Source organism: Thioalkalivibrio sp. ALJ16 (assembly GCF_000377345.1).
Classification (GTDB): domain Bacteria; phylum Pseudomonadota; class Gammaproteobacteria; order Ectothiorhodospirales; family Ectothiorhodospiraceae; genus Thioalkalivibrio.
In genome coordinates this window covers 225,926-267,564 of the sequence record NZ_KB898039.1, presented here as the reverse complement: position 1 = coordinate 267,564, position 41,639 = coordinate 225,926, and the positions used below count along the sequence as shown (strand labels likewise).

General features: G+C 66.9%; 41 protein-coding genes, 4 pseudogenes and 1 riboswitch (1 of these 46 cut by a window edge). Of the genes and pseudogenes, 20 read left to right on the top strand and 25 right to left on the bottom strand.

Features of this window, described 5'->3' with window-relative positions; genetic code table 11:
- Both D000_RS13345 and D000_RS13340 read right to left on the bottom strand, forming a co-directional pair.
- A partial coding sequence (locus D000_RS13345; RefSeq protein WP_018872425.1) for a transposase occupies positions 1–212 on the bottom strand: 212 nt, incomplete at its 3' end.
- 789 nt (positions 213–1,001) lie between these two features.
- Positions 1,002–1,601 (bottom strand): annotated as a pseudogene (locus D000_RS13340) (transglycosylase SLT domain-containing protein); the annotation flags it as partial.
- A 120-nt stretch (positions 1,602–1,721) separates the two neighbouring features.
- Here D000_RS13340 and D000_RS14350 point away from each other — a divergent pair.
- The 3 genes and pseudogenes from D000_RS14350 to D000_RS13760 all read left to right on the top strand — a co-directional run.
- A pseudogene (locus D000_RS14350) lies at positions 1,722–1,862 on the top strand (addiction module antidote protein, HigA family); the annotation flags it as partial.
- Between the two features lie 94 nt (positions 1,863–1,956).
- A pseudogene (locus D000_RS14475) lies at positions 1,957–2,046 on the top strand (SAM-dependent DNA methyltransferase); the annotation flags it as partial.
- A gap of 196 nt (positions 2,047–2,242) precedes the next feature.
- Positions 2,243–2,818, top strand: a complete 576-nt coding sequence (locus D000_RS13760) for a GNAT family N-acetyltransferase (protein ID WP_081616637.1) — start codon at positions 2,243–2,245, stop codon at positions 2,816–2,818.
- Positions 2,819–3,399: 581 nt separating this feature from the next.
- Here D000_RS13760 and D000_RS13330 read toward each other — a convergent pair.
- Positions 3,400–4,350: an IS481 family transposase gene (locus D000_RS13330; protein ID WP_081616636.1), complete on the bottom strand. Its 951-nt coding sequence runs from the start codon at positions 4,348–4,350 to the stop codon at positions 3,400–3,402.
- Between the two features lie 183 nt (positions 4,351–4,533).
- Positions 4,534–4,956 carry a rhodanese-like domain-containing protein gene (locus D000_RS0104885; RefSeq protein ID WP_018872420.1) on the bottom strand — a complete coding sequence of 141 codons (423 nt, stop codon included), beginning with the start codon at positions 4,954–4,956 and terminating at the stop codon, positions 4,534–4,536.
- 179 nt (positions 4,957–5,135) lie between these two features.
- Positions 5,136–5,302: riboswitch (yybP-ykoY riboswitch) on the top strand.
- A 68-nt stretch (positions 5,303–5,370) separates the two neighbouring features.
- Here D000_RS0104885 and D000_RS0104880 point away from each other — a divergent pair.
- Positions 5,371–6,000: a TMEM165/GDT1 family protein gene (locus tag D000_RS0104880; RefSeq protein ID WP_018872419.1), complete on the top strand. Its 630-nt coding sequence runs from the start codon at positions 5,371–5,373 to the stop codon at positions 5,998–6,000.
- A 92-nt stretch (positions 6,001–6,092) separates the two neighbouring features.
- On the opposite strand, the gene D000_RS0104875 is transcribed toward D000_RS0104880, so the two are convergent.
- The 3 genes from D000_RS0104875 to amt all read right to left on the bottom strand — a co-directional run bounded on the left by D000_RS0104875 (position 6,093) and on the right by amt (position 11,357).
- Positions 6,093–7,388 (bottom strand): NAD(P)/FAD-dependent oxidoreductase, encoded by a 1,296-nt coding sequence (locus D000_RS0104875; protein WP_018872418.1) that lies wholly within the window; start codon positions 7,386–7,388, stop codon positions 6,093–6,095.
- A gap of 18 nt (positions 7,389–7,406) precedes the next feature.
- Complete coding sequence (locus D000_RS0104870) at positions 7,407–7,739, bottom strand: hypothetical protein (protein WP_038047498.1); 333 nt, start codon at positions 7,737–7,739, stop codon at positions 7,407–7,409.
- A 216-nt stretch (positions 7,740–7,955) separates the two neighbouring features.
- Positions 7,956–11,357 carry an ammonium transporter gene (gene amt / locus D000_RS0104865; protein WP_018872416.1) on the bottom strand — a complete coding sequence of 1,134 codons (3,402 nt, stop codon included), beginning with the start codon at positions 11,355–11,357 and terminating at the stop codon, positions 7,956–7,958.
- Positions 11,358–11,740: 383 nt separating this feature from the next.
- Between amt and D000_RS0104860 the strand changes: the two genes are divergently transcribed.
- The 8 genes and pseudogenes from D000_RS0104860 (at position 11,741) to D000_RS0104825 (ending at position 17,219) form a co-directional block, all read left to right on the top strand.
- Complete coding sequence (locus D000_RS0104860; RefSeq protein WP_018872415.1) at positions 11,741–12,175, top strand: DsrE family protein; 435 nt, start codon at positions 11,741–11,743, stop codon at positions 12,173–12,175.
- A 66-nt stretch (positions 12,176–12,241) separates the two neighbouring features.
- Positions 12,242–13,585, top strand: a pseudogene (locus D000_RS13325) (SLC13 family permease); the annotation flags it as partial.
- Positions 13,586–13,674: 89 nt separating this feature from the next.
- The gene (locus D000_RS0104850; protein WP_018872413.1) at positions 13,675–13,938 is read left to right on the top strand and encodes a hypothetical protein; all 264 of its coding nucleotides are present in this window, start codon (positions 13,675–13,677) and stop codon (positions 13,936–13,938) included.
- Between the two features lie 83 nt (positions 13,939–14,021).
- A complete protein-coding gene (locus D000_RS0104845; RefSeq protein WP_018872412.1) occupies positions 14,022–14,324 on the top strand; it encodes a DUF3817 domain-containing protein in 303 nt (100 codons plus the stop codon).
- 268 nt (positions 14,325–14,592) lie between these two features.
- Positions 14,593–14,940 (top strand): antibiotic biosynthesis monooxygenase, encoded by a 348-nt coding sequence (locus tag D000_RS0104840; protein ID WP_018872411.1) that lies wholly within the window; start codon positions 14,593–14,595, stop codon positions 14,938–14,940.
- A 77-nt stretch (positions 14,941–15,017) separates the two neighbouring features.
- On the top strand, positions 15,018–15,428 hold the full coding sequence (gene mscL, locus D000_RS0104835) for a large-conductance mechanosensitive channel protein MscL (RefSeq protein WP_018872410.1): 411 nt from the start codon (positions 15,018–15,020) through the stop codon (positions 15,426–15,428).
- Positions 15,429–15,495: 67 nt separating this feature from the next.
- Positions 15,496–16,455: a daunorubicin resistance protein DrrA family ABC transporter ATP-binding protein gene (locus D000_RS0104830; RefSeq protein WP_018872409.1), complete on the top strand. Its 960-nt coding sequence runs from the start codon at positions 15,496–15,498 to the stop codon at positions 16,453–16,455.
- The gene (locus D000_RS0104825; protein WP_018872408.1) at positions 16,452–17,219 is read left to right on the top strand and encodes an ABC transporter permease; all 768 of its coding nucleotides are present in this window, start codon (positions 16,452–16,454) and stop codon (positions 17,217–17,219) included. The genes D000_RS0104830 and D000_RS0104825 overlap by 4 nt, the downstream gene beginning before the upstream one ends.
- A 45-nt stretch (positions 17,220–17,264) precedes the next feature.
- Here the strand turns inward: D000_RS0104825 and D000_RS0104820 are convergent, their stop codons facing one another.
- The 4 genes from D000_RS0104820 to D000_RS0104805 all read right to left on the bottom strand — a co-directional run bounded on the left by D000_RS0104820 (position 17,265) and on the right by D000_RS0104805 (position 20,239).
- Positions 17,265–18,299 (bottom strand): GGDEF domain-containing protein, encoded by a 1,035-nt coding sequence (locus D000_RS0104820; RefSeq protein ID WP_018872407.1) that lies wholly within the window; start codon positions 18,297–18,299, stop codon positions 17,265–17,267.
- Positions 18,300–18,544: 245 nt separating this feature from the next.
- Entirely contained in the window at positions 18,545–19,045 is a 501-nt protein-coding gene (locus D000_RS0104815; RefSeq protein ID WP_026279767.1) for a DsrE family protein, read from the bottom strand.
- Between the two features lie 58 nt (positions 19,046–19,103).
- A complete protein-coding gene (locus D000_RS0104810; RefSeq protein WP_018872405.1) occupies positions 19,104–19,592 on the bottom strand; it encodes a DsrE family protein in 489 nt (162 codons plus the stop codon).
- Entirely contained in the window at positions 19,589–20,239 is a 651-nt protein-coding gene (locus tag D000_RS0104805; protein ID WP_026279766.1) for a TetR/AcrR family transcriptional regulator, read from the bottom strand. Before D000_RS0104805 ends, D000_RS0104810 begins: the two co-directional genes overlap by 4 nt.
- A gap of 131 nt (positions 20,240–20,370) precedes the next feature.
- Between D000_RS0104805 and D000_RS0104800 the strand changes: the two genes are divergently transcribed.
- A complete protein-coding gene (locus D000_RS0104800) occupies positions 20,371–20,604 on the top strand; it encodes a hypothetical protein (RefSeq protein WP_026279765.1) in 234 nt (77 codons plus the stop codon).
- A gap of 126 nt (positions 20,605–20,730) precedes the next feature.
- Positions 20,731–22,053, top strand: a complete 1,323-nt coding sequence (locus D000_RS0104795) for a TlpA disulfide reductase family protein (protein ID WP_018872402.1) — start codon at positions 20,731–20,733, stop codon at positions 22,051–22,053.
- Positions 22,054–22,116: 63 nt separating this feature from the next.
- Here D000_RS0104795 and D000_RS0104790 read toward each other — a convergent pair whose 3' ends face one another.
- The 3 genes from D000_RS0104790 to D000_RS0104780 form a co-directional block, all read right to left on the bottom strand.
- Complete coding sequence (locus tag D000_RS0104790) at positions 22,117–23,391, bottom strand: TlpA disulfide reductase family protein (protein ID WP_018872401.1); 1,275 nt, start codon at positions 23,389–23,391, stop codon at positions 22,117–22,119.
- Positions 23,392–23,481: 90 nt separating this feature from the next.
- Entirely contained in the window at positions 23,482–24,054 is a 573-nt protein-coding gene (locus D000_RS0104785; protein WP_018872400.1) for an NUDIX hydrolase, read from the bottom strand.
- Between the two features lies 1 nt (position 24,055).
- Positions 24,056–24,670 (bottom strand): BMC domain-containing protein, encoded by a 615-nt coding sequence (locus tag D000_RS0104780; RefSeq protein ID WP_018867821.1) that lies wholly within the window; start codon positions 24,668–24,670, stop codon positions 24,056–24,058.
- Positions 24,671–24,935: 265 nt separating this feature from the next.
- On the opposite strand from D000_RS0104780, the gene D000_RS0104775 reads away from it, so the two are divergent.
- The 3 genes from D000_RS0104775 to D000_RS0104765 all read left to right on the top strand — a co-directional run bounded on the left by D000_RS0104775 (position 24,936) and on the right by D000_RS0104765 (position 28,459).
- The gene (locus D000_RS0104775) at positions 24,936–26,966 is read left to right on the top strand and encodes a site-specific recombinase (RefSeq protein WP_018872399.1); all 2,031 of its coding nucleotides are present in this window, start codon (positions 24,936–24,938) and stop codon (positions 26,964–26,966) included.
- On the top strand, positions 26,953–27,981 hold the full coding sequence (locus D000_RS0104770; RefSeq protein WP_018872398.1) for an alpha/beta fold hydrolase: 1,029 nt from the start codon (positions 26,953–26,955) through the stop codon (positions 27,979–27,981). The genes D000_RS0104775 and D000_RS0104770 overlap by 14 nt, the downstream gene beginning before the upstream one ends.
- Positions 27,982–28,069: 88 nt before the next feature.
- Positions 28,070–28,459, top strand: a complete 390-nt coding sequence (locus tag D000_RS0104765) for a YajD family HNH nuclease (RefSeq protein WP_018872397.1) — start codon at positions 28,070–28,072, stop codon at positions 28,457–28,459.
- Between the two features lie 52 nt (positions 28,460–28,511).
- Here D000_RS0104765 and D000_RS0104760 read toward each other — a convergent pair whose 3' ends face one another.
- Positions 28,512–29,093 (bottom strand): GNAT family N-acetyltransferase, encoded by a 582-nt coding sequence (locus D000_RS0104760; protein WP_018872396.1) that lies wholly within the window; start codon positions 29,091–29,093, stop codon positions 28,512–28,514.
- 242 nt (positions 29,094–29,335) lie between these two features.
- Between D000_RS0104760 and D000_RS0104755 the strand changes: the two genes are divergently transcribed.
- A complete protein-coding gene (locus D000_RS0104755) occupies positions 29,336–29,785 on the top strand; it encodes a host attachment protein (protein WP_018872395.1) in 450 nt (149 codons plus the stop codon).
- Positions 29,786–29,872: 87 nt separating this feature from the next.
- On the opposite strand, the gene D000_RS0104750 is transcribed toward D000_RS0104755, so the two are convergent.
- Together D000_RS0104750 and D000_RS0104745 are read right to left on the bottom strand one after the other, a co-directional pair.
- Positions 29,873–30,472 carry a histidine phosphatase family protein gene (locus D000_RS0104750; protein WP_026279764.1) on the bottom strand — a complete coding sequence of 200 codons (600 nt, stop codon included), beginning with the start codon at positions 30,470–30,472 and terminating at the stop codon, positions 29,873–29,875.
- 69 nt (positions 30,473–30,541) lie between these two features.
- A complete protein-coding gene (locus D000_RS0104745) occupies positions 30,542–31,138 on the bottom strand; it encodes a histidine phosphatase family protein (protein ID WP_018872393.1) in 597 nt (198 codons plus the stop codon).
- A gap of 161 nt (positions 31,139–31,299) precedes the next feature.
- Between D000_RS0104745 and D000_RS0104740 the strand changes: the two genes are divergently transcribed.
- Positions 31,300–32,124, top strand: coding sequence for a proteasome-type protease (locus D000_RS0104740; protein WP_018872392.1), 825 nt, complete (start codon positions 31,300–31,302; stop codon positions 32,122–32,124).
- A 73-nt stretch (positions 32,125–32,197) separates the two neighbouring features.
- Here the strand turns inward: D000_RS0104740 and D000_RS0104735 are convergent, their stop codons facing one another.
- The gene (locus D000_RS0104735; RefSeq protein WP_026279763.1) at positions 32,198–33,154 is read right to left on the bottom strand and encodes an alpha-E domain-containing protein; all 957 of its coding nucleotides are present in this window, start codon (positions 33,152–33,154) and stop codon (positions 32,198–32,200) included.
- 1 nt (position 33,155) lies between these two features.
- The gene (locus D000_RS0104730; protein ID WP_018872390.1) at positions 33,156–34,604 is read right to left on the bottom strand and encodes a circularly permuted type 2 ATP-grasp protein; all 1,449 of its coding nucleotides are present in this window, start codon (positions 34,602–34,604) and stop codon (positions 33,156–33,158) included.
- 133 nt (positions 34,605–34,737) lie between these two features.
- Between D000_RS0104730 and D000_RS0104725 the strand changes: the two genes are divergently transcribed.
- A complete protein-coding gene (locus tag D000_RS0104725) occupies positions 34,738–35,016 on the top strand; it encodes a hypothetical protein (protein ID WP_018872389.1) in 279 nt (92 codons plus the stop codon).
- Positions 35,017–35,190: 174 nt separating this feature from the next.
- Here D000_RS0104725 and D000_RS0104720 read toward each other — a convergent pair whose 3' ends face one another.
- The 6 genes from D000_RS0104720 to infB all read right to left on the bottom strand — a co-directional run.
- A complete protein-coding gene (locus tag D000_RS0104720) occupies positions 35,191–35,808 on the bottom strand; it encodes a class I SAM-dependent methyltransferase (RefSeq protein WP_018872388.1) in 618 nt (205 codons plus the stop codon).
- Between the two features lie 66 nt (positions 35,809–35,874).
- A complete protein-coding gene (pnp, locus tag D000_RS0104715) occupies positions 35,875–37,962 on the bottom strand; it encodes a polyribonucleotide nucleotidyltransferase (RefSeq protein WP_018872387.1) in 2,088 nt (695 codons plus the stop codon).
- 122 nt (positions 37,963–38,084) lie between these two features.
- On the bottom strand, positions 38,085–38,354 hold the full coding sequence (gene rpsO, locus D000_RS0104710) for a 30S ribosomal protein S15 (protein WP_012982141.1): 270 nt from the start codon (positions 38,352–38,354) through the stop codon (positions 38,085–38,087).
- A gap of 126 nt (positions 38,355–38,480) precedes the next feature.
- Positions 38,481–39,440 carry a tRNA pseudouridine(55) synthase TruB gene (gene truB, locus D000_RS0104705; protein ID WP_018872386.1) on the bottom strand — a complete coding sequence of 320 codons (960 nt, stop codon included), beginning with the start codon at positions 39,438–39,440 and terminating at the stop codon, positions 38,481–38,483.
- Between the two features lie 28 nt (positions 39,441–39,468).
- Positions 39,469–39,942, bottom strand: a complete 474-nt coding sequence (gene rbfA, locus D000_RS0104700) for a 30S ribosome-binding factor RbfA (RefSeq protein ID WP_018872385.1) — start codon at positions 39,940–39,942, stop codon at positions 39,469–39,471.
- Positions 39,942–41,639, bottom strand: partial view of a translation initiation factor IF-2 gene (gene infB, locus D000_RS0104695; protein WP_018872384.1) — the 3' portion only. It continues 1,056 nt past the right edge of the window; 1,698 of the gene's 2,754 nt are visible here — the last part of the coding sequence; its start codon lies off the right edge, out of view; the stop codon is at positions 39,942–39,944. The genes rbfA and infB overlap by 1 nt, the downstream gene beginning before the upstream one ends.

Here is a 41,639-nt window from a genome sequence, read left to right as displayed (position 1 = left end):
TCCAGCTCCCGGATCCGTCGCTGCTCCGGCGTCAAAGGCCGGCCATCGCCGGCCTCCCCGGCACGATCCGCCTTGAGTTGCTCGACCCAGCGCCGAACGGCCGTCTCGCCCACCCCGGTGTCCCGCACCACTTGCGGCACACTCTGGCCCTCATCCACCACCATCCGGGCCACCCGAAGCTTGTACTCCGGATCAAAATTCCTGCGTCCCATATCGTCTCCTCGATCAGATCCCAATCATTCCACCGATCGAGGTGTCCACGAAAATTAGACCAGCACACATATTACCTTCTTGGATGACCCTCATTTTGTTCAGCCCTCAAGGTGGAATGAGATGCAGAGCGCTAAATGGGAAGTTCACCCTGCGTTTCGAACGTACATCCTTGCATTGAAAACGGAACGATCATGGAGGTAACTGGCCCAACAAAAGCGTCAACGCAGACCAGCTTTTCCGCTTGCGAGTAGAGCAAGTGCAAAACGGGGTCGGACCTCGATAAATCGCGGAATATAGAGCGTTAGCCTCCTAGTACGAGGCAACACAGGCGCTTAAACGGCCAATTTCCGGCCTAAAAAGGGCCGAAACGGAGGAAGAGGACACCCACTTTCTGCGCGCTTCGTTCTTGGTCGAGACCCCGCCGAACGGACATCCTTATTCCCTACGACCCTACGGGGTCGGACCTCGATAAGCCGCTGAATGTAAAGGGCACGCGCCCTCTCCCGGGGGGCCATAAGCGCTTAAACGGCCAATTTTCGGGCCGAAAAGTCCAAGCTAAGAGGACGGAAGAAGAGGACACCCACCTTGTTTCCATTGACCGGCGGCCCGCTCAGTCCGACAGCAGCCACGAGAAGATAGACGGCGCCAGCCTGTCCACGGCGACCTCGTCCCCCACGAAGGCGGGCCGGATCACGGCACGGTAGTTGCGGATGCGCTGGACGTAGTACACCGGCTGGTTAGGAGGAAGAAGAGGACACCCACCTTGTTTCCATTGACCGGCGGCCCGCTCAGTCCGACAGCAGCCGCGAGAGGATAGACGGCGTCGGCCCGTCCGCGGCGACCTCGTCCCCCACGAAGACGGGCCGGATGACGGCGCGGTAGTTGCGGATGCGCTGCACGTAGTACACCGGCTGGTAACCGCGGGCGTAGCCGAACCGCAGATCGCGGTAATAGCGTTCCTCGGTCAGCAACGGCAGCACTTCGCGCATGTCCGCCCAGCGGTCTGGATCGCGGTCCAGTTCTCTCGCCAGGCGCCGCGCGTCCAGCAGATGCCCGCGGCCGATGTTGTAGCTGGCCAGCGCGAGATAGGTACGGTCCGGTTCCGGGATGTCTGCGTCCAGGCGCTCGTGCATCTGGCGCAGGTAGCGCGCGCCGCCACGAATGCTCTGCTCCGGATCCAGGCGATCCTCGATCCCGAGCTCCTGCGCGGTGCGCTGGGTCAGCATCATCATCCCGCGCACCCCGGTGGGACTGCGCGCCAGCGGATCCCAGTGCGACTCCTGGTAGGCCAGCGCGGCCAGCAGGTCGGCGGGCAGTTCGTACTCGTCAGCGGCCTCCTCGAACACCGGGCGGAAATCCGGCAGGCGCTGGTCGATGCGCCGGGTCAGCAACAAAACGGGGTCGGACCTCTATAGGTCCCGGAATCTAAAGGGATTACTCCCTCTCTTACCGCTCGGAAGGCGCTTAAACGGCCAATTTTTGGGTCGAAAAGCCCAAGCGAAGTGGACACCCATGGCCGTTTGCCGGAAAGCTGGCTGGCCATGCAGGGCCGGCACGAGCTCTGGTGTGCACGAAAGGGCGTGAAGCTGGACACCGTGCGCCCGGTGCGGTTCGATGGTCCTGGCGGCGGCGGGCAACCTGCCGCTTAGCACCGCAGGAAGTACGCCAGGGAAGTGGCGCCCACCTTTCTCCTGACCTGCGCGCGAAGGGATAATGCGGCGTCCAAGGAGAACGGGTGACTGAATGTTCGAGCAAACCTTCCGTAATATCGATGATGTGCTCTGGAAAGAGGCCGGCTGCGCGACGGAAAAACAATTACGGGGTCGGACCTCGATAAGCGGCTGAAACAACGGACGTTAATGCACTCGCCTCGCCCACATAGAGCCTTAGACGTGCAGTTTCGTGGGCAAAAATGGCCAACCGACGGGAGGGCAAACGGCCATACGGTGTCACCGCCCGATCGCTCAAGGGATATTGTGGGCACGTCCATCCAATCTACCTAGTCACTATTAAAGCTGCGGAGAAGGTCATGGTCGAGTTGGTCTATCGGACGGCGACACCAGACGATGCGAAGGATATCGCGCGGCTTGTGAATTCCGCGTACCGGCCCAGTGATAAAGAGCAAGGTTGGACGCATGAATCGCTTTTGGTTGAAGGCCAGAGAATCAGCCCAGTGCAAATCCGGGAAGCGTTGGAAAAAGCGACCATTCTTCTCGCATTAGAGGCTGAGCGAATTGTCGGTTGCGTGCAGGTGGACGTGAAAGGCACAGAGGCCCACATCGGTATGCTTGCTGTCTCGCCAAGAATGCAAACAAAGGGTATAGGGGCGGCTTTGCTTGCTCAAGCGGAAGAGTGGGCTAGCCAAGCGGAGAGTGTGGAGGAATTTGTTCTGGTAGTCATAGCCGCCCGAAAGGAGCTTATCCAATATTACGTGCGGCGGGGGTATATTGAGGCAGAAAGTGGGCTCCCGTACCCGGTTGGTTCCGGGGTTGGAAAGCCGCTGCACGGCCCGCTCGAACTGTCCGTGTTACGAAAAAGCGGTAACAACTCGCCTCAGGGAGACGCTGATTTAATCGCGAAAAGAAGGGGACACCCATCTTCTTGATGCTGTAGCTACTCGTTCTTCAAGGCCAGCCGCCCCCTCACCTGGCGGCAGACGAACCAGATCAATAGGAGCGGCAAGATCATCCACTAAATGAGTGGTAGCAGGCCCGTGACCAGGATCGGCAGGGTGGAATGGTGTCGGCGCAGTGCCAGCGGTCGTCTTCACTTACGCGGGTTAGAACGAGATTCAGTTGTTGCAAAAAATGCAACAACTGCTGGAGAAAAATGAGGACAGATTTATTGTCTAGCGTCGGGATGCGAAGAAGAGGACCCCCCATCATTGGCGGGCGTGGCCGGAAAGGAACTCGGCGCCCGGAGGCGCCGATCGGAGTGAACGCGCAAGCTAAGAGGACACCCATCTTCCGGCGCGATTTCGACAGCTATCGTGGCGTTGGGGGTGAGGACTACGTTTCCGAGTCGTTGGTCATCCCGGAAACCGCGCAGCGGTTATCCGGGATCTCGGACATCGGGGGGCCGATCCTGACGTTGGAGATCCCGGCTCTCCGCTTCGCTCCGGCCGGGATGACCGCATGGAACGAGGAGAACGAGGTCGGGCCTCGATAAGCCGATGAATGTTAAGCGCTAGCTGTGGAGTCTCACAAGGTTGTCCTCAGGTAGACCGAGGACGCTGATGGGTGGCTGTTTGTTCAGGCTACCGTGTGGGCGGTGCCAGTTGTAGTCGTGGATCCACCGGGGCAGATGGCGGTTGCGTTCCTCTGACGTGGCGTAGGCGAAGGCATAGGCCCACTCGCGCAGGGCGGTCTGGATGAAGCGCTCGGCCTTGCCATTGGTTCGCGGCGTATAGGGCCGGGTGCGACGATGGCGGATGCCCAGTCGGCGGCAGGCCTGGCTGAACGCCCGGGCGTGGTAGCAGGGCCCGTTGTCGGTCAGGACCCGCCGGATGGTGATCCCCAGGGTGGCGTAGTAGCGCACAGCCGCTTCGAGATGCGCGATCGCGTCCTGGGCTCGCTCGGCGGGATGGATCTCGCTGTAGGCGATGCGCGAGCGGTCATCGATGGCGACATGCACGTACTCGTAGCCCGCGCCGATCGAGTTCTTGGCGCGGACGCCGGTCACGCGGTGGCCCGGATGACGGAAGCGTGCCAGCTTCTTGATATCCAGATGGAGCAGATCACCGGGGTGTTCGTGCTCGTAGCGCCGGGGTGGCTCAACCGGCTCCAGTGCGCTCAGGCGGTTCAGTCCCTCGCGCCGCAGGATGCGGCTGACGCTGGCTCTCGAGATTCGGGTGAAGGTGGCGATCCGATCCATGGTCCAGCGCTGGCGCCGCAAGGCGACCACTTGGCGCTGGATCCGTTGCGGGGTTCGCCGCGGTTGGCGCCGCGGCCGGGACGAACGATCCACAAGACCCGAACGGCCCGCCTCCTGGAACCGCTGGACCCAGCGCTGCACGGTCTTCGGATCCACGTCAAAGGCGCGGGCCGCTGCACGAAGGCTCAGGCCGTGATCCACGACCAGACGAGCCATCCGCTCTCGACCGCGGGGGCCCATTAAGGCATTTTGATGAAGGTTCACGGGGCGTCCTCCTTGGGAATGGCTAAGTCCGCAAACTCAGCATCCTTCGGAGTCGTCCCGTGGACAACCTATTGAGAGATCACAGCTAGCCTCCTATTACGAGGCACCACAGGCGCTTAGACAGCCAGTTTCCGGCGTAAAAGACGCCGGAAAAAGGACGCGGCGGGCGTCGGGCCGGGGGGATTACGGTGCTGTGTTCGGGGTGGTCCAGCCGCGGAAGCCTTCGCGTACGGAGAGGCTGCGGGCGTAGCCCAGGTCGCGCAGTAGCTGCGCGGCCCGCAGGCTGCGGCGGCCGCTGTTGCACAGGCACAGCAGGATCTGGTCCTGGGTGACGTGGTGGCGGTTGATCAGGGACAGAAAGTGCTGGAAGTCGCGTTCGTCCGGCTCGTCGGCGTCCAGCAGTTCCTGTTCGTCTGCCGTCAGTTCGCGCCCGAGCAGTTGTTTCAGGCGGAACAGCGGGACCGAAACCGCGTCTTCCACGGCGCCTTCCAGTTCCAGCTCGAAGGGCTGCCGGATGTCCAGCAGTACGGCCAGGCCGATATCGACCAGCTCGCGCGCGGCGCCCACGCTGATTTCCAGCTTTGCATCGTTGTTTTCGTCGGCCATGCGGGTTCCTTTCGAGTGGGGCGTCACGCGAGGGTTTATGGTTCTGGAAACCTCGGCCGATTGCAAAAGACACGGCCGCTGCCATGTCTCCGCCCGCGTGTCGCGGATAAGGGGGCCAGGGGCCGGGCCGGCGCTGCGCGGATGGACAGGTTCGCGGGGCTTGGCTATCATGCGCGCACCCTCAGGGGAGTAGTCGCTTCGGCCGCCCTGGTCGAAGGCACACGTCAACATACTTGGCCGCATGGCCATGGCGTGTGCAGCCCGTGCACAGGCGCTCTGGCGCCTGTCCAGCGCCGGGCCTGACAAGACCTGTGGCACCGATATCCGGCCTGCCTTGCGGCGGGCCCGGCCCGTGGGCGGGCGGCGATGTCGGTGTCACCGGTTTTGTCGTGCCGCTCGCCCCGGATGATCTTTATGGAACTGTTCCTGCTTTCTATTGTGGCTGTTGCGATCGCGGAGATCGGCGACCGCTCGATGTTCCTGGCTGCCCTGTTCGGGATGCGCTGTCGCAGCGCCTGGGCCGTGTTCTGGGGCATGGCCACGGGTCTGTTTCTGAATCAACTGTTGTCCGCGGTGGCCGGGATCTGGCTGTTCGCGGTGATCGCGACCGACTGGCATCTGTGGGTGGTCGGGGCTGCGTTCCTGGCGATGGCGATCTGGGTGCTGATCCCGGAGGACGACGAGGAGTTCGACAAGGACACCCGCGCCCGCAGCGCCTTTTTCGCGGCGGCGATCGCCTTCTTCGTGTTCGAGATGCTGGACAAGACCCAGCTGGCCGTAGTCACCCTGGCCGGGGCCTCCGGTGCGCTGCTGCCGGTGGTGCTGGGCGCCACGGTCGGCATTCTGCTGATCACCACCCCGGCGCTGATCCTGGGCAAGCGCTTTGCCGACAGCATCCCGGCCGCACCCCTGCGTTTTGTGGCCTCCGGCCTGTTCCTGCTGGTGGGCCTGTGGACCTGGGCGGAGGCCGGCGGCTGGATGCCCGATCTTGGGCTGCCCGATTTCTCGGGGATGCTGCAGCGGGCGGTGGAGAACCATCAGTAAGGATTCTCGCCCGTTGCGGACAGCGCTGGACTGCGGCCGACAGAAAAACGGCGCCCGCAGGCGCCGCTGGTGGGGCGGGTGCTGGGGCCGGTCTAGCCCCAGATGTCCTGCGTGATCCCGGCATACCAGGCCCGGGTGTGTTCGGCCTCGCGCATGCGGAAGCCGGCGGACTCGCCGATGGGGCTGACACCCAGGGAGCCCTCCACAGCTGCCTGCGCCCCGTTCTGGTACTGGTACACGGCGGCAATGCTGATGCCGTAGTCCGGCGTGATCAGCCCGTAGCAGGTACTGGCCGAGGACGGCGTCAGCGGCTCCTGCCCGGACAGTTCGCGCAGGATGGCGGCGGCCACGATCTTGCCCTGGTTGTTGGCGGCGTGGCCGGACTTGGGCATGGCGCCGGCCACGGCGGCGTCGCCCACCACGTAGATGTGGTCGTCGCGCACCGACTTGAAGGTGAGCTGGTCGACCGGCACCCAACCGGCGTCATTGGTGAGCCCGGCATCGTGGGCGATCTGGCCGGCCTTCTGTGCGGGGACGAAGTTCATCACGTCCGCGTGGACACGCTCCTGGCCACCATCCGCATGGGCGAACATCCCGCTGACGTCGATCTCCTCGACGCGACCGCCGTTGGAGCCGCCGCGCCACTCGATCATGTCGCCGTAGTGTTCCGCCCAGCCCTCCTCGAACAGGCCCTGCTTGGCGAAGTTGTCCTTGGGGTCGAGCACGATGATCTTGGAACGCGGCTTGTGGGCCTTGAGGTAGTGCGCCACCATCGAGACGCGCTCGTACGGCCCCGGTGGACAGCGATACGGGTTCGGCGGCGCAACCATCACGTAGACACCGCCGTTGGGCATGGCCTCCAGCTGTGCGCGCAGCAGCTCGGTCTGCGCGCCGGCCTTCCAGGCATGGGGGACCTTCTGCGCATCCGCCTCCTCGATGCCAGGCATGTCCTCGTACTTGAAGTCGATCCCCGGCGACAGCACCAGCTTGTCGTACTGCAGGCTGTCGCCGCCCTGCAGGCGCACCGAGCGCGTCTCCGCATCCACGCCAACCACACGGTCGTGAATCACGTCGACGCCGTCGCGCTCGCGCAGGTTGTCGTAGCCATGGGTGATCGCATCGATGCTCTCGAACCCGCCCAGCACCCAGTTGCTGCCGTAGCAGGTGACGTAGGTGGTATTGGGCTCGATCAGGGTGACGGCCATATCCGGCGAAAAACGCTTCAGGTAGCGCGCCGCGGTGGCACCGCCGGTGCCGCCACCGACCACGACCACATGCGCCGCGGCGCTGTCGCGCGCGGCACGCGGGGCACAGCCAATACCGGTGAGGGCGGCCGCACCGGTGATCCCGAAGGCCTTGATGAAGTGACGTCGCGTAAGATTTTTCATTTTATTGTTCTCCCGTGATCAGAAGCGCGCGAAATACACCGACATCGCCTCGATCTCGGCGTCGGTGTAGCCCCGGGCATGGCGATCCATGATGGTTGCGTCGCGCTCGCCATCGCGGAAGGCGCGCATCTGACTGCGGATAACATCCGCGGGCAGACGGCTCAGATCCGTCACGCCCTGTTCCGCGGATGCGGCGTTGTGGCAGGCCTTGCAGGAGGCGGCCATCAGCTGGCCACGGGTGATCTCGTCATTGGCGGCAAAGGCCTGGGTAACGCTACCGGCCATCGCCAGCGAGGCCACAAGCCCCGCCAGGAACACGCGTGATGGTTTCGTGCGACGTGATGGTTTCATGCGAATGGACTCCCGACAGTTGGGTTTCATGCGACTCCGGCTTGCGCCGGCCCAACCAGTCCCGTTGCAGAAACCGCGCCAGAACCCCGCGCGCGCCCCACGGCCTGGCTTTGCGCGCCATCCACCCCGCAAACGGCGCCGAACAGGCGGGACAATCCAACACTTTGTCGGCCAAATTGCCCGGTTTGGCCGCTTTGCCCCGGTCCGAACGATCCGCTAACGCGGCATGCACTTCACCCCGCCCAGCTGCTCCAGCGGGCGCGGGCGGTCGATGTAGTAGCCCTGCACGTAGTCGATGCCGATGGCGGCGAGGCGTTCGATGGACGCGGCGTCCTCTACGAACTCGGCGATGGTCTGCAGGCCCATGGTGTGGGCGATGGCGTGGATGGATCGGACCATGGCCTCGTCGGTCGGGTTGTTCGCGATCTCGCGCACGAACACGCCGTCGATCTTTACGTAGTGCACCGGCAGGTTGCGCAGGTAGCCGAACGACGACAGCCCCGAGCCGAAGTCATCCAGCGAGAACCGGCAGCCGTTGGTGGATAGCGTCTCGATGAAATGCTGGGCAGCGTCGAAGCTGCCGATCGCGCTGGTCTCGGTGATCTCGAAACAGACCGAACTGCCGGGGACCTGGTGCTGTTCCAGGAGCCCCTGAATCTCCGCCAGCAGGGCCGTATCCCCCAGGCTGGCACCGGACAGGTTGATGGCGCAGATGGTCGCGTGCTCCGGGTCGGCGCGCTGCATGTCGCCCATCCAGGCGAGCGTGTTGCGCAGCACCCAGCGATCCACCTCCGGCATCATGCCGTAGCGCTCCGCGGCCGGGATGAAGGCGCTGGGCGGCACCAGGTTGTCCTCGTCGTCGAGCAGGCGCACCAGGATCTCGTGGTGCACCGCGGGCGCGGTCGGGTCCGCCGCCGGCACGATGGGCTGGAAATACAGCCGCAGGCGGTCGCGGTCGAGCGCGCTGCGGATGCGCGCGGCCCACTGCATCTGGCCCTGCCGCTCGGCCAGGTCCTTGTCGTCGGGCTCGAACAGGTGCACGCGGTTGCGCCCGTGCTCCTTGGCCACGTAGCAGGCGGCATCGGCCTGTCCGAGCACCTCGGCCAGGTCGCTGCAGCCGGCCTCCAGCGCGACCAGGCCGATGGAGCTGCCGAGCGCAAAGTGGCGGCCCTTCCACGGGAAGCGGAAGCGGTGCACCTGCTCGCGGATCTTTTCCGCCACCTTCTGGCCGGCGCTGACCGGGCAGTCGCGCAGGATCACGCCGAACTCGTCGCCGCCCAGACGCGCGAAGGTGTCGCTCTCGCGCAGACAGGCGCCGATCACGCGGCTGATCTGGCGCAGCAGTTCGTCGCCGGCGAGGTGGCCGCAGGTATCGTTGACCACCTTGAACTGGTCGAGGTCGATATAGCAGAGCACGTGACGGCGCTGCTGATCCCGCGCGCCGGCCAGCATCTCCGCCAGCCGCGCCTCGAACTCGCGGCGGTTGAGCAGCCCGGTCAGCGCATCGTGCGTGGCCTGCCACGACAGCTGGCGCTCCATGACCTGTGCCTCGGTCACGTCGTGCAGCACCAGGATGCCGCCCTTCATGTTCTCCTCGCGGTCCAGGATCGGCGCGGCGGTGTACTGCACGACCCGGCTCTCGCCGGCGGCATCGACCAGGTTCCAGGTGGTGGAGCTGTTCTGCACGCGGCGCTCGCGCAGCAACGAGGCGATGACCGCCTCGCAGTCCTCGCGGGTGGAGGGCTCCGCAAAGCGGAACAGCTGGCACAGCGGTACGCCCTCCGCCGCCTCGGCCGGGCGCCGGCTCAGGTCGGCGGCACTGGCATTAATGAAGCGCACCCGGCCGCTGGCATCGGTGGCGATGACCGCATCCACGATGGATTCCAGTGTCACCTGGGCCAGTTCACGCTCGCGGTCCAGCTGGTCCTGCACCTGACGGCGTTCGGTAATATCGCGCACCACCGCGGTGTAGAACGACTGACCGGCATCGGTACTGGGCGAGGCGTGCAGCTCCAGGCAACGCTTCTCGCCATCGACCTGCCCGGTGACTTCCTCGACCCCGCCGGCCTGCAGCCGTTGCTGGATACCCCGCGCCATACGCTGGCCCAGCAGTGGCTGCAGCAGCTCGTCCAGCGGCCGGCCACTCACGCCCTTCTCGTCGATCGCCAGCAGCTTCTCCGCGCCGGGGTTCAGGCTGATCACCTGCCCGGCGGGGTCGAAGGTGACGATGCCCTCGTTCATGTCGCGGAACATGGTGCGGGTGCGGTTGACCGCGCTCTCCAGGGCCGCCATCACGTCGTTGTAGCGCCGCGCGATCAGGCCGACCTCGGTAAACGGCTCCACCGGCACGCGCCGCGACAGGTCGGTATCGCTGGCCTGACGTTCCATCGCACCCAGCAGGTCGATCAGATCGGTACGTGCCCCGTGCTCGCTGACGTTGAGCCCGATCTTTTCGTCCTCGGCGCTGACCCGCAGCGGCCGCCAGCGGTCGATGCCGCGCAGGATCAGCCAGGCGAGCAGGAAGGTGGTGGCGCCGATCGCAGCAATCCCGAGCACCTGCACCCCGACCTGCTCCACCCGGCCCAGGCCGGTGCCCAGTTGCTCCGGCTGCCCGAACAGGCCCACCGCCAGCGTGCCCCAGATACCCGCGGCCAGATGCACGGGCACCGCGCCCACGCTGTCATCCAGGCGGCGGCGGATCATCCACAGGTCCGCCAGCAGCATCACCGCCCCGCCGACCGCGCCGATCAGCACCGCCATACCGGTGGAGACCGCATGCGCACCCGCGGTGATCGCCACCAGGCCGGCGATCAGCCCGTTCAGCGGCACCAGCAGGTTGTCGACATGTCCGCCACGGATGCGCTGCCCCAGCAGGAAGGCGGTGACGGCACCGGCGGCCGCCGCCAGCAGGGTGTTGCCGATAATGGCGGGCACGCGCTCGGTCAGGCCCAGCTCGCTGCCCCCGTTGAAGCCGATCCAGCCGAGCATGAAGAACAGCCCGCCCAGCACCGCCAGCGGCAGGTTGCTGGCGGGGATGCGCTGCACCCCGTCACTGGTGAAGCGACCGATGCGCGGCCCGATCACCAGCACCGCGGCCAGCGCGACCCAGCCGCCAACGCTGTGCACCACGGTCGCGCCGGCGAAATCGACAAAGCCGAGCGCCGCCAGCCAGCCGTCGCCCGGCACCAGCACCCCGCCCCAGGCCCAGTGGCCAGTCAGCGGGTAGATCACCACGACCACCACCAGCGTGACCAGGCCGTAGCTGACATAGGACATGCGCTCGGAGACGGCACCGGAGACGATGGTGGCGGCGGTCGCGGCGAACATCGCCTGGAATACAAAGAACGCGGTCTTCTCCACGCCCATTTCGGCCAGGTCCGGCAGCCAGAACCCGGTGCCGAACAGGCCCATGAAGCTGGACCCGAACATCAGGCCGAAGCCCACGGCCCAGAACGCGAGCAGGGTCAGCACCAGGTCGGTGGCGTTCTTCATCGCCACGTTGATGGCGTTCTTGCTGCGGGTCACGCCGGCCTCCAGCGAGAGGAAGCCAAGCTGCATCAACAAAACGAGGGTCGCACTGATCAGGGTCCAGACGACATCGACTTGCGTCAGTTGCATGCAGTACGCCTTGGTATCGCGCGAGAGTCCGCCATACCGGTACCTCAGCAAATTCGGCACCAATTTCGCCGCAACGCGGAATAAACGGCTTCGCCGCGGGCATTACCAAGGGCTGGCGCGCTGGATCATGCGGGTTCCGGCCCCATACCGGCTGCCAGGCGCCGGCGCTGACCACTGCGCGGTATCGGTGCGCCACGCACCTCCGGAGGGCCGCCGGCGGCCACAACGCACCCGTCCGGTGCAACTTCGGCCTCAGCAGGAGGCAACCCTGGCCGCTGGCCCGGTTTCAGGTTGTGACCGCGTTCCTTCCATGCCCCCTTGCCCTATACATTCGTATATGCGTATCTTCTTATTTTCTTACACGACGACCCGAAGGAGATGCCATGCGAACCCTGAAGACGCTCGCCGCTTCCGCCGTTCTCGCCATTGCCGGTGCCAGTGGCGCGGCCCAGGCCGCCGAACCCGACAAGCTGTTCGTGAGCCTGACCTCGGCTGACGACCACACCCAGTTCATGTCCATGGTGCTGGCGAACCAGACCATGCGTCAGGGTCAGGAGATCCGCGTGCTGCTGTGCGGCCCGGCCGCCACCATGGCCACCGAAGACTTCGACGGCCCGACCATGGAGCCCGCCGGGCGCAACGCCCAGCAGCTGCTGATGAACCTGATCAATAACGGTGCCACGGTGGAGACCTGCGCGATCTTCCTGCCGAACACCGACTACACCGAGGCGGACCTGCTGGACGGCATCACCCCCGCCGATCCGGAAGAGGTCGGCGCCTACATGGCCGACCCGAGCGTGCGCTTCTTCTCCAACTGATCGACCGCGCAGGATCACGGCAGGGCCCTCCTCGGAGGGCCCTGTTGTTTTGGGCCCCCTGTTTTCGGGGCCAACCTCCGCGCGGAGGCGACGGGCACCGCTTTTGCGATGTTCGACTTCCTGCCAGTGGAGCTGGGGGTCACCGTGGTCGGCGTGATCTTCATCGCGCTGATCGGCTGGCGGCTGACGCCGCAACGCAAGCGCGCGACGGCCAGCAGCGAGTTGTTCGAGATCAGCGCCTACCTGACCGAGGTACGGGTGCCGGAGGGCAACCGCTATGTCGGGCGCACGGTCTACGAGCTGATGCGCGAGCTGCGCGGCGAGGCCGAGGTGGTCGTGGTGGGACTGGTGCGCGGGGACCGCCGCGAACCGATGCCCGCCATCTACGAGGTGCTGCGCGCGGACGACATCCTGCTGGTGGGGGCGGACTCCGACAGCCTGAAGACGCTGCTGGACGGGACCGGGATGGAGCTGGAGGCACGGGTCGAAGAAGCGGAAGAACGGGAGCAGACCGAGCAGGAAGGCAACGGCGCGAAGCGCGAGAGCGCGCTGGGCGAACTGGCGCTGGAGGAGGCGATCGTAACGCCCGGCTCGCGCCTGGTCGGCGCCACGGCCAGTGCCCTCGAACTGAGCCAGCGCTACGCGGTGAATGTGCTGGCGGTGGCGCGCCGGGGTGTGCGCCTGCGCGAGCGCCTGGACAAGGTACGATTTCGGGCCGGGGACATCCTGCTGGTGCAGGGCGGAGAGGAGGAACTGCCGGGCGCCCTGAGCGAGCTTGGCTGCCTGCCGCTGGCCTCGCGCGGGCTGCGCATCACGCGGCCGCGCAAGGTGATCCTGGCCAGCAGCCTGTTTGCGTTGGCGCTGGGGGCAGTCGCGCTGGGCTGGGTACCGGCGGCCCCGGCGCTGGTCGGGGCCGCGGTGGCGATGGTGCTGGTCGGGCTGATCGGACCGAGCGAGGTGTATCGCGGGATTGAGTGGCCGGTGATCGTGCTGCTGGCCGCACTGCTGCCGGTGGGTCAGGCGCTGGAGACGACCGGGGGCTCGCGGTTGATTGCCGATGGCCTGTTCACGCTGGGCGAGGCCGCCTCCCCTGCCGTGATGCTGGCGCTGCTGATGGGCGTGGTGATGCTGCTGTCGAACGTGATCAACAACGCCGCCGCAGCGGTGCTGGCCGCGCCGGTCGGGCTGGCGCTGGCGCGGTCGATGGAGGCCGCGCCGGACCCGTTCCTGATGGCGGTGGCCATCGGCGCCTCCTGCGCCTTCCTGACGCCCGTCGGGCACCAGTCGAACGCGCTGGTGATGGCACCGGGCGGCTACGAGTTCCGCGACTACTGGCGCATGGGGCTGCCGCTGTCGCTGCTGGTGATCGTAACCGCGGTGCCGCTGATCCTGTGGATCTGGCCACCGTAGCAGACGCCGTGTGGGCCGCGGGTTCGCTACACTTGGCCGGCGCCCGCCCCGGCACGCCCGGCGCGAGGCGACAACCGGAGGAGTGGCGGATGCGTCTGTGGTCCAAATGGAAGAAGGGCGGCACCCTGCTGGCGGACGTACTGCGCCGACGCGGGGTGGATCCGCGCGCCGCGGCCGCCCGCGAGGTCTTCAAGCGCATCCTCGACGAGGCCGAGGCCGCCGCGGACGCCCGGCTGGACACCGACCCCGATGCCGGGGCAGCCCACTCGCGCGCCAAACGGTGGGAGGCACTGTTCTTCGAAGAGATCCGGGCGCGGGCAAAGGCCTACGCGCAGGCACCCGACCAGGGCTGATCGCGTCGGCCCGGCGGCGGGCGTGCACATTGATCCCTGTTTCCCTAGACTCGTCGCCGTTTGCCAGCGGCCGGACCTGCCCGATGAAACTCTTTCGCCTGATCAGTATTGCCGAGGGGATCTCCCTGATTACCCTGCTCTTCGTGGCCATGCCGCTGCGCACCTGGGCGGATATGCCCCTGGCCGTGACCTGGGCCGGCTGGGTCCATGGCGTCCTGTTCCTGACCTACGGCGGAGCCTCTCTGATCGCCAGTCACCTGAGCGGCTGGCCCGTGTGGAAATGGCTCCTGGTACTGTTCCTCGGCGTCGTGCCCTTCGGCTTCCTCTACGTGGACTACCTGATCCGCCGCGAAACCGCCGCTACCGGCAACGCCGAAACGGCCTGACGCGCAGCGCACCCGCCCTCACCACATCATCCCGGCCGCAGCGAAGCGCAGAGCCGGGATCTCCCGCGTCGGGACTGCCCACCGCCCGTGCCCGCCCCAACGCAGAGATCCCGGATCGCCGCTGCGCGGCGTTCGGGATGGCAGTCCGCCTGGTGACAGTGCACCTAATGGCGGTGCGCCTGCCCGGCACCGGGGTTCATCACGCCATCCCCATCCCGTGCTCGGCGTGGTGTAATCGGCCCTTCGTCCCACCGCCAGCGAAACCGCCATGATTGCCGTGATCTTTGAAGTGGAACCGCATGCCGAACGCAAGCAGGATTACCTGGATGCGGCAGCGAGCCTGCGCGAACACCTGAAGGACGTCGACGGATTCATCTCCATCGAACGTTTCGAAAGCCTCAGCACGGCCGGCAAGGTGCTGTCGCTGTCGTTCTGGCGGGACGAGGCCGCGGTGCGGGAATGGCGCAACCTCGAGGAACACCGTCAGGTGCAGGCGGCCGGGCGCGGCGGCATCTTTGCCGACTACCGCCTGCGCGTGGCCGAGGTTCTGCGGGACTATGGTCTGAACGAGCGCACCCAGGCGCCGCACGACTCACGGCGCGCACACGGAAGCTGACCCTCTTCGCCCCGCCTTGCGCGCAACGGCCCCGCGCTGGGCTATAGCTCTAGGGTTACTCACTGGAGGAGACGGGCATGGGCATCGTGAATGAATTCAAGCAGTTTGTGGCGCGCGGTAATGTGGTGGACATGGCCGTGGGCGTGATCATCGGGCTGGCGTTCGGCCAGATCGTGTCGTCGCTGGTATCCGATGTGGTGATGCCGCCGATCGGCCTGCTGATCGGCGGGGTCGACTTCTCCGATCTGGTGATCGTGCTGCGCGAGGCCGAAAATGGCGTAACCGCGGTCACCATCAATTACGGGATGTTCATCAAACGCGTGGTGGACTTCGTGATCATTGCGGCCGTGGTGTTCGCGGCCATCAAGATGATCGCGCGCCTTCAGCACAAGGAGGAGGCCGAGCCCGCAGAACCGCCGGCACCCTCCAGCGAGGAAAAGCTGCTGGCCGAGATCCGCGATCTGCTGAAGGCGCGACAGGACGGTTGACGGCGGCATCGGGAACCGGCGCCGGCCGGTATCGTCACAGCGAGGACCAGCCAACCGGAGACAAGCCTTGGACAACGCCATCAAACTAGAGGGCCTGGTACGCGACTTCGGCGGCACCCGGGCGGTGGACGGGGTGAGCCTGCAGGTACCCTCCGGTCAGGTCCTGGGGCTGCTCGGCCCCAACGGCGCGGGCAAGACCACGGTGGTGCGCATGCTGGCCACGCTGCTCGTCCCGACGGCCGGCACGGCCCGCGTGGGCGGCTTCGACGTGGCCCGGGAGGCCGCGCGGGTGCGCGAGATCATCGGTCTGACCGGCCAGTACGCCTCGGTCGACGAAAAGCTGACCGGGCGCGAGAACCTGATCCTGATCGGTCGCCTGCTGGGTCTGAAACGGCGGGACGCCCGGGCCCGTGCCGATGCATTGCTGGAGGATTTTGATCTGCGCGACGCGGGGCAGCGCCCCGCCCAGACCTACTCCGGGGGCATGCGGCGTCGGCTGGACCTCGCTGCCAGCCTGGTGGGGCGCCCGCGCATCCTGTTTCTCGACGAGCCCTCCACGGGGCTGGACCCGCGCGCCCGGCGCGACCTGTGGGAGCGGGTGCGCCAACTACAGGCGGAGGGCACCACGGTGCTGCTGACCACGCAGTATCTGGAGGAGGCCGACGCCCTGGCGGATTCCATCGTGGTGCTGGATCAGGGCCGCGTGATCGCCGCGGGCACGGCCGCCGAGCTGAAGGCGCGCGTGGGTGCGCGCAGTCTCCACGTCACCGTCATCGATCCGGCGGCCGCAGCGCGCGCGCTCGAGGTGGTCTCCCGCGTCTCCGGGCAGACGGTGCAGGCGGACGGCGAGCACCTGAGCGTGCCGGCACCGGACCCGGCGCTGGTGCCAGCGGTGCTGCGCGCGCTGGACGCGGCGGGGATCGATGTCGCCGAGATGGGGCTGCGCGGGGCCAGCCTGGACGATGTATTCCTGTCTCTGACCGGGCATGGCGCCCCGGCGGGCAACGCTGCGGAGGATGCCGCATGAAGGCCCTGCAGCAGACTCTGGCCCTGGCCTGGCGCAGCCTGGTGCAGGTGCGCCGTAACCCCTGGGAGCTCGGCGACTACTCGATCCAGCCGATCCTGTTCCTGGTGCTGTTTCTGTACGTGTTTGGCGGGGCCATCGCCGGCTCGCCGGACAACTATCTGGCCTTTGTGCTGCCGGGCGTGATCGTGATGAACATGCTGTTCGTGACCGTGTATGTGGGGCACGGGCTGAACACCGATCTGACCCGCGGGGTGTTCGACCGCTTCCGCGCCCTGCCGATCCCGCGCTGGGCGCCGCTCGCGGGTCGCATCCTGGCCGACGTGGTGAAGCAGCTCCTGTGCATCATGCTGCTGCTGGCGGTGGGCTGGCTGCTGGGATTCCGGCTGGCCACCTCCGCGCTGCATCTGCTGGCGATGGTCCTGCTGGTGCTGTCCTTCGCTGTGGCCTTTTCCTGGGTGATGGTGCTGGTCGGCGTGATCGCACGCGACCCGGAACACGTACAGCTGTTCGGATTTACCGCGCTGTTCCCGGTGACCTTCGTCAGTTCGGCCTTCGTGCCGGTGGAGACCATGCCGGGCTGGATGCAGGGCTTCGTCCAGGCCAATCCGGTCTCGCTGCTGGCGGATGCCGCACGCGGCCTGATGAACGCGGACGGACCGTCCCTGGAGCCTGCCCTGTGGTCACTGGCCTGGGCCCTGGGGATCGCGCTGGTGTTCGCGCCGCTGTCGGTCTACATGCTGAACCGGCGTCTGGCACGCGGTTAGGCACCCGGTCTGCCCTGCTCGCGGCGGGCCCGGGATGGCACGCGGTCAGAACAGTTCGATCTCGCCGGTCTGGATCGCGCTGGGCTGGATCGCCCCTTCGGCGAGCAGCTGGTCGTACAGGCAGACCTGATTCTTGCCATTGGCCTTGGCGTAGTACAGCGCCTGATCGGCCTGATCCAGCGCCGCACTTGCGGTCTGGTAGGGACGCACGCGGGTCACCCCGATGCTGGTGGTGACGGTCCCGACCCGCGGCAGGTCCTGGCTGGCCACGGTCTGCTGCAGGCGCTCGAAGGTGGCGACCGCCTGCTCGGCCCCGGCCACCTCCGCCAGCACCACGAATTCCTCGCCGCCAAAGCGATAGATCAGGTCGCTGTCGCGAAAGCCCTGGCGCAGCAGGCGGGCCAGCAGGATCAGGACCTCGTCGCCGTAGACATGGCCGAAGCTGTCGTTGATCTTCTTGAAGTCGTCGACATCGATCACGGCCAGCCACACCTGAGTTGCGTCGGGGTCCGGCTCCGTGCGGCGGTCATCGGCGCAGTAGGCGTGGTCCAGCCCGCGCTCGAGGGTGGCCAGCTCCTGGAAGTTCTCGTCGAAGGTCTTGCGGTTGAGCAGGCCGGTCAGCTCGTCGGTCTGGGCATCGTCGATCAGCTGGACGAAATTGCGATATACCGACAGGAAGCTGGAGACCAGCACGGCATCCAGAGGCTCGGCGTCGGCATCCAGCGCAAACGCCAGGCAGATACTGAAGTCCTTCAGGCCGCATACCGGGAACAGGGTGACCCGCTGTCCCGACTCGACCGCCTCCGCCACCGACTGGCCGCTATCCAGCGCCTGTTCCAGCAGTGCGGCGGGGACCGGCGGGGCCTTGTGATCAAACGCCATGGCGACCACCGCGTCCCGCGTCCGGTCGAAGGTATGCAGCCTGCGCGGACGGCCCTCGGCCGTCAGCTGGATGGACCAGACACGGGCGGACGCATAGATGCCCGCCAGCGTCTTGAGCAGGCTTTGTTCCAGGCGCTGTGCATTGCGGATACCCGTCAGGTGGGCCAGCCCGTCCAGCAGATCTCGACTGCGGTTCATGGGGGGATTCCGGGGCATCGGTAACGGCCGCTCGCACCCGGTGATCGCCACGACATGCAAGCGGAAGAATATGCTGATGATGCCTGCCCCCCGGCCCGAAGTCACGGCCGCGCGGGCGTGCGCCACCGGCCCGGGGTCAAGGTCGAACCGGGGAATGCGAACCCGGCTGCGCGGAAAGGGGCCGCTGCTTCCCGGCAGCGGCGAGGCACCCGCGCGAGGCGGACGCGGTGGTGCCTGGGGGCGTCCTAGTAAACCGGGACCAGCGCGTAGCCCTGGTTCTGGTAGCCCATTACGGCGATGAAGCCACTGCGCACCGGCCGGATCGCATCCAGTACCTTGTCGTTGTCGACGCCGTAGGCACGGGTCGCGGCGGCACAGACCTCCATGCGCACGCCCAGCTCGTCCAGGCGCTCAACGGCCTCCGCGATCGCCTCCAGCGTGTCGCCGTGGTCCATCGCGATCTCGGGCTCGGGGTCGGTGGTGATGAACTTGACTGCCTCGGCGATGAAGACCATGCGCAGGTCCGGCTCCACACCCTCCTTCACCAGGTTCTCGTGGTTGGTGGCAATGCCGCGCAGGTAGGCCAGCATCACGTTGGGGTCGGACTTGCGCATGTCGTAGACGGCGCGCATGGTCTCGATGCCCTGGGTGGCCTCGCGGTTGTCCAGGCCTTCGGCGATCGCCGTGGATGCAGGGCCAAGCGGCAGCAGCAGGGCGAGCAACAGGATCAGCATTCGGTTTCGCATGGGGGCTTTCCTCCCTGGGTGATCGCTCGGGTGATCGCCTGGGTGATCGGCACTTCGCTTAATAGATCGGGATCACCGCGTAGCCCTGAGCCTGGTAGCCGGTCAGGGAGACAAAGGTGTTGCGCACCGGCTCGATACCGGGCAGCAGCTCGCCGTGGTCGACGCCGAACAGGCGCGTGGCCACGGCGCAGGATTCCATACGCACGCCCTTGTCCTTCAGCGCGGCCACGTGCTCCTCGATCGCGTCCAGATGATCGAACTCGGTCAGTTCGAAGCGCTCGCGATCCTCGCTGACCATGGTCACGGCCCGGCCGCGGAAGGCGAGGATCATGTCCGGCTCCACGCCCTGCGCGGTCAGGTCCTCGTGGGTCTCGCGGATCACCATCAGGTACAGCGCCAGCAGCTCGGGATCGTTGTTGTTCAGGTCGAACACGACCCGACCCTGATCGACACCCTCAAGCGCACGGGCATCGCTGGGCTCGGCGTGCGCGGACAGCGCGGCGAGGGACAGCGCGAGTAACAGGGAGACAGCGGCCAGCATTTTCATTGTTCAGGCTCCTGGGTGGTGTTGTTCGTGGTGTTGTTCGTGGCGTTGGGCGAGTCGTTCGCGATCGCGCGCCAGGCGGCCTCCTGCATCGACGCCAGATAGCGCGACAGGGGTGCTTCCAGGACCCCGTCCAGATGCAGCTGCAACAGCCGGATGGTCCCGCCGAAGGCCGCGGTGGCGGCGACCGGCACCTCGATCGGGCGCAGCTCGCCGGTGGCAATGCCCTGCTCGATGCACTCACGCATGCGCATGAAGGGCTGCGAGGAGCACACTGGCGGTTCGTGCGGCAGGAATTCGCGGTGGCGCGCCTCGAGCACGAAACGCATGGTGCGGGGGTCGTCCTGCGCCGCCCGGAACAGGAAGGCGATGATGCCGTCGCAGCGCGCGCGACAACCCGGCTCCCGTTCCATCACCTCGCGCAGCCCGGCATCCATGCGTTGCAGCAGGTCGTCGTAAAGCGCCTTGGCCAGCGCCTCCTTGTTGCCGAAGTGGTGATAGATCGAACCGATGGAGACCCCGGCCTGACGGCGGATGTCGTGGATCGAGGTATTGAAATAGCCATCACGGCTGAAAAGCTCGAGCGCGGTATCCAGCACCAGCTTGCGCAGCGCGGCGCCGCATACTGCCTGCTTCGGGTTTTCTGTCATCTCGAACACCAAACCGAACGTTCGTTCTAATATAGCCCGGGACTGGACACCACGCCACTCCGCGACCGGTGCGAGTCTTGCCCCACGGGGTCTATATTCAGGTAAGGCCCACAGCTTCGGAGGTCCCCGCGATGAGCACTCACATGGCGGATGTCACCATCCACATCGACGAAGACACCGATCACGCGGCCCGCGAACGCATCCAGGACACCCTGCGCGAACTCCCCGGCGTAATGGCCGCCTCCAGCCACGACGAACGGCCGCATCTGATGGTGGTGGAATACGATCCCGCACGGATCAACAGCCGCCGGCTGCTGGATACAGTCACGGCCTCCGGCCTGCATGCCGAACTGATCGGACTGTAGGCGCCCCCAGCAACCGAGCGCGCGGAAGGGCATCGCGGGCCACCGGGACTGGCGGCGCGCCGAACCTTCGTGGAGCAATTCGGGTCTCTAGCGCGTCTACCCTCGAATCCAGATGCCCACGCTGCCATGCCCAATCGTCTGCCTGTCCTGCCGCTGCTCCTGACCGCCCTGCTGTGGCTCCCGCTTGCACCCCAGGCCCAGGAAAACGATGACCGCCCCACCGGGGCGGCCGATGCCGCAGTTGCGATCGAGGCCGGCGGGGCCGAGATCCCGGTGGAACGCTACCGCGCGGATGGCGATGTCGTGCTGCTGTGGTTCCCGTCCGAACACGGACTGCGCGACGGGCATCGGGAGCAGGCCCTGGCCCTGCAGGCGACCGGGGTCGAGGTCTGGCTGGTCGATCCCTTTACCGGACATTTCCTGCCGGAGGCGGCATCGAGCTTCGACGACATGCCCACCGCCACCGTGGTGGACCTGATCGAGGCGGCGCATGCCGATACCGGCCACGCCGTCTTCGCCTTCGGCCACGACCGCGCCTTGCCCTGGCTGCTGACCGGGCTCTACCAGTGGCAGCAGGCCCACCCGGAGGCGGAGCACCTGGCCGGCCTGCTGATGGCCAGCCCGTTCCTGCACACCGGCGTGGACACCGAAACGACCGAGCTGCAGCCCATCGTCGGACTGACCAACCTGCCGGTGTACATCCTGCAGCCCGCGCAGTCGCCCCAGCACCAGCAGCTCGGGCGGATACGGGCGGGGCTGTCCGAGGGCGGCAGCGCGGTGGGGGCCCGGGTACTCCCCGATGTTCGCGACCGCTTCTTTTTCCGCCCGGACGCGACCGAGCGCGAGTACCTGGCCCGCGAGACCTTCCACCGCGAGATCCTGTTCGGCATCGACATGCTGTCGCGCCTGCCCCGCCAGCGGGTCGCCGCGGCCGCCGCCGAGGACACGGACCTGACCGTACGCACCCCCAGCGGCAGCGACGCGCAGCTGAGCACCCTGGACGAGCCGGTGCCGGCCCCGCCGCTGGAACGCCCCGATCTGCAGGGCGATACCCATCGTCTGGAGGACTATCGCGGCGAGGTCGTGCTGATCAACTTCTGGGCCAGCTGGTGCCCGCCCTGCGTACACGAGATGCCCTCCATGCAGCTACTGGAGGACGAACTGCGCGACGAGGGCTTCCGCATACTGGCGGTGAATCTGGGCGAGGACGAGGACACCATCCGCCGCTTCATCGAGGACGAGGTGCAGACGGATTTCACCATCCTGCTCGACCCGGAGCAGGCATCGCTGAGCGACTGGCGCGCGATGGCCTACCCCACCAGCTACGTGATCGATCGCCAGGGTCAGGTGCGCTATTACCTGTTCGGCGCCATCGAATGGACCGAACCCGGCGTGATCGCGCAGATGCGCGAACTCCTCGACGAGGCCCCCGAGGAAAATGTCGAATAGCGCAGTGCTGACAAACGCACATGTCTGACCCGGCACCCGCCAGGCGGGCCACTACTCAGGCCACTACTCGGGCTCGTCCATCAGGGCCCGAACGCGGCGGATGACGTCGGGGTCGTCCCACTCGATGGCGCTGTTGACGGAATAGCGCACACGGCCGTCGCGGCCGAGGATGAACGAGCTGGGGAAGGCAAACACGCGCCAGTCGGCGGCCACGCGGCCGTCGAAGTCCATCAGTACCGGGAAATCCACCTGCACATCGTCCATGAAGGCGGCAATGTGCTCCGCGCTCTCCTGGTAATTGACCGACACGATGGCAAAGCCGTCGCCCAGGGTCTCGGCCATGCGGTTCATCGACGGGATCTCGTGCACGCAGGGCGGGCACCAGGTGGCCCAGAAATTCAGCAGCACCACCTGCCCGGCATAGTCCGCCAGCGACTGCTCGTCACCGCGGTGATCGGTGAGCGTGAAGTCGGCAACCGGCGGATGCTGATCGCGTTCGACCAGGCCCCGCCCGGCCTCGACACCCGCCGTGGTCTCGGGCATGGGCGCGGCCGCCAACGGACGCGGCACGCTGGCGAGCAGCCGCCCCGCCTGCAGCAGCTGTGCGGGCAGGCGCGCGGTCGCGGCCGCCTCTTCCGGGTCGGGTTCCTCGCGGCGCAGGTAGTAGAAATCGCGCACCCCCGGAACCATCTGCACGAACACCGCACTGCCGCCATGGCGCAGATCGGACAGGATCGCGTCCAGGTGCCAGCGATACACGCCCTGGGATGGCTGGAGCAGGAACACCGGCAGGCTGGTCGCCTGCAACACCTCCACGAACTCGGCGGGCGCACCCGCCACCGGCGTGTCGATCATCAGGTTGGGGAACGCCAGCGCCGCCCCGAGCACGTAAGGCGTATCGGGGCCATCCGCCTGCCACTGGCGCATGCCGCGCAGGGCCGTGACCGCGGGCCGGCCCGAGGCGACCAGCATCACCTCCTTGCCGGTCTGTTCATGGGCCGCGCGCAGCAGGGCCGCGACGCTGACGCCGTCCAGGCTGCGCATGCTCTCGTTGCTGCGGGGCAGGAAGTGGGCGTCCAGCAGGTCGACCTGCCACACCTCGATCCCCATGGCCGCCAGTTCGCGCCCGAAATGCGCATGATTGGCGTGCGCGCCACGCTGCGGGAGCAGCCACAGATAGAGGCGATCGCCACTGGACGGGTAGACGGTGACTTCGAGATCGACGCCGGCGGCATCGGTGACCGTGACGCTACGGGTTTCCGCGGCGGCCGCTCCGGATACAGGCACGAGCAGGACAAGGACCAGCAACAGCAGACACAGTCTCCGCAGCACACTCATCGTCTCAGGCCTGTTCGGGCAGGGGATCGGCTCGACTATAGCGCCAGCTGGCGCCGACCGGAACGCCGCGCGACCCCGCGCCGGAAACACTCAGCGCGGATGGATGTGGCGGACGGTGCGCAGGCGCCGGGTCTTCTCCACCATGCGCCAGAGGGAACGGCTGTTGTTGTAGCGGGAGACATGCTGCAGGGGGACCCACAGGATCTCGTGCGACTCGTGGCTGCCGGGCACCGGCAGGCGGTCGTCGATCTCCAGCAGGAAGCGTACGTCGATGTGTTCGTGCATCGGAAAGCTCGGGCTGGCCGGAATCGTGTGGATATCCAGGTCGAACACATCCTCCTCGACCAGGCGGATATGTTCCGGGGCTAGCCCGGTCTCCTCGTGCGTTTCGCGCAGGGCCACCTGCAGGATGTCGGCCTGACCATCGGCGTGCCCGCCCGGCTGGAACCAGCGATAGTGCTTGCCATGCAGCAGCAGCAATGCCTGCTCGCGATCCGGGCTGACCACCCAGGCCGAACCAGTCACGTGGGCCGGGGTCAGGTCGCAATTGAAGCAGTCCGGGTGGTCACTGACGAAATCCAGCGCACGGCGGACGAAGCCGGCCTCCTCGATGAAGGTCGTCTGGTGACGGGCCAGCAGGTCCAGCAGCTGCGCGCGATGCATCTCAGGTCCCGGCGGGGTTGTGCAGCGCGTGGATCGCCGCGCGCGCGGCCTCGTCCACGTCGCCCTCGCGGCCGGCGAGGGTCAGACGCCCAAAGGCGCCCACCGCGCGCACGTCGATCAGCGACACATTGGCCGCCTTCAGCGCCTGGTTCGCGGCATAGATGATGTAGCCGGCCGGTTCCGCCTCGAGGATGAACATGCTCTGATCCGGCAGGATCATGTTCCCGCGGCGGTTCTGGCGGTTGATCAGCACGGTGTGGTCCGGGGTCATCCCGCGGATGGTCTCCTGCCACGGGATGCGACAGGGCTGGCGATCCTCCTGGCTGGCGCCGAGGCGCGACAGCAGCACGCGGCCGGCCTCCTGCACCTCGCTCTGGTCGCGGTGGTGGATCACCATGGAGCCGAACTCGCGCTCCACGACCTGCTGCGCGAGGTGCACGTTGGTCGCCTTCAGTGCCACATCGGTCAGACGATGCACCGCCATCCCCGGCGAAACCTCCACCCACAGGCAGGAGTCCCCCGGTACGGGCAGAAAGCCCTGGGAGACCGTAGCCATGTATTCCGCCAGCTGCGGCTGGAGGGAATCCATGTAGACGTAGGTTCGCAGCTGGATCATCGATTCGCTCTGGGCCGGGGTCTGTACCCCTGACGCCCCGCACGGCGTGGCCCGAACCCGCGCGGGGAGCCGCGCACGCCCGGCCCGGCCGCGATCGGATCGCAGGCCCCGCGCGCATACACGGAAGAATTGAGGGGCGTATTGTGAACGCTGAGCGCCCCAAGCTCAACGTTGCGCTCGCAAGACGGGCCCCGCGACACAGGGCACAACGGCCGAACGCCACCTTATAATGCCGGCACGACACCCACCACCCCCGAGGGAGCCCATGCCCAAGCAGGACGCGCCCCAACTGCTCGCCCGCGTGGCCGGCGCCGAACTCGATCTGGCCGACACCCTGCGCTGGATCGTTGACTGGCTACGCCCGGATGATGCGCGCAACGTGGCCCCCGTCATTGCCCGCATCGAGGCCCTGGTCCTGGCCCTGGACGAACAGCCCGACCTGCGCGACCGCCTGCGCCAGCGCCTGGAGCACGGACTGGAAGACGCGCGCCACCTGACGCTGTACACCGGGATCGGCCTGTTTTCGCGCAAGGGCTTTTTCCGTGAAGCGGCGGAGCTGCTGTACGAACGTATCAACCCGCGTCCGATGGACCGCGAGGACCTGAAGGACATCCTCTACCACGTGTTTCACGACCCGCGCGACGCGATCTGGGTGGCCCATCTGCCGGACGACGCCTGGTCGCGGCTGCTGCAGGCGCTGGGCTGTCTCTCCGACGAACACCCCGGGGTACTGCATCGCGCCCGCGCGGAGGCCCTGTACGCGCTGGAGATGCTGTCGATCTGGATCGCCGCGGAAGAGCTGGAGCCGGAACTGCTGCGGCTGGACCCGACCATCGCCGAACGCAACTCGGCCTTTGTCGCCCAGGAGCGCGAGATCTCGGCGTACGTGCGCGACTACCGACGCGCACTGGAGGAGCCGGAACACACACGCATGGATGACCGCCATGCCCGCGTACTGCTGGAGCAGTGCAGCGAACAGATCGAACGCCTGCGCCGGCGCGCGATCACGCACGGCAGCAGCCTGTCGCTGACTCACCTGCTGGAGCGCCTGAACCAGACTCTGGCCCGCATCCACAAGCTGCTGGACCTGCTGGAACCCGAAAGCGGCGAGTCGCCCCGGGGCGCCGCCGTCGGCGTGTTCCGCGAACTGGTCACGGCCAGCGCCCGCAGCCACGGCGTACGCGCGCTGTGGCAGGACAACATCAAGCTGGTCTCGCGCAGCATCACCCAGCATGTCAGCGACACCGGCGAGCACTACATCACCCAGTCGCGCAGCGAGTACCTCCAGATGCTGCGCTCCGGGGCCGGCGCCGGGCTGATCATCGCGGTGATGGCGCTGATCAAGATCCAGATCGAGGGACTGGGCCTGTCCGAGGGCTGGAACACCCTCTGGGTCAGCCTGAACTACGGCCTCGGTTTCGTGCTGATCCACATCCTGCACTTCACTGTCGCCACCAAGCAGCCGGCGATGACCGCGGCCCGCCTGGCCGCCGCCATCGAGGAGAGCGAACGCGGCACCGCCGACCCGCGCAAGATGGCGGACCTGCTGATGCGGGTAGGCCGCTCGCAGTTCGCCGCGGTGCTCGGCAATGTCGGGGTGGCCCTGCCCACCGCCATCCTGATCGGGCTGGCGACGACAAGCCTGTTCGGGGCCAGCGTCCTGTCCGGCGGCGAGGTCGACTACCTGCTGGACGGCCTACGCCCGATCATGGGCCTGGCGCTGATGTTTGCCGCGATCGCCGGGGTCTGGCTGTTCGTATCCGGCCTGATCGCCGGTTTCTTCGACAACCGCTGCGCCTATCTGGACCTGCCCGGCCGCCTGCGCGAACACCCGCTGCTGCGGCGGATACTGCCCACTGCCGCGCGTCATCGCCTCGCCGACTGGATCGGGTACAACTACGGCGCGCTGATGGGCAACTTCCTGTTCGGCGTGCTGCTGGGGGTTACCGGATACGTCGGCTATCTGCTGAATCTCCCGCTGGATATCCAGCACGTAGCCTTCGCCTCGGCCAACCTCGGCTACGTGACCGCCAGCGAGGCCCCCGGACTGGCCGGATTCGGGCTGTTCCTCGCCTTCGTGCTGATGATCGGCGCGGTCAACCTGTGGGTCAGCTTCGGGCTTGCCCTGTATGTGGCCCTGCGCGCCCGCGGGGTACGCATCGGGGCCTTCGGCCGCGTGCTCCGGGCCTATGGCCGCCACCTGCGCGAACGCCCGCGCGAATTCCTGTTCCCGCCGCGACCCGCGACCGAAAACGGCCCCGACGATACCGATTCCGACCCCCATGACCGGCACTAGCCATCTGCTGCGCCCGGCCGGCCTGGTCCTGGTCCTGGCGCTTGCCGGCTGTGCCGGGGCGATGCCCAGCCCCTCCGGCGACAGCAGCGGTGCACCGGAGCTGACCGCGGACACCATCCGGGCCGCCGACGGCGACCACCTGCCCCTGCACCGCTGGGGCCCGGAAAACCCGGAGCGGGTCGTGCTCGCCCTGCACGGGTTCAACGACCACGGCGGCAGCATGCAGGCCCTGGGCGAGGCACTGGCGGCGCACGACATCGCAGTCTATGCCTATGACCAGCGCGGCTTCGGGGCCACGCGCAATGTCGGCTACTGGTCCGGCCACCGGCTGATGGCCGAGGACGCTCGCACCGTACTGCGGCTGCTGGATGCCCGCTACCCGGAGCAGACACCCTTTCTGATCGGCAAGAGCATGGGGGGCGGGGTCGCACTGCTGGCCGCCGCCCACAGCGAGCACGACGCGCCGGTGCCCGTCGCCGGCACGGTCCTGATCGCACCGGCCGTCTGGAGCCGGGGCGACATGCCCTGGTACCAGCGCTTCGGTCTCTGGCTCGGGGCGCGCCTGGCACCCGGCTGGCGTCTGGGGGGCGAGATGGTCGCGGATCTGGAGATCCACCCCACCGACGACCCCGAGGTGCTGAGACAGATGCGCGAGGACCCGCTGGTCCTGCGCGACGCCCGCATTGACGCCCTGGACGGGCTGACAACCCTGATGACCCACGCACTGGAGGCGGGTCCCGACCTGCCGGCGCCCACCCTGACCCTGTACGGCGGCCAGGATGACCTCGTCCCGCCGGGACCACTGGCGCGCCTGCTGGAGGCACTGGCGGACAGCGGCGACCCGGGACACCGGGCCGTGCTGTATCCCGAGGGCTATCACATGCTGACCCGCTATACCCGGGCCCAGACCACCTTCGATGACATCGTGGCCTGGCTGCGCCATCCGCAAGGCCCGCTCCCGTCCGGGCATGAACGCAGCCCGGCGGCACTTGCCGCCACGCTCGCGGAACGCTGAAGCCAATCACCGGGCCCGTGGTTGCCGGGGCTGGCCCTCGGCTGGCCACGCCGGTACCGTGAGCCGCACGCCGCAGGAGGACCGCCGCATGAGTGAATCGAAATCCAGCCGTCTCGACGATCTGGTCGCGCGCAGCCGCCAGGATCAGGCCGCGCGCGAACGCGGCTATCGCGAACAGGCCCTGAAGATGTACCCCTGGGTCTGCGGGCGCTGCGGGCGCGAGTTCACGCGCGCCAACCTGCGCGAGCTGACGGTGCACCACCGCGATCACAACCATGACCACAACCCGGCGGACGGCAGCAACTGGGAACTGCTGTGCCTGTACTGCCACGACAACGAACACCAGCGCTTCACCGACGCCACCCCCGGCAGCGGCCAGGCCAGTGGCCGTTCAGCCACGCACAACCCCTTCGCCGGCCTCGCCGGGCTGCTCAAGGGGGACCGGGACGCCGGCGACGACGACCCCTCGAACTCCTAGCGAGGTCTTGATCAGATCCGTGTGGCCCTGGGCGCGGGCGGCCGCCTCCGGTTCAGAGGCGACGCCACCAGAACTGCAGGGGTTTGTGCGTCTCCTGTGCCTCGCCGATATCCGGCCACGGAAACTCGCATACGAGCCCTTGCGCACGGGCATAGCCGCGGCGCATCCAGAAGCCATCCAGCGGGCGATAATCTGCGGGCCGTTGCGGGTGATCCGGCGGACGCATCACCGCGCAGAAGGCCGCGTGCTGGAAGCCCAGCTGGCGCGCCACGGCCTCGCGGGCATCGAAAAAGCGGTGACCGGCACCCTGCCCGCGAAAGGCCGGTTGCAGCACCGACTCCGCAAGGTAGTAGTAACGCGCCGTGTCCAGCCCGCGGGCCCGGAACGGGGCCTGGAGCTCGGGCTCGGCCGCCGCCAGCGGCAGCGCGGTGGAGGCCCCCACCACCTGCTCGCCCTCCAGTGCCAGCACCAGAGTGCTGTCCGGGCAGTTCGCGTAATGCCGCAGGTAGTCCTGTTCGTACTCCGACGAGCCGGCGTACAGGTACGGCCATTCGCGGAATACCGCGATGCGCAGGCGCGCCACGGCCTCCAGATAACGCTCGATCCCGGCCCCGCGCACGGTCAGGAATTGCATGCTCGCCCGCCTCCGCTGTTGGTCGTTAAGTACATACAGCCCGTCTGCAGCGTAACCTCCTCGCAGCGTGAGTTCCCGCACGCGATCCCCCGCGGCAAGGCCCCCGTGTTGGGAGGCAAACGATCTACACTCGAAGATGGGGCCGGTCCTTTCCGGGCCGGCCCGCAGGCGGCTCTGCCGACCGACATACCTGTCCGGGTCGTCCGATGCCGCCGCCACCGTATAGCCACAGGAGGATCTGCATGGATACTGTCTGGATCGTTGTCGCCGATGCCGCGCGCGCCCGCATCTTTGCCTGCGAGGGCCGCGCCTGTCAGGGGATGCACGAGAGCGAGACGCTCTCGCACAGCGAATCCCGCGCCCACAATCAGGATCTGGTCTCCGACCGTCCCGGGCGCAGCTGGGCCAGTGCCACCGGGGATGCCCGCCACGCCATGCAGGAAAGCACCGACCCCGCGGCCAACGAGCGCAATCGTTTTGCACGCCAGGTCGCCGAACGCCTCAAGAGCGCCTATCACGAAGGCACCTTCAAGCGCCTGGTCATCGTCGCCGCGCCGACCTTCCTCGGGGCCCTGCGCGAGGTACTGGACCCGACCGTGGCGCAGAGCGTGACCGCGGAGGTGGCCAAGAACGTCACCAAGTCCACCGACGCCACCACCCTGCGCAAGCACCTGCCCGACTTCCTCTACTAGCCCATGCCGCCGGACCGCCCGGGTCCGGCGATCACACCGGCATTCGCCCATCCCGGGAGTTCCCCGGGGCGGGCTCTACGGCATCTTTCAGGGCCGGCCCAGGTCCTTCGGCTTGAGCGTGCCCAGCAGGCGCGGGCCTTCCGCGTGCGGCGCGAACACGGCCATCTCGCCCTCCTCGATCTCCACGTCCGCGGCATGGCGCAGGTTGAGGTCATGGCCGACCACGACGATATTGCGCTGCGGGTTCTCGGGCGGCGTATTCAGGTACCGGACCAAGCCCTCGATCAGCTCCTCGCGACGCTCCTCGTCGCGGATGATCGGCAGGTTGTAGAGCTCGAAGCGCACAGCGTATTCGCCAAAGGCGTAATGCCCGGTCTCCCAGCTGCGACAGAATTCGCTGGTCAGGACCTGTTCCACCGCAATGCCGTGATGCTCGAAGCCCTCACCCACCAGGCGCGCCTGTTCGCGGCCGTGGGTGCTGAGGTTGCGCTGCCCTTCGCAGTCCTCCATGTCGGACAGGTCGTAGTCATCGTGGGAGCGGTCCGTCGCGGCATGGCGCCAGAACACCACCAGGCCGCCCGCCTGCAGGCGCTCGATCAGCGCCTGGGCATCCAGTTTTTCGGCACCGGCGCTGCCCGTCATTAGCAGCAGGAGCCCCATGAGTCCGGCCTTCATCGCGTTTCGCATCCTGCGCCTCCCGCGTGCGTTCCGTAGTGGTGGTCGCGCCGCCGCAACCGGGTTGCGCGGCGCCCAGGGTCAGTCGAAGTCCTCCGGTGTCAGCACACCCAGGAATCGGGGGACATCGCCCCCGGGCACGAACACCGCGATCTCGCCTTCGTCGATGCGCACCCGGGCCGCGCGCTGCAGGTTGATGTTGTGGCCCACGATCACCACGTTGCGCGCGGCATCCTCGGGGGCGGTAACCAGATAGTCCTGCAGCGCGGCCACCAGCGCCTGCTGGCGCTCGCGGTCGCGGACCGGCGGCACATTGAACAGGTCCTCGCGGATCTCGTAGCGATCCTCGCCAAACGCAATGCGGGCACTTTCGGTATTGCGGCAGAACGGCGAACTCAGGATGCGCTCGACCGGAATGGCGTGTCGTTCGAAGCCCGTGCCCACCTGACGGGCCTGCTCGCGCCCGTCGTCATTCAGGTTGCGCTGGCGCTCGCAGCGGCTCATGTCGGAGAGGTCCGTATCCCGCTGGCTGCGGTCAGTGGCCGCATGGCGCCAGTAGATCACCAGGCCGCCATCCTGCATGCGCTCCAGCAGGGCCTCCGGCTCGAGGGTATCGGCGGTGGCCGTGAACAGGGGCAGGAACAGCAGCAGCGCGAAAGCCAGCCAGCGATGGCGCATCAGGGTCTCCCGAAATATGGTTTGCAATACCCTCCTGACCATCCCGAACCGGACCGGGTTCAGCCCCGTTGACGGTGGCATCCGCCGGCGCCCCGCGTTGACGCCCCCCCGTAGCCAGCCCTAGTATGCCGACTCGCCCTTGCCCGGAACGCCGCGCCTCCATGACCTACTGTGTCGCCATCGACCTGGACGACGGCCTCGTCTTCGCCTCCGACTCCCGCACCAATGCCGGAGTCGATCAGGTCAGCACCTACAGCAAGATGCACACCTTCGAGATCGAGGGTCAGCGGGTCTTCGTGGTCCTCGCGGCCGGCAACCTGGCCACCACGCAATCCGTGGTCCACCAGCTCAAACGCGACATGGAGGAAGGCGCCGAGGAAAGCCTGGCGACGGTAGAGCGCATGTCGGACGCGGCCGAGTACATCGGCCGGCTCAACCGCGAAGAGGCGGAGAAGCACTCCGAGGCGCTGTCGCGCTCGGGCATCAAGGCGGAGGCCACACTGATCATCGGTGGCCAGATCGGCGAGGACGCCCCGGCCATCTACATGGTCTACCCGCAGGGCAACTACATCACCACCTCGCAGCAGACCCGCTTTCTGCAGATTGGCGAGAGCAAGTACGGCAAGCCGATTCTGGATCGCATCATCGACCACACCACCCCGCTGGGGGATGCGGCGCGCTGCGCCCTGGTCTCCATCGATTCGACCATCCGTTCCAACCTCACCGTCGGCCCCCCGATCGAGGTGATGGTCTACGAACGCGGCAGCCTGACCTTCGACCACTACCTGTGCCTGGAGGCGGACGACGGCTACCTGCGCTCGCTGACCCAGGCCTGGGACAGCAACATCAAGAAGGCCTTTACCGACCTGCCCCGCTTCGACTGGGAATCCGCGCATACCCGCAAGCAGCGCGGCACGCGGGTCAGCCGCGGCTCCGGCAAGGCCGCGACCGCATCTTCCGGCAAAGACGGCAAGTCCCGCCGCTGACCCGGGCTGCCAGGCGCGCGCAGGGGCCGCGGCCCCTGCGCGCGGGCAATCCTTACCCGAATCCAACTGCTGCCTAGGCCGCCTCCTGTGCCTGCGCCGGCGCGGCCAGGAACCAGGTCTCGGCATTGGCGCCGTGAATGTCCCCGATATCCCGCTGCAGCACATCCATGAAGGCATGCAGGCCGTCTTCCGCGATCAGCTCCTCCACATGCGCGCTGGAGGCGTGGCGGCGCGCCTGGATCACCAGACGCAACGGCAGTTCGTTGCGTGGCAGCTTCTCCAGCGCATCCTGCACCTGGGTCAGGGCGTGGGTCACCGAACGCGGGAAGGCGGTGTCCTGCAGCAGGAACCGCACCACGTCCACACCGTTGATCCGCCGCTTCACATGCTGGCGGTACATCTGAAAGCCACTCCCCGAGCGCAGGATACTGGTCCACAGCAGGCCCTCGTAGGGCTCGGGATCCTCGCCGTCCTTTTTCAGGAGCTTGAGGGCGCCCACGTCGACATGCCGGGTGGACATGTCGGCGCGCTCCAGATTGCGCCCCAGCCGGATGAAGTCATAGGCCGCATCATGGCTCATGGTGCCGGCCAGCAGCCCTGTCAGGGTCTGGCAGCGCTGAACCACCTCGGAGAGAAAATCGAACCGGCCGCGCTTGCCGATGCCCTGATCGATATGGTCGCGGGCGAACAGGTACAACTCGTTCATCACCTCCCAGGCCTCGGAGGGAACCAGATCGCGGGTGGTGCGCACATTCTCGCGCGCCGCCCGCAGGGAGTTGAGCACCGAACTCGGGTTGTCGGCATCCGCCAGCAGGAATTTCACACAATTGCGTTCATCGTCCCGCTGATAATGATTATCGAACAGGTCCTCGTTGCCGGTGACCTCCACCAGGCCCTTCCACGACACCTGCACCGATTTCGGCATATCCAGCGCCAACAGATTGAAGGCCGTGACCATGCGTGCCGTATTCTCGGCGCGCTCGACATAGCGCGCCATCCAGTAAACGCGTTCGGCGACTCTCGAGAGCATCTCAGTTCTCCTCGTCCACGATCCAGGTGTCCTTGCTACCCCCGCCCTGCGAGGAGTTCACCACCAGCGAGCCCTTGCGCATGGCCACGCGCGTCAGCCCGCCGGCAGTCACATCGGTACGCACGCCCTGCAGGATGAACGGCCGCAGGTCCAGGTGACGCGGCTCGATCTCGTCGCCGCACAGGGTCGGGGCGACGGAAAGGTCCAGCGTCGGCTGGGCGATATAGTTGCGCGGGTCCTTCTTGATCAGCTGGGCAAACTCGGACCGCTGTTTCTTGGTCGCATGCGGCCCCACCAGCATTCCGTAGCCGCCGGACTCGTTGGCCGGTTTCACCACCAGCTCGTCGAGGTGGTCCAGCACATAGGCGCGGTCCTTCTCGTTCACGCAGAGATAGGTCGGCACGTTGGGGATGATCGGGTCCTGGTCCAGGTAGTAGCGGATGATGTCCGGCACATAGGCGTACATCACCTTGTCGTCGGCCACCCCGGCACCGGGGGCATTGGTCAGGCCGACATTGCCCTTGCGCCAGGCGCGCATCAGGCCGGGCACGCCCAGCATCGAGTCGGGGTTGAAGACCTCCGGATCAAGGAATTCGTCGTCGATGCGGCGGTAGATCACGTCCACCCGCTCCAGGCCGTCGATGGTACGCATGTACACGCAGTCGTCATCGCTGACGACCAGATCCGCGCCCTCGACCAGTTCCGCCCCCATGCGCTGCGCCAGGAACGAGTGCTCGAAATAGGCCGAATTGTAGATCCCCGGCGTCAGCACCACGATCTCGGGGTAGTCCTGCGGCCGCGGCGAAATCGAGGCCAGCATGTCGAACAGCTGGGTCGGATATTCGTCCACCGGCAGGATGCTGGAGTTTTCGAACAGCTCCGGGAACACGCGCTTGGTCACCTGGCGGTTCTCCAGCATGTAGGAGACCCCCGAGGGCACGCGCAGGTTGTCCTCGAGCACGAAGAACTGGCCGTTGCCGTCACGCACCAGGTCGCTCCCGCAGATGTGCGCCCAGACGCCCTGCGGTGGCTTGATGCCGACGCACTGCTCGCGGAAGTTCTTGGACTGGTTCAGCACATAGCGCGGGATCACCTTGTCCTGGAAGATCCGCTGCTCGTTGTAGATATCGTCGATAAACAGGTTCAGCGCGGTCAGGCGCTGCTCGAGCCCGGCCGAAACCTGGTCCCATTCCCGGCGTGTGATCACCCGCGGGATGATGTCGAAGGGCCATGCCCGGTCGATGTTCTCGCCCTCGGTATACACCGTGAAGCTGATCCCCATCTCCAGGATCGCATTATCGGCCGCCTGCTTGCGGCTGTGGATCTCGCCTTCGTCCAGCGAGGCCAGGTATTCCGCCAGTGCGCTTGCGGGGCCGCGGGGTCGGCCCGGCTTCTCGATCAGTTCGTCGTAGAACGGGGTGGGGTCGTAGCGCTTCCAGTCGATCGCCATTCGTCGGGTCCTCTGACGCTGTGGGCAGGGTTCGTCTACAGTAACGCTTTTTCGCAAACATCGGCGCCACCGCAGGGGAACACCGGTCCGTGTATCCCTCCGGTTTCGTCCGCCCTGCTCGCTTGAGGTTCCCATGTCCGACTCACTCGAACAACGCCTGCTCGAGCTGTACCAGCACCCGAAGATCCAGGGCTGCAACTGGCAGCCCCGGCTGTTCTGGTACCCGGCCGCGGACGCATCACCGTTCGGCACCCTGCGGGTGGACGGGCGCGAGCTGGAGGTCTTCCTGGCCACGATCATCGGCGTGGAATCGAGCGAGCAGGAGGCCCTGGACCGGGAACAGGAGGGGCGTGGCCGCTTTATTGCGGCGAATGCACGGCGCCACGAACTGCCGCTGTTCACCCGGCGCTGATTGGGAACGGCGGTGTCGCAAGAGCCGTCGGCACGTCCCGCGCGACGCCGGAACCGTCTCCACGCTCGACCTCGGAGACGGCCCTTGTGAACATCGGGAGACTTTGGGAGATGACACGGCCCCTGGCCGGGGCGCACCGAGGCAGTACGCAGGGCGGTGCCCCTGCAGAGGGCCTCAGGCAGGCTTGCGGAATTCGACCTGCTTCCAGTAGCCGAACAGGCTGGCCGGGGCGACCATGCAGGGTTCCTGCCCGGTCACGCGCACGAAGTCCTCGAACTCCATGTCGGGGCGAAAGCCCACCGCCTTGGACAACGGCCGCAGGCAACGCTCGAATCCGCGCAACAGCCATTGCCGTGACGCAAAGTGGTTCACGACCAGGAGTCGGCCACCTGGCCGGCAGACTCGCCACATCTCGGCAAACAGGGCATCCGGATTGGGCACCACAGTGGCCACGTACATCGCCACCACCGCATCGAAGCTGTCATCGGCAAAACCGAGCTTCTCCGCGTCCATCTCGCACAGGCCCGCCACCGCGGGGAGCCCGCCGTTCAGACGCCCGCGGGCCACCTCCAGCATCTCGCGGGAGACGTCGATCCCGACCACCTCGCAGTCGTCCGGGTAGTCCGGCAGCGACAGCCCGGTGCCCACACCGACCTCGAGGATACGCTTGCCCGAGAGCGGTGCGAGGGTCTCCTGCGCGCTGGCGCGCCCGGTCGCGAACACCCGCCCGAAGGTTGCGTCATAGTGACGGGCGTAGCGCCGGTAGCTCTTGCGAATACTGACGAGATCCATGCCGAAGCGTCCTGAAGATGGATGACCGGGCGCCCCGCGGGGCGCCCTTGAACCGCGCGTGACGGATCAGGCGTCGGATTCCACCGCCTTCATACTCAGACGAATACGACCCTGCTTGTCCACTTCCAGGACCCGCACGGTCACCGAGTCACCCTCGGCCAGGAAGTCGCCGACGTTTTCGACGCGTTCGTCCGAGATCTGCGAGATGTGCACCAGCCCGTCGCGCCCCGGAAGGATCGAAACGAAGGCGCCAAAATCCATGATCTTGGCGACCTTGCCGGTGTACTGACGGCCCACCTCGATGTCGGCGGTGAGCTCCTCGATACGACGCTTGGCCTCCAGACCCGCAGCCTGGTCGGTGGAGGCGATCTTCACCGTACCGTCATCCTGGATGTCGATGGTGGCGCCGGTCTCCTCGGTCAGGGCGCGAATGGTGGCACCGCCCTTGCCGATCACGTCGCGGATCTTGTCCGGGTTGATCTTGATGGTAATGAAGCGCGGTGCGTGCGAGGACATCTCGTCACGGTGACGCGGCAGCACCTCGTTCATGCAGCCCAGGATGTGCATCCGGCCTTCACGGGCCTGCGCCAGCGCCTGCTCCATGATCTCGCGGGTAATGCCGTCGATCTTGATATCCATCTGCAGCGCGGTCACGCCTTCGGAGGTCCCGGCCACCTTGAAGTCCATGTCGCCGAGATGGTCCTCGTCACCGAGGATGTCGGACAGCACGGCAAAGCGGTCGCCTTCCTTGATCAGGCCCATCGCGATCCCGGCCACCGGCGCCTTCAGCGGTACCCCGGCATCCATCAAGGCCAGCGAGGTGCCGCACACCGATGCCATGGAGCTGGAGCCGTTGGATTCGGTGATCTCCGAGACCACACGGATCACGTACGGGAAGTCGTCGTCGTTCGGCATCACCGCGGAGACACCGCGCTTGGCCAGACGCCCGTGACCGATCTCGCGGCGCTTGGGCGAGCCGACGAAACCGGTCTCCCCGGTGCAGTAAGGCGGGAAGTTGTAGTGCAGCATGAAGCGATCGCGGCGCTCGCCCTCGATCGCGTCAATCACCTGGGCATCACGATCGGTGCCGAGCGTCGCGACCACCATCGCCTGGGTCTCGCCACGGGTGAACACCGCCGAACCATGCGCCCGCGGCAGCACGCCGGTATCCACGCGGATCGGACGCACGGTCCGGGTGTCGCGGCCGTCGATTCGCGGATTCCCATCCAGGATGCGGTCCCGGACCAGGCGGTATTCGAGATCATGGAAGGCGGTCTTGACGTCGTCCACGGAGGGGCCGTTGTCGTCCTCGCTCGTCAGGGCCTCGACGGCCTGGCCGCGCAGCTCCCCGATGCGCTGGGTGCGCGCCTGCTTCTCGGCGATCTGGTAGGCGGCGACCAGTTCGTCGCCAACCACGCCCTTGACCTGATTTTCCAGCGACTCGATGGTCGGCGGGGCGACCCAGTCCCAAGCCGGCTTGCCGGCCTCGGCGGCCAGTTCCTTGATCGCCTGGATCGCGGCCTGCATCTGTTCGTGACCGAACATCACCGCACCCAGCATCGCCTCCTCGGACAGCTGCCGCGCCTCCGACTCCACCATCAGCACCGCGTTCTCGGTACCGGCCACGACCAGGTCCAGGTCCGAGTCCTCCAGCGCGCTGTAGGTCGGGTTGAGCAGATACTCGCCGGCACGGTAACCCACGCGCGCCGCGCCGATCGGCCCGGCAAACGGGACCCCGGACAGCGCCAGCGCCGCGGAGGTACCGAGCATCGCGGGGATGTCGGGATCCACCTCGGGGTTGATCGACATTACGGTTGCGACCACCTGGGTCTCGTTCTTGAACCCCTCGGGGAACAGCGGACGGATCGGGCGATCGATCAGACGCGAGGTCAGGGTCTCCTTCTCGCTCGGACGCCCCTCGCGCTTGAAGAAGCCGCCCGGGATCTTGCCCGCGGCGTAGGTGCGCTCCTGGTAGTTCACGGTCAGCGGGAAGAAGTCGCGGCCCGGGTCGGCTTCCTTGCGGGCCACCACGGTGACCAGCACCACGGTCTCGGCCATGTTGACGAGGACGGCCCCGCTGGCCTGGCGAGCGATGTCACCGGTTTCGAAGGTGACGGTATGGTTTCCGTACTGAAACGACTTCTTGTATGCCACGTTGTATCCCGTATCCGTAATGACGTGCGTCTAATGCGTGCGACGGGCCGGACCCGCCCCTGCGTGTCCGGCCCCGAAACTGAACGGGCCCGCACCAGTGGCGCGGGCCCGTTGTGCCGGCCTTAGCGGCGCAGCCCAAGCTCCTGAACCAGGGCCTGATAGCGATCCTGGTCATTGCGCTTGAGGTAAGTCAGCAGCTTGCGACGCTGGCTGACCATCTTCAGCAGCCCGCGGCGCGAGTGATGATCCTGCTTGTGCTTCTCGAAATGCCCCATCAGGTGCTGGATGCGGGCCGTGAGCAGCGCGACCTGGACTTCCGGCGAACCGGTGTCGTTGGCATCGCGCTTGTGCTTTTCGACGATGGCCGATTTTTCTTCGGTAGTGAGCGACATTAAAACCTGACTCCTGAAAGTACTTAAACCGTTAATCGACCAGTGGCGCTGGCGATAGGCGGGCAATGGTAGCACGAGCGATCGCGACGTGAACAGAAACGAAACGGCCGCCCCCGGGTGGCTCGCTCAGGCGGCGGGCACGAACAGCCGCCGCGCCCGCACCCACCCCGCAGGGTCCTCCGCGGCGACGGCCAGAAAGCCCCCATCGGCATCCACCACCCGCACCAGGGGCCAGCCCGTCTCGGCCTCGACGGGGGCGTCGGCGGCACCCGGGCTGCGGTCGTTGATCGCCGCCGTGGCGGCCGGATTGCCGTGACGCATCGCAGCACTCGCGGCGGCATCCAGCCGCACCGACGGCCAGTGCGCCAGGGCCGCCTCCGCCGGCTGCAGCAGTGCCTCGATCGCCGCGGCACCACCGGCCTCGAACGCGGCCTCGACCGAGTCCAGTGACACCATGGCGGCGGCATCGAAGTGCCCGTGCCCGACCCGGTGCAGGGTGTCCACAGCGGCGCCACACCCCAGCGCGTGACCGATATCGGCCACCAGCGAGCGGATGTAGGTGCCCTTGGAGCAATGCACCTCGAGTCGCAGACGATCGGGGGCGGTCTGCTCGATCCGCAACGAATGGATCTGCACCGGCCGCGGCGGCCGTTCGACCTCGACCCCCTGGCGCGCCAGCTCGTACAGGCGCCGCCCCTGGTGCTTCAGCGCCGACACCATCGGCGGCACCTGCTCCTGCGCCCCGCTGAACTGGCGCTCCAGGGCGCGCAGCTGCGCAGGCTCGATCGCCGGCACCGGGGCCTCGCGGATCACCGCGCCGTCCAGGTCCGCGCTGTCAGTCTCGACCCCGAGACGGGCCTCCGCGAGGTAGCGCTTGTCCGCGTCCAGCAGCCAGCCGGAGACCTTGGTCGCCTGTCCAAAGCACAACGGCAAAAGGCCAGTCGCCCGCGGGTCCAGTGCCCCGGTATGACCGGCCTTCTTCGCCTGCAGCAGATACTTGACGCGCCCCAGCGCCTGGTTGGAGCTACGCCCGCGCGGCTTGTCCAGCAACAGGATGCCGTCGACGTCGCGCCGCTTGCCCGCCATGCTGGTCGAGTGCCGGAGACGCCGGGCCTCAGGCCCCGCGATCCGGCCCCGAATCGACATCGTGGTCCCCGGCGTCGTAATGGCCGGCTTCGTGATCGCCGGCATCCTCGTCCGCGGCGTCCGGATCGTGCGCGTGGTGCGCACGGTCTTCCGCCAGCGCGCGGTCAATCAGGGACGACAGGTGGGCACCACGCTCGGGGGTATCGTCATAGATGAAGCGCAGCTGCGGCACGCTGCGCAGACGCATGCGCTGCCCCAGGGCACGCCGCAGGAAACCGGCGGCGTTGTTCAGGCCCTTCTGCGCCTCCTGCCCCTTTTCGGCACCCTCAAGCTGAGTGAAATACACACGCGCATGGGCCAGATCCCGGGACACCTCGACGCCCGCCAGGGTAATCATGCCCACACGCGGATCCTTCACCTCCAGCCGGATCAGATCGGCCAGCTCGCGCTGGATCTGCTCCCCGACCCGGTCCGAGCGATGAAAATCGCGGTTCCCCGGCATCAGAGCGTCCGGGCCACCTCGACGCGCTGGAAGACCTCGATCTGGTCACCCGCCTTCACGTCGTTGTAGTTCTTCACCGCGATACCACACTCGGTACCGGCCTTGACCTCGTTCACGTCGTCCTTGAAGCGGCGCAGGCTCTCCAGCTCGCCTTCGTAGATCACCACATTGTCGCGCAGCACGCGAATCGGGTTGCCGCGCTTGACCGCCCCCTCGACCACGAGACAGCCGGCGACCTGACCAAAGCCCGAGGCCTTGAACACATCGCGCACCTCGGCAAGGCCCACGACCTCTTCGCGGATCTCGGCCGACAGGAGACCGGACAGCGCCTGCTTCACGTCGTCGATGGCCTCGTAGATCACCGAGTAGTAGCGCACGTCGATCTCGTTCTCGGCGGCCAGGCGCTTGGCGCCCGCATCGGCACGCACGTTGAACGCGATCACGATCGCCTCGGAGGCCATCGCCAGGTTGAGGTCGGACTCGGAGATCCCGCCGACCCCGGCGGAGACCACTTTCACGCGCACCTCATCGGTGGACAGCTTGATCAGCGACTCGCGCAGGGCCTCGGCCGAGCCCTGGACATCCGCCTTGATCAGGATGTTCACGGTGGCGATCTGGCCTTCCTGCATCTGGTTGAAGATGTTCTCCAGCTTGGCCGCCTGCTGCGCGGCCAGCTTGCGCTCGCGCTGCTTGGCATCGCGGTGCTCGGCGACCTCGCGGGCGGTCTTGTCGTCCGCGACCACCAGCACCTCGTCACCGGCCTGCGGCACACCGGACAGGCCCAGGACCTCGACCGGCATGGACGGACCGACGGCCTTCACCGCGGCACCGGTATCGTCGAACATCGCACGCACACGGCCGTATTCCTTGCCCGAAAGCAGGATGTCGCCGTGCTTCAGCTGGCCGGACTGCACCAGGATGGTCGCCACCGGACCGCGCCCCTTCTCCAGACGCGACTCGATTACGACACCGCGCGCGGGGCCCTCGTCCGGGGCCTTCAGTTCCATCACCTCGGCCTGCAGGCCCAGGGCCTCCAGCAGCTCGTCGATGCCCTCGCCGGTATGGGCGGATACGTTGATGAACTGCGTATCGCCACCCCAGGCCTCGGGGATCACCTCGTGCTGGGCAAGATCGTTCATGACCCGCTCCGGCTCGGCCTCCGGCTTGTCGACCTTGTTGACCGCCACGACGATCGGCACGCCTGCCGCCTTCGCATGCTGGATCGCCTCGAGCGTCTGCGGCATCACACCATCATCCGCCGCGACCACCAGGATCACGATGTCGGTGGACTGCGCGCCCCGGGCACGCATCGCGGTAAACGCGGCGTGCCCGGGGGTATCCAGGAAGGTCACGCCGTCGTGGCTGTTCTTCACGTGATAGGCGCCGATGTGCTGGGTGATGCCACCCGCCTCGCCGGAGGCCACCTTTTCCTTGCGGATGTAGTCCAGCAGCGAGGTCTTGCCGTGGTCGACGTGGCCCATCACGGTGACGACCGGCGGACGCGGCTTGGCCTCGGCGGTCTGCTCCAGACCGGTATCGATATCGTCCTCGACCGAAGTCTCCTTCACGGCGATCGGGTTATGACCCATCTCCTCGACCACCAGCATCGCGGTGTCCTGGTCGATCGACTGGTTGATGGTCGCCATCACGCCCATGCCCATCAGCGCCTTGATCAGCTGCGGGGCCTTGATCGCCAT

What these genes read in the sequence shown, in the direction of transcription:
- D000_RS13760 (WP_081616637.1), top strand. Translation starts at nt 2,243, where the DNA reads ATGGTCGAGTTGGTCTATCGGACGGCGACACCAGACGATGCGAAGGAT.
- D000_RS0104885 (WP_018872420.1), bottom strand. Translation starts at nt 4,956, where the DNA reads ATGGCCGACGAAAACAACGATGCAAAGCTGGAAATCAGCGTGGGCGCC.
- D000_RS0104880 (WP_018872419.1), top strand. Translation starts at nt 5,371, where the DNA reads ATGGAACTGTTCCTGCTTTCTATTGTGGCTGTTGCGATCGCGGAGATC.
- D000_RS0104875 (WP_018872418.1), bottom strand. Translation starts at nt 7,388, where the DNA reads ATGAAAAATCTTACGCGACGTCACTTCATCAAGGCCTTCGGGATCACC.
- D000_RS0104870 (WP_038047498.1), bottom strand. Translation starts at nt 7,739, where the DNA reads ATGAAACCATCACGTCGCACGAAACCATCACGCGTGTTCCTGGCGGGG.
- amt (WP_018872416.1), bottom strand. Translation starts at nt 11,357, where the DNA reads ATGCAACTGACGCAAGTCGATGTCGTCTGGACCCTGATCAGTGCGACC.
- D000_RS0104860 (WP_018872415.1), top strand. Translation starts at nt 11,741, where the DNA reads ATGCGAACCCTGAAGACGCTCGCCGCTTCCGCCGTTCTCGCCATTGCC.
- D000_RS0104850 (WP_018872413.1), top strand. Translation starts at nt 13,675, where the DNA reads ATGCGTCTGTGGTCCAAATGGAAGAAGGGCGGCACCCTGCTGGCGGAC.
- D000_RS0104845 (WP_018872412.1), top strand. Translation starts at nt 14,022, where the DNA reads ATGAAACTCTTTCGCCTGATCAGTATTGCCGAGGGGATCTCCCTGATT.
- D000_RS0104840 (WP_018872411.1), top strand. Translation starts at nt 14,593, where the DNA reads ATGATTGCCGTGATCTTTGAAGTGGAACCGCATGCCGAACGCAAGCAG.
- mscL (WP_018872410.1), top strand. Translation starts at nt 15,018, where the DNA reads ATGGGCATCGTGAATGAATTCAAGCAGTTTGTGGCGCGCGGTAATGTG.
- D000_RS0104825 (WP_018872408.1), top strand. Translation starts at nt 16,452, where the DNA reads ATGAAGGCCCTGCAGCAGACTCTGGCCCTGGCCTGGCGCAGCCTGGTG.
- D000_RS0104820 (WP_018872407.1), bottom strand. Translation starts at nt 18,299, where the DNA reads ATGAACCGCAGTCGAGATCTGCTGGACGGGCTGGCCCACCTGACGGGT.
- D000_RS0104815 (WP_026279767.1), bottom strand. Translation starts at nt 19,045, where the DNA reads ATGCGAAACCGAATGCTGATCCTGTTGCTCGCCCTGCTGCTGCCGCTT.
- D000_RS0104810 (WP_018872405.1), bottom strand. Translation starts at nt 19,592, where the DNA reads ATGAAAATGCTGGCCGCTGTCTCCCTGTTACTCGCGCTGTCCCTCGCC.
- D000_RS0104805 (WP_026279766.1), bottom strand. Translation starts at nt 20,239, where the DNA reads ATGACAGAAAACCCGAAGCAGGCAGTATGCGGCGCCGCGCTGCGCAAG.
- D000_RS0104800 (WP_026279765.1), top strand. Translation starts at nt 20,371, where the DNA reads ATGAGCACTCACATGGCGGATGTCACCATCCACATCGACGAAGACACC.
- D000_RS0104795 (WP_018872402.1), top strand. Translation starts at nt 20,731, where the DNA reads ATGCCCAATCGTCTGCCTGTCCTGCCGCTGCTCCTGACCGCCCTGCTG.
- D000_RS0104790 (WP_018872401.1), bottom strand. Translation starts at nt 23,391, where the DNA reads ATGAGTGTGCTGCGGAGACTGTGTCTGCTGTTGCTGGTCCTTGTCCTG.
- D000_RS0104785 (WP_018872400.1), bottom strand. Translation starts at nt 24,054, where the DNA reads ATGCATCGCGCGCAGCTGCTGGACCTGCTGGCCCGTCACCAGACGACC.
- D000_RS0104780 (WP_018867821.1), bottom strand. Translation starts at nt 24,670, where the DNA reads ATGATCCAGCTGCGAACCTACGTCTACATGGATTCCCTCCAGCCGCAG.
- D000_RS0104775 (WP_018872399.1), top strand. Translation starts at nt 24,936, where the DNA reads ATGCCCAAGCAGGACGCGCCCCAACTGCTCGCCCGCGTGGCCGGCGCC.
- D000_RS0104770 (WP_018872398.1), top strand. Translation starts at nt 26,953, where the DNA reads ATGACCGGCACTAGCCATCTGCTGCGCCCGGCCGGCCTGGTCCTGGTC.
- D000_RS0104765 (WP_018872397.1), top strand. Translation starts at nt 28,070, where the DNA reads ATGAGTGAATCGAAATCCAGCCGTCTCGACGATCTGGTCGCGCGCAGC.
- D000_RS0104760 (WP_018872396.1), bottom strand. Translation starts at nt 29,093, where the DNA reads ATGCAATTCCTGACCGTGCGCGGGGCCGGGATCGAGCGTTATCTGGAG.
- D000_RS0104755 (WP_018872395.1), top strand. Translation starts at nt 29,336, where the DNA reads ATGGATACTGTCTGGATCGTTGTCGCCGATGCCGCGCGCGCCCGCATC.
- D000_RS0104750 (WP_026279764.1), bottom strand. Translation starts at nt 30,472, where the DNA reads ATGCGAAACGCGATGAAGGCCGGACTCATGGGGCTCCTGCTGCTAATG.
- D000_RS0104745 (WP_018872393.1), bottom strand. Translation starts at nt 31,138, where the DNA reads ATGCGCCATCGCTGGCTGGCTTTCGCGCTGCTGCTGTTCCTGCCCCTG.
- D000_RS0104740 (WP_018872392.1), top strand. Translation starts at nt 31,300, where the DNA reads ATGACCTACTGTGTCGCCATCGACCTGGACGACGGCCTCGTCTTCGCC.
- D000_RS0104735 (WP_026279763.1), bottom strand. Translation starts at nt 33,154, where the DNA reads ATGCTCTCGAGAGTCGCCGAACGCGTTTACTGGATGGCGCGCTATGTC.
- D000_RS0104730 (WP_018872390.1), bottom strand. Translation starts at nt 34,604, where the DNA reads ATGGCGATCGACTGGAAGCGCTACGACCCCACCCCGTTCTACGACGAA.
- D000_RS0104725 (WP_018872389.1), top strand. Translation starts at nt 34,738, where the DNA reads ATGTCCGACTCACTCGAACAACGCCTGCTCGAGCTGTACCAGCACCCG.
- D000_RS0104720 (WP_018872388.1), bottom strand. Translation starts at nt 35,808, where the DNA reads ATGGATCTCGTCAGTATTCGCAAGAGCTACCGGCGCTACGCCCGTCAC.
- rpsO (WP_012982141.1), bottom strand. Translation starts at nt 38,354, where the DNA reads ATGTCGCTCACTACCGAAGAAAAATCGGCCATCGTCGAAAAGCACAAG.
- truB (WP_018872386.1), bottom strand. Translation starts at nt 39,440, where the DNA reads ATGGCGGGCAAGCGGCGCGACGTCGACGGCATCCTGTTGCTGGACAAG.
- rbfA (WP_018872385.1), bottom strand. Translation starts at nt 39,942, where the DNA reads ATGCCGGGGAACCGCGATTTTCATCGCTCGGACCGGGTCGGGGAGCAG.